The sequence below is a fragment of the Streptosporangium sp. H16 genome (genome assembly GCF_051918855.1).
In the GTDB taxonomy this organism is placed as follows: Bacteria; Actinomycetota; Actinomycetes; order Streptosporangiales; family Streptosporangiaceae; genus Streptosporangium.
The window spans coordinates 114,546-171,384 of sequence record NZ_JBPXMD010000013.1 but is presented as its reverse complement, the minus strand read 5'-3'; the positions used below and the strand labels follow the sequence as shown (position 1 = coordinate 171,384).

At 70.7% G+C, this 56,839-nt stretch carries 49 protein-coding genes and 1 pseudogene (2 of these 50 only partly in view); 19 read left to right on the top strand and 31 right to left on the bottom strand.

Annotated elements, in window-relative coordinates; translation table 11 throughout:
• A protein-coding gene (locus ACTOQ2_RS22880) for a low temperature requirement protein A (protein WP_440102005.1) crosses the window boundary here: on the top strand, positions 1-1,086 show its 3' portion. 66 nt of this gene lie to the left of the window's left edge; 1,086 of the gene's 1,152 nt are visible here — the last part of the coding sequence; its start codon lies off the left edge, out of view; its stop codon occupies positions 1,084-1,086.
• Between the two features lie 297 nt (positions 1,087-1,383).
• On the opposite strand, the gene ACTOQ2_RS22875 is transcribed toward ACTOQ2_RS22880, so the two are convergent.
• The 8 genes and pseudogenes from ACTOQ2_RS22875 to ACTOQ2_RS22840 form a co-directional block, all read right to left on the bottom strand.
• A complete protein-coding gene (locus ACTOQ2_RS22875; RefSeq protein ID WP_440102003.1) occupies positions 1,384-1,674 on the bottom strand; it encodes a hypothetical protein in 291 nt (96 codons plus the stop codon).
• Complete coding sequence (locus ACTOQ2_RS22870) at positions 1,671-1,967, bottom strand: hypothetical protein (protein WP_440102001.1); 297 nt, start codon at positions 1,965-1,967, stop codon at positions 1,671-1,673. Before ACTOQ2_RS22870 ends, ACTOQ2_RS22875 begins: the two co-directional genes overlap by 4 nt.
• 255 nt (positions 1,968-2,222) lie before the next feature.
• Positions 2,223-3,437: a helix-turn-helix domain-containing protein gene (locus ACTOQ2_RS22865; protein WP_440101999.1), complete on the bottom strand. Its 1,215-nt coding sequence runs from the start codon at positions 3,435-3,437 to the stop codon at positions 2,223-2,225.
• Between the two features lie 4 nt (positions 3,438-3,441).
• On the bottom strand, positions 3,442-3,987 hold the full coding sequence (locus tag ACTOQ2_RS22860) for a flavoprotein (protein ID WP_440101997.1): 546 nt from the start codon (positions 3,985-3,987) through the stop codon (positions 3,442-3,444).
• 79 nt (positions 3,988-4,066) lie between these two features.
• Positions 4,067-4,192: pseudogene (locus ACTOQ2_RS22855) on the bottom strand (NAD-binding protein); the annotation flags it as partial.
• The gene (locus ACTOQ2_RS22850) at positions 4,193-4,741 is read right to left on the bottom strand and encodes a hypothetical protein (RefSeq protein WP_440101995.1); all 549 of its coding nucleotides are present in this window, start codon (positions 4,739-4,741) and stop codon (positions 4,193-4,195) included.
• Between the two features lie 142 nt (positions 4,742-4,883).
• Positions 4,884-5,348 (bottom strand): hypothetical protein, encoded by a 465-nt coding sequence (locus ACTOQ2_RS22845; protein ID WP_440101993.1) that lies wholly within the window; start codon positions 5,346-5,348, stop codon positions 4,884-4,886.
• Entirely contained in the window at positions 5,345-5,971 is a 627-nt protein-coding gene (locus tag ACTOQ2_RS22840; protein ID WP_440101991.1) for a DUF2867 domain-containing protein, read from the bottom strand. Before ACTOQ2_RS22840 ends, ACTOQ2_RS22845 begins: the two co-directional genes overlap by 4 nt.
• Positions 5,972-6,064: 93 nt before the next feature.
• Here ACTOQ2_RS22840 and ACTOQ2_RS22835 point away from each other — a divergent pair, with 93 nt between their 5' ends.
• Complete coding sequence (locus ACTOQ2_RS22835) at positions 6,065-6,613, top strand: TetR/AcrR family transcriptional regulator (protein WP_440064677.1); 549 nt, start codon at positions 6,065-6,067, stop codon at positions 6,611-6,613.
• Between the two features lie 159 nt (positions 6,614-6,772).
• Here the strand turns inward: ACTOQ2_RS22835 and sthA are convergent, their stop codons facing one another.
• The 5 genes from sthA to ACTOQ2_RS22810 form a co-directional block, all read right to left on the bottom strand.
• Entirely contained in the window at positions 6,773-8,176 is a 1,404-nt protein-coding gene (gene sthA, locus ACTOQ2_RS22830) for a Si-specific NAD(P)(+) transhydrogenase (protein WP_440101989.1), read from the bottom strand.
• Positions 8,177-8,350: 174 nt separating this feature from the next.
• Positions 8,351-8,596 carry a hypothetical protein gene (locus ACTOQ2_RS22825; protein ID WP_440101987.1) on the bottom strand — a complete coding sequence of 82 codons (246 nt, stop codon included), beginning with the start codon at positions 8,594-8,596 and terminating at the stop codon, positions 8,351-8,353.
• 58 nt (positions 8,597-8,654) lie between these two features.
• Entirely contained in the window at positions 8,655-9,896 is a 1,242-nt protein-coding gene (locus tag ACTOQ2_RS22820; protein ID WP_440101985.1) for a serine/threonine protein kinase, read from the bottom strand.
• A 175-nt stretch (positions 9,897-10,071) separates the two neighbouring features.
• The gene (locus ACTOQ2_RS22815; RefSeq protein WP_440101984.1) at positions 10,072-10,836 is read right to left on the bottom strand and encodes an SDR family oxidoreductase; all 765 of its coding nucleotides are present in this window, start codon (positions 10,834-10,836) and stop codon (positions 10,072-10,074) included.
• A 320-nt stretch (positions 10,837-11,156) separates the two neighbouring features.
• Entirely contained in the window at positions 11,157-14,705 is a 3,549-nt protein-coding gene (locus tag ACTOQ2_RS22810) for a protein kinase domain-containing protein (RefSeq protein WP_440101982.1), read from the bottom strand.
• A 74-nt stretch (positions 14,706-14,779) separates the two neighbouring features.
• On the opposite strand from ACTOQ2_RS22810, the gene sigJ reads away from it, so the two are divergent.
• The 3 genes from sigJ to ACTOQ2_RS22795 all read left to right on the top strand — a co-directional run bounded on the left by sigJ (position 14,780) and on the right by ACTOQ2_RS22795 (position 17,521).
• Positions 14,780-15,667, top strand: a complete 888-nt coding sequence (gene sigJ / locus ACTOQ2_RS22805) for an RNA polymerase sigma factor SigJ (RefSeq protein ID WP_440101980.1) — start codon at positions 14,780-14,782, stop codon at positions 15,665-15,667.
• Positions 15,664-16,128, top strand: a complete 465-nt coding sequence (locus tag ACTOQ2_RS22800) for a carboxymuconolactone decarboxylase family protein (protein ID WP_440101978.1) — start codon at positions 15,664-15,666, stop codon at positions 16,126-16,128. Before sigJ ends, ACTOQ2_RS22800 begins: the two co-directional genes overlap by 4 nt.
• 673 nt (positions 16,129-16,801) lie before the next feature.
• Positions 16,802-17,521, top strand: a complete 720-nt coding sequence (locus tag ACTOQ2_RS22795) for a pyridoxamine 5'-phosphate oxidase family protein (RefSeq protein WP_440101976.1) — start codon at positions 16,802-16,804, stop codon at positions 17,519-17,521.
• A 121-nt stretch (positions 17,522-17,642) separates the two neighbouring features.
• On the opposite strand, the gene ACTOQ2_RS22790 is transcribed toward ACTOQ2_RS22795, so the two are convergent.
• Positions 17,643-18,413: an SDR family oxidoreductase gene (locus ACTOQ2_RS22790; RefSeq protein ID WP_440101974.1), complete on the bottom strand. Its 771-nt coding sequence runs from the start codon at positions 18,411-18,413 to the stop codon at positions 17,643-17,645.
• Positions 18,414-18,417: 4 nt separating this feature from the next.
• Positions 18,418-19,281, bottom strand: a complete 864-nt coding sequence (locus ACTOQ2_RS22785) for an RNA polymerase sigma-70 factor (RefSeq protein WP_440101972.1) — start codon at positions 19,279-19,281, stop codon at positions 18,418-18,420.
• Positions 19,282-19,419: 138 nt separating this feature from the next.
• On the opposite strand from ACTOQ2_RS22785, the gene ACTOQ2_RS22780 reads away from it, so the two are divergent.
• Positions 19,420-19,605, top strand: a complete 186-nt coding sequence (locus tag ACTOQ2_RS22780) for a hypothetical protein (protein ID WP_440101970.1) — start codon at positions 19,420-19,422, stop codon at positions 19,603-19,605.
• A 49-nt stretch (positions 19,606-19,654) separates the two neighbouring features.
• Here the strand turns inward: ACTOQ2_RS22780 and ACTOQ2_RS22775 are convergent, their stop codons facing one another.
• Together ACTOQ2_RS22775 and ACTOQ2_RS22770 are read right to left on the bottom strand one after the other, a co-directional pair.
• The gene (locus ACTOQ2_RS22775) at positions 19,655-19,915 is read right to left on the bottom strand and encodes a hypothetical protein (protein WP_440064691.1); all 261 of its coding nucleotides are present in this window, start codon (positions 19,913-19,915) and stop codon (positions 19,655-19,657) included.
• Between the two features lie 247 nt (positions 19,916-20,162).
• The gene (locus ACTOQ2_RS22770) at positions 20,163-20,852 is read right to left on the bottom strand and encodes a GntR family transcriptional regulator (protein WP_440101968.1); all 690 of its coding nucleotides are present in this window, start codon (positions 20,850-20,852) and stop codon (positions 20,163-20,165) included.
• A gap of 139 nt (positions 20,853-20,991) precedes the next feature.
• Between ACTOQ2_RS22770 and ACTOQ2_RS22765 the strand changes: the two genes are divergently transcribed.
• The 8 genes from ACTOQ2_RS22765 (at position 20,992) to ACTOQ2_RS22730 (ending at position 28,439) form a co-directional block, all read left to right on the top strand.
• Entirely contained in the window at positions 20,992-21,795 is an 804-nt protein-coding gene (locus ACTOQ2_RS22765; RefSeq protein WP_440101967.1) for an FAD binding domain-containing protein, read from the top strand.
• 57 nt (positions 21,796-21,852) lie between these two features.
• The gene (locus ACTOQ2_RS22760; RefSeq protein WP_440101965.1) at positions 21,853-22,371 is read left to right on the top strand and encodes a (2Fe-2S)-binding protein; all 519 of its coding nucleotides are present in this window, start codon (positions 21,853-21,855) and stop codon (positions 22,369-22,371) included.
• Complete coding sequence (locus ACTOQ2_RS22755) at positions 22,368-23,753, top strand: xanthine dehydrogenase family protein molybdopterin-binding subunit (protein WP_440101963.1); 1,386 nt, start codon at positions 22,368-22,370, stop codon at positions 23,751-23,753. The genes ACTOQ2_RS22760 and ACTOQ2_RS22755 overlap by 4 nt, the downstream gene beginning before the upstream one ends.
• Positions 23,754-23,756: 3 nt before the next feature.
• The gene (locus ACTOQ2_RS22750; protein WP_440101961.1) at positions 23,757-24,794 is read left to right on the top strand and encodes a xanthine dehydrogenase family protein molybdopterin-binding subunit; all 1,038 of its coding nucleotides are present in this window, start codon (positions 23,757-23,759) and stop codon (positions 24,792-24,794) included.
• Positions 24,795-24,825: 31 nt separating this feature from the next.
• Positions 24,826-25,128 carry an EthD family reductase gene (locus tag ACTOQ2_RS22745; protein ID WP_440101959.1) on the top strand — a complete coding sequence of 101 codons (303 nt, stop codon included), beginning with the start codon at positions 24,826-24,828 and terminating at the stop codon, positions 25,126-25,128.
• Between the two features lie 116 nt (positions 25,129-25,244).
• Positions 25,245-26,186, top strand: coding sequence for an AAA family ATPase (locus ACTOQ2_RS22740; RefSeq protein ID WP_440101958.1), 942 nt, complete (start codon positions 25,245-25,247; stop codon positions 26,184-26,186).
• Positions 26,179-27,528, top strand: coding sequence for a vWA domain-containing protein (locus tag ACTOQ2_RS22735; protein ID WP_440101956.1), 1,350 nt, complete (start codon positions 26,179-26,181; stop codon positions 27,526-27,528). Before ACTOQ2_RS22740 ends, ACTOQ2_RS22735 begins: the two co-directional genes overlap by 8 nt.
• On the top strand, positions 27,525-28,439 hold the full coding sequence (locus tag ACTOQ2_RS22730; protein WP_440101955.1) for an amidohydrolase family protein: 915 nt from the start codon (positions 27,525-27,527) through the stop codon (positions 28,437-28,439). The genes ACTOQ2_RS22735 and ACTOQ2_RS22730 overlap by 4 nt, the downstream gene beginning before the upstream one ends.
• Before the next feature lie 30 nt (positions 28,440-28,469).
• Here ACTOQ2_RS22730 and ACTOQ2_RS22725 read toward each other — a convergent pair whose 3' ends face one another.
• The 3 genes from ACTOQ2_RS22725 to ACTOQ2_RS22715 form a co-directional block, all read right to left on the bottom strand.
• Positions 28,470-29,120: a GNAT family N-acetyltransferase gene (locus tag ACTOQ2_RS22725; RefSeq protein WP_440101953.1), complete on the bottom strand. Its 651-nt coding sequence runs from the start codon at positions 29,118-29,120 to the stop codon at positions 28,470-28,472.
• An 11-nt stretch (positions 29,121-29,131) separates the two neighbouring features.
• Entirely contained in the window at positions 29,132-29,797 is a 666-nt protein-coding gene (locus ACTOQ2_RS22720) for a hypothetical protein (protein WP_440101952.1), read from the bottom strand.
• Between the two features lie 149 nt (positions 29,798-29,946).
• On the bottom strand, positions 29,947-31,176 hold the full coding sequence (locus tag ACTOQ2_RS22715; protein ID WP_440101950.1) for a glycosyltransferase: 1,230 nt from the start codon (positions 31,174-31,176) through the stop codon (positions 29,947-29,949).
• Between the two features lie 73 nt (positions 31,177-31,249).
• On the opposite strand from ACTOQ2_RS22715, the gene ACTOQ2_RS22710 reads away from it, so the two are divergent.
• Positions 31,250-31,858 (top strand): TetR/AcrR family transcriptional regulator, encoded by a 609-nt coding sequence (locus ACTOQ2_RS22710; RefSeq protein ID WP_440101949.1) that lies wholly within the window; start codon positions 31,250-31,252, stop codon positions 31,856-31,858.
• Positions 31,859-32,074: 216 nt separating this feature from the next.
• Here ACTOQ2_RS22710 and ACTOQ2_RS22705 read toward each other — a convergent pair whose 3' ends face one another.
• The 3 genes from ACTOQ2_RS22705 to ACTOQ2_RS22695 all read right to left on the bottom strand — a co-directional run bounded on the left by ACTOQ2_RS22705 (position 32,075) and on the right by ACTOQ2_RS22695 (position 37,467).
• Entirely contained in the window at positions 32,075-36,202 is a 4,128-nt protein-coding gene (locus tag ACTOQ2_RS22705) for a vitamin B12-dependent ribonucleotide reductase (RefSeq protein ID WP_440101948.1), read from the bottom strand.
• Positions 36,203-36,286: 84 nt separating this feature from the next.
• A complete protein-coding gene (gene nrdR / locus ACTOQ2_RS22700) occupies positions 36,287-36,748 on the bottom strand; it encodes a transcriptional regulator NrdR (RefSeq protein ID WP_362682135.1) in 462 nt (153 codons plus the stop codon).
• Between the two features lie 452 nt (positions 36,749-37,200).
• A complete protein-coding gene (locus ACTOQ2_RS22695; RefSeq protein ID WP_440085180.1) occupies positions 37,201-37,467 on the bottom strand; it encodes a LysM peptidoglycan-binding domain-containing protein in 267 nt (88 codons plus the stop codon).
• A 664-nt stretch (positions 37,468-38,131) separates the two neighbouring features.
• On the opposite strand from ACTOQ2_RS22695, the gene lexA reads away from it, so the two are divergent.
• Positions 38,132-38,842, top strand: a complete 711-nt coding sequence (gene lexA / locus ACTOQ2_RS22690) for a transcriptional repressor LexA (protein WP_440101947.1) — start codon at positions 38,132-38,134, stop codon at positions 38,840-38,842.
• 221 nt (positions 38,843-39,063) lie between these two features.
• Here the strand turns inward: lexA and leuS are convergent, their stop codons facing one another.
• Positions 39,064-41,532 (bottom strand): leucine--tRNA ligase, encoded by a 2,469-nt coding sequence (gene leuS, locus ACTOQ2_RS22685; RefSeq protein WP_440102087.1) that lies wholly within the window; start codon positions 41,530-41,532, stop codon positions 39,064-39,066.
• 550 nt (positions 41,533-42,082) lie between these two features.
• Between leuS and ACTOQ2_RS22680 the strand changes: the two genes are divergently transcribed.
• Positions 42,083-44,452, top strand: coding sequence for a hypothetical protein (locus ACTOQ2_RS22680; RefSeq protein WP_440101945.1), 2,370 nt, complete (start codon positions 42,083-42,085; stop codon positions 44,450-44,452).
• 35 nt (positions 44,453-44,487) lie between these two features.
• On the opposite strand, the gene ACTOQ2_RS22675 is transcribed toward ACTOQ2_RS22680, so the two are convergent.
• The 3 genes from ACTOQ2_RS22675 to ACTOQ2_RS22665 form a co-directional block, all read right to left on the bottom strand.
• Positions 44,488-45,762, bottom strand: coding sequence for a cytochrome P450 (locus ACTOQ2_RS22675; protein ID WP_440101943.1), 1,275 nt, complete (start codon positions 45,760-45,762; stop codon positions 44,488-44,490).
• 144 nt (positions 45,763-45,906) lie between these two features.
• On the bottom strand, positions 45,907-47,172 hold the full coding sequence (locus tag ACTOQ2_RS22670; RefSeq protein ID WP_440101941.1) for a cytochrome P450: 1,266 nt from the start codon (positions 47,170-47,172) through the stop codon (positions 45,907-45,909).
• 301 nt (positions 47,173-47,473) lie between these two features.
• Positions 47,474-49,054 carry a GMC family oxidoreductase gene (locus ACTOQ2_RS22665; RefSeq protein WP_440102085.1) on the bottom strand — a complete coding sequence of 527 codons (1,581 nt, stop codon included), beginning with the start codon at positions 49,052-49,054 and terminating at the stop codon, positions 47,474-47,476.
• A 170-nt stretch (positions 49,055-49,224) separates the two neighbouring features.
• Between ACTOQ2_RS22665 and ACTOQ2_RS22660 the strand changes: the two genes are divergently transcribed.
• Positions 49,225-50,757: a long-chain-fatty-acid--CoA ligase gene (locus ACTOQ2_RS22660; RefSeq protein ID WP_440101939.1), complete on the top strand. Its 1,533-nt coding sequence runs from the start codon at positions 49,225-49,227 to the stop codon at positions 50,755-50,757.
• 222 nt (positions 50,758-50,979) lie between these two features.
• Here the strand turns inward: ACTOQ2_RS22660 and ACTOQ2_RS22655 are convergent, their stop codons facing one another.
• From ACTOQ2_RS22655 to ACTOQ2_RS22640, 4 genes are all read right to left on the bottom strand, one after another.
• Positions 50,980-52,239: a class I SAM-dependent methyltransferase gene (locus ACTOQ2_RS22655; protein ID WP_440101937.1), complete on the bottom strand. Its 1,260-nt coding sequence runs from the start codon at positions 52,237-52,239 to the stop codon at positions 50,980-50,982.
• Between the two features lie 14 nt (positions 52,240-52,253).
• Positions 52,254-53,603 carry an FAD-binding oxidoreductase gene (locus ACTOQ2_RS22650; RefSeq protein ID WP_440064788.1) on the bottom strand — a complete coding sequence of 450 codons (1,350 nt, stop codon included), beginning with the start codon at positions 53,601-53,603 and terminating at the stop codon, positions 52,254-52,256.
• A gap of 133 nt (positions 53,604-53,736) precedes the next feature.
• A complete protein-coding gene (locus ACTOQ2_RS22645; protein WP_440101936.1) occupies positions 53,737-54,786 on the bottom strand; it encodes an NAD(P)-dependent oxidoreductase in 1,050 nt (349 codons plus the stop codon).
• 1 nt (position 54,787) lies between these two features.
• Positions 54,788-56,464, bottom strand: a complete 1,677-nt coding sequence (locus ACTOQ2_RS22640; protein ID WP_440101934.1) for a serine/threonine-protein kinase — start codon at positions 56,462-56,464, stop codon at positions 54,788-54,790.
• Between the two features lie 225 nt (positions 56,465-56,689).
• On the opposite strand from ACTOQ2_RS22640, the gene ACTOQ2_RS22635 reads away from it, so the two are divergent.
• Positions 56,690-56,839: the 5' end (the start) of a CaiB/BaiF CoA transferase family protein gene (locus ACTOQ2_RS22635; RefSeq protein WP_440064717.1), read on the top strand. It continues 984 nt past the right edge of the window; the window shows 150 of its 1,134 coding nt (coding positions 1-150); its start codon is at positions 56,690-56,692; its stop codon lies off the right edge, out of view.

Below are 56,839 nucleotides of genomic sequence, written 5' to 3'. Positions count from 1 at the left end.
TCCACCCTCGAACTCTTCTTCGACCTGGTCTTCGTCTTCACCGTCACCCAGCTCACCGGCCTCATGGTGGACGGCCTGCAGGACGGCAGGCCCGCCGAGAGCGCGCTGCGCGCGCTGCTGGTCTTCGGCGCCATCTGGTGGATGTACGCCGGTTACGCCTGGCTGACCAACGCCGTCCCGCCGACACGTCCCGCCCGCAGGGTGCTGATCCTGCTGGGCATGGCCGGATTCATGATCGTGGCACTGTCGATCCCCTCGGTGTTCGACGGCGACGGCCTGGCGTTCGCCATCGGGTACCTGCTGCTGATCGCCGTGCACGCCGGGCTGTACCTGCAGGTCACCTCGGCCTTCGCCCGGGTGCTCCCGTTCAACCTCGGCGGGGTCGCGCTCATCGGCCTGGCCGCCCTGGTCCCCGCGCCGTACACCTACCTGCTCTGGGCGGGCGCGGTGGCCCTGCTCTGGGGCAGCCCGTACTTCATCGGGCAGAAGGGCTTCAACCTCCGGGCCGGGCACATCGTCGAGCGCCACGGCCTGCTGGTGATCGTGGCGCTCGGCGAGTCGATCGTGGCGATCGGCATCGGCGCCAAGGGGCTCCACGTCGGCTTCGCCCTCGGCCTGGCGGCGGTGCTCGGCCTAGCGCTGGCCGCCTGCCTGTGGTGGCTCTACTTCGGCGGCGACGACGAGACGCGCGCCGAGCACACCCTGGAGGCGGCCGAGCCGGTGCGGCGCACCCGGCTGATCCTCGGCGCCTACTTCTACGCGCACATCCCGATGCTGCTGGGCATCGTCGCGGTCGCCGCGGGCGTCAAGAAGGCGATCGGCCACCCGGTGGACCCGTTGAAGTTCAGCGCGGCCCTCACCCTGGCCGCGGGGGTCGCCCTGTTCGTCGCGGGCGACGCCTGGTTCCGGCGCGTCCTCGGCATCGGGGGAAACGGGCTGCGGGCCGCGGGCGCGGTGGTCTCGCTCCTGACGGTCGCGCTCGGCCTGTGGTCGGCCCTCGCGCAGCTCACCGCGCTGACCGCGCTGGTGATCGCGGTGATCGTCCTGGAACGCCGCGCGGCCTCCGTCGCCGCTCCGGCTCCGTGAGACGCACCGTCCTTTCCCGCACGTCCTTTCCCGCACGTCCCGGCCCGCCGCTCCCGTACGACGGAGCGCGCGGCTCCCCCGTCACCGGCGACCGCGAAAAGCCCTCATCGGCCCGGTGACGGGCCCGTCCCCGGCGTCACCCGGCGAGACCCTCGGCACGGTTCTGGGCGTCGAGGATCTCGTCGCCGTGGTCGACCGCCCCGAGGTGATCACGGGGTGGGAATCACCCGGCGGCCGTTCGCCCTCGAAGGCACGGTGGCGCGGGTCCCTCCAGATCCCACGCCACCGCACCCGTCTCTACCGGGCCCGCCCGGACAGCAGCGCCGTCCAGATCACCCGAGCCTCACCGACCGGCCACGTGGAGGTCTCGTGGACCTCGTCGTCCCCGCCGTCGCGCTGGACGGTCCGCCGCAGGAACGCCCGTCCCGCGCCCTCGCACAACTCGTAGACCGTGGCCCGGCAGAAGCAGGTCCAGGCCACCGAACGCACCCGCCCCAGCGCCGGGTACGGCCTCCGCCACTCCAGCCGGACATGATCACGCTGGGCCATCACCACGTGCGGGCTCAGACACGCGTCCAGAACGGTCACGACATGCTCTCGGCGATCAATTCCGACAGCGGATGCGTCTCCCTCAGTTCCCGGTAGCGAAACGTGATGCGCCGAGCGGCGCGGTCGGGCTCGGTCACCGGATGCCAGGCATAGACGAACCGTCCCCGCCGGGCGTCCCACCCGGTACGCCACCAGAACCGCGCCCCGTCGCACCACACCACCAGCCCCACCCAGACCGACACCAGCGCCAGCCCGTAACCGTCGTGCACGTCGGAGGTGATGCCGTGTGTCTCCAAAGCCTCTTGGAGTTCTTTCGCGGCGATTACCTCCACTGAGGGCTTCACCGCGAAAGGCGCCCACCTGCCTGCGAGGTTGCCCTCACTACCCGGCTGAGGACGCACGGCATCCGTTCTGTCCGGACGTATTTGATCGGATTTCGCGACTTGCCCGCGTATCACCGGCATGGGCTAGCCTTCCTGACAGCGAGGTGAGCTGATGTCGTCAGCACGTCAGGAGCGACCGTAAGGAGAGCGCGTTCGTCAGCCCCGTATCATCGTGAGGCTAAAAAACCCGCGCTGAAATGCGGGTCAGGCGATGCCCGCCCGCGTGGCCAGGCCCCTAAGCCGTGGAGTGCTCGGCCGGTGCTCACGCTTGAGGAGCTGGGTCAGCAGCTCATGAGGGCGACCGCCATAACGGACGAGTTCGGGTGAGAGCCGTTCCGCCTCAAGGAGCATGTTCACCGATGCGGCGTCCTTGCGCTGTACGGCATAGGCCCGTGCGAGGTCGAGATGCACCTGGGCACGCCGCCCCACGAGGCCGGCGGCCAGATCGGCGGTGTTCAGAGTCTCGCCCTTGCGCACGGCCTGACAAGCATCGCCGAACTCCACTGCTGCAGAGACCTCGTAAATGGTGACGTTGGTCAGCCCGAAAGCGGTCCAGAAATCATTGCGATCCTCCCCGATGCGCTCAGCCATTCGCCTCGCCTCCGCGAGGAACGTCCGCACCGCCGCCTGGTCGTACTGGGCGGCTGCCGCGGTGACCGCGACCAGGTTGAGAGCGCCGAGGATGGACAGTGATCGAGGATCGGGACGCCGAAAGGCGTGTCGCAGGGCATCGGCGGCGCGCAGCACCACCTGAAGGGCCCTGTCATGTTCGCGGAGCCGCACGAAGACATAACCGAGCCGATAGGCGCTCACCGCGACGAGCAACGCTTGTTCGGTCTCCTCCGCGGCGGCCAGTGAGCGGTCGGCGGCCATCCACGCGAGCTCGGCCTCTCCGACGCGGCGTAGCGTGGTGGTGGCGCAGTGGTAGGTCAGCGAGCGGAGGGTCTGGTAGGCCCCGCGTCGTTTCGCCGGGGCGTGTCGGCTGCCGAGTTCGGTCGCCACGATCAGGCCGGGCAGTCGTCTGCCGACCTCGTCGTAGCGTGTCGCCTGGTAGAGCCGGTTCACCACCCGGATCTCATGGCGCAGCCAGGTGAGGTTTTCCGGTGTCCCCTCGACGTGGCGAGGGTCGATCAATGACGACAGACCGTCGTAGCCCATCATGGCCTGACGGATACCGGAGGTCGCCTGGTACTGCGTCATCGTGTCTGTCTTCGTCGCGGTGAGTTCATCGGCTGCCAGCCCCAGGGTCTCAGCCAGAGCGCTGATCACGCTATGGCTGTCCACAGAGCGCTTGCCACGCTCGACCTGACTGAGCCAGCTCTCGGAACGGCCGATCAGCCCGGCGAGGACGGACTGGGACAGTCCGCGACGGCGTCGCGTCCTAGCGATCCGCTGACCGATCTCCCTGCTGGCATCCACACCATCACCCCTGCGAGTCTCGCCCTCCGACGACGCTGTGTAGCTCTTCGATGACGCGTTCCCAGGATGGCATGCGCGCGTCTGACGGCGCGGTGGGATCGAACAGGACCCGCACCCCCATTTCCCGGAGCGCATCGAGACTGCGTCCGAAAGCGCGATGGCGGGCAAGGGCGTCCTTGAGCAATGGGACGGCCACGATCGGAACGCCGAAACCCATTACCTCGCACAGCAACCCGACCGCGAAGGTGTCGGCCATTCCGTTCGCCCATTTGTTAATGGTGTTGAACGTCGCCGGAGCCACGATCACCGCATCTGCCGGAGGCAGCCCCTTAGGCTCGCCCGGCATGCGGTAGGCGCTGCGAACCTGATCGCCGGTCAGCCGTTCCAACTCCGGGGCATCGACGAAGCGCGCCCCCATCGGCGTGGTGACCACATGCACCCGCCATCCGCTCGCCTGAGCGAGCCCCACCAGACGCCGAAGGTCGGCAGCCGCGGGCGCGGCACACGCGACCACGTACGAAACCCCGCGCACCCCGTTGAGGCCCTCCATACGGCGTCATCCTAATCAGTCTCAGCCTTCGTCCCCTGCCGCTCTCCAGCACGGTCAGTGCGCCCCAGGGGCGGCGCTCCACCGCGGCGACGGTCTCGCCGAAGCGGAAGGTCATCGCCAGGGCTCGCAGGTGGTACTTGAGCGCCTCGACGATCTCCAGGTCGCAGAGGTCGAGCATCCGCTCGCGGCGCTCGACCACGGTCATCTAGAGAAAGAAGACCACCAGAACGGTGAGGCCGAGGCTCAGTGCCACGAACCGGAGTGTTCTGGGGTGCCGGGCGGCCTCTCGTCGCGAGGAGATCACCAGTACGGCGCCCAGCCCCAGTGCCGCCAGCAGGTGCAGGCCGTACCACCAGGGCGTGGGCAGCCTTCCCAGGACGGTCCCGGACAGCAGGTCGTCGACGGCTCCGTAGCCGGAGAGTCCGCAGAGCACGGCCAGGCCCAGGCCCAGCAGCGCGAACACGTACCGGAACTTGCCGAGCAGGGTCCAGACGACGGCTCCCGTGACGAGCAGGACCGAGAAGGTGTGGTGCAGTTGCCGCACGAGCAGGCCGCCGCGCACCTCGAAGTTGATCTCCAGTGCCGAATTGTAGGCGGCACTCATGGGAACACCCTGCAGCGGCGCGTAGCTGCCGTCGTAGACCACGAGATGGCTGCCGGGATTGTAGAAGAACGCCAGGAAGCCGCCAGTGAGCAGGACGACCGCGAAGCAGTAGATCAGCATCTCGCCCACCAGCTGCCTTGCTCTCTCCATTCGGCATATTCCACCACAAAGATCAGGCCGGATCCGCCGCTTGACCATCGGGCTCCGGAACCGCCCCGTCGTGAACGGATCGGAGTCCGAAGCGGGCCACAGGACTCGGCCAGGGTGGGGCGGGCCGGTGAGGGGACGAGCTCTACGCCGATCGGGGAAGGGGTTCCCGCCCTGTCGCCCGGGTGACAGGGCGGTTCTCCCTCCGCGCCGCCAGGATGACGAGCGCCCCTGCGATGGTCCCGGCGAAGAACGGGGACGGCACGAGAAGGACGCCGCCCAGCGCGCACCACGCCGCGAGGCCCCAGCCGATCCCGGCCGGCACGGCCACCCCGCGTCCGGCCAGATGCCATGTCAGGCAACCCAGGAGAACCAGGGGCACGGCGAAGCTTCCCGGACCGGCCCAGAAGGTGACCTCGTTCCGGAGGGACTCCGCCGTCTTGCCGGCGCCCCCGTCCGTGAGCACGAGCGGGACGGCCGCCCACATCCCCCGACCCGCCCAGCCGGTGACGTCCTCCCGGGCGAAGAGCGCCAGCAGGGACAGATGCCCCGCTCCCAGCACGAGCATGATCCCGCTCGCCCATCGGAGCAGCCGCTTTCCGGACCTCATCGTGACCGTCCTTCCTCGTGCCCCGCCCCCGCGCGGGCACGATCGCGGTCGCGCCAGGCGCGTTCCCACTGCCGGGTCAGAGCCGGATAGACGATGAGATACCGGAAAGGCGCGATGGCGGCCATGTAGAGCCGCCCGAACCATCCGTTGGGCTTGACGAGGACGGCCATCCGCAGCTCGTGGTCGCCGCTCGCTCCCTGAACCCAGCCGAGATGCATCACGCCGTGCACGGTCTTGTTCGCCAGCTCGCGCGCGGCCTCCGTGTCGAGCTCGTAGACCGCCTTGAGGGGCATTCTCACGTCGTCCAGGCCGCGCGGAGCGTCTCGGAGGTCGCTCGGCAGGCGGTCGCGGAGCGAGACGACCCGCGTGCCGACGCCCGCCGACGGTCTGTCCCAGCCGAGGAGCGCGCCGAGTTTCCACCGGACGGCGAACAGGAACCTCACCGGCCAGGGCTGCTTCGTGGATTCGAGTGCGGCGCGCAACGCCGCGAGCATCACCGGGAAGTCGCCGGGCCCGGCTCCGGGGGTGCGGAACGACCACACGTCCTCGACCGTGAAGTCACTCGTGAGTTCGTGGACGCGCCATGGGCGCTCGGTATGGGTGGTCTCTGCGAGTCGCGGCACGGTTCGGCCCTTCGCTTATACGGTGCCGTATATTTCGTTTATACGGTACCGTACAACTTCAACGCGATCAATGGATGGAGCCGGATTCCCGCCGTGGCCCGTACACCACGAACCCGCTGGATAGAGGCGGGCCTCGAAGCCCTCGCCCAGGGAGGGCCCGACGCGGTCCGCGTCGAGACGCTCGCCACCCGGCTCGGCGTGACGAAGGGCGGATTCTACGGATACTTCGACGGCCGTCCCGCGCTGCTCGCGGAGATGCTCGACGAGTGGGAGCGCCGCTGTACCAAGGAGGTCCTCGCCCAGGTCGACGCCGCCGGTGGCGACGCCGCCGAGAGGATCAGGCGTGCCGGCGAGCTGACCTTCTCCGAGGACTTCCACCGGATCGACCTCGCGGTCCGGGCCTGGGCCCGCCACGACCAGTCCGTCGCGACGCGCCTGCGGCGTGTCGACAACGAGCGCATGGACTTCCTGCGGAGGATGTTCGGCACGTTCGTCACCGATCCCGACGAGATCGAGGCCCGCAGCACCCTGGCGTTCGCGCTCGCGATCGGCCGCCACTTCATCGTCGTGGACCACCCCGGGCACACCAAGCGCGAGGCCGTCAGGCTCGCCGGAGACTACCTCCTGCGCCCGCGACCGTGAACGCCCCGGTCCGGGCAGGGCCTCTGACAGGGTTCTCGCCGGAAACGCCGGGAACGCCGAGAGTAGGGCCTTCGCCGAGGACAGCGTCTCCGATGGGGACAGGGCCTCCAACGGGGACAGGGCCTCCGACGGGGCGGACCGGCCTTCGGGGGGCGGGGGTCAGAGCTCGAAGCGGGCCACCCGGCGGAGCTTGTTCATGGCGTCCAGGGCGGCGACCTTGTAGGACTCGGCCAGGGTGGGGTAGTTGAAGACGGCGTCGACCAGATAGTCGATGGTGCCGCCGCAGCCCATGACGGCCTGGCCGATGTGCAGGAGTTCGGTGGCGCCGGTGCCGAAGACGTGCACGCCGAGCAGGGCGCGGGTGTCCGGGGAGACCAGGAGTTTCAACATGCCGTAGGTGTCGCCGATGATCTGGCCCCGGGCCAGCTCGCGGTAGCGGGAGATGCCGACCTCGAAGGGGACGTGGGAGGCGGTCAGCTCGTCCTCGGTGGGACCGATGAAGCTGATCTCGGGGATCGTGTAGATGCCGATCGGCTGCAGGTGGTGGATTCCGCGCAGCGGTTCGCCGCAGGCGTGGTGGGCGGCGATGCGGCCCTGCTCCATGGAGGTGGCGGCCAGGGAGGGGAAACCGATGACGTCGCCGACGGCGTAGATGTGCGGCACGGCGGTGCGGTAGTGCTCGTCGACCTGGATGCGGCCCCGGGCGTCGGCGGACAGCTCAGCGGCCTCCAGGGCGAGCTCGTCGGTCATGCCGTGGCGTCCGGCCGAGTACATCACCGTCTCCGCGGGGATCCGCTTGCCGCTCTCCAGCACGGTCAGCGCGCCCCGGGGGCGGCGCTCCACGGCGGCGACGGTCTCGCCGAAGCGGAAGGTCACCGCCAGGTCGCGCAGGTGGTACTTGAGCGCCTCGACGATCTCCAGGTCGCAGAAGTCGAGCATCCGGTCGCGGCGCTCGACCACGGTCACCTTGGTGCCCAGCGCGGCGAACATGGAGGCGTACTCGATGCCGATCACCCCGGCCCCCACGACCACCATCGAGTCGGGGATGTCCTGCAGCTGCAGGATGCCGTCCGAGTCGATGATCGTGTGGCCGTCGAACTCCACGGTGTCGGGGCGGGCCGGCCGGGTGCCGGTGGCGACAACGATCTTGTCGGCGGTGACCTTGGTCTCGTGGCCGTGCTCGTCGACCACGCCGATCGTGTGCGGGTCCACGAAGTGGCCGTGCCCGTTGAGCGTCGCCACGTGGTTGCGCGACAGCTGGCTGCGGATCACGTCGATCTCCCGGCCGATCACGTGCTGGGTACGGATCCCCAGGTCCGCCGCGGTGATCTCGTCCTTCACCCGGTAGCTCTGGCCGTACATGCCGCGCTGGTTGAGGCCCGTCAGGTGCAGGACGGCCTCGCGCAGTGTCTTGGAGGGGATGGTGCCGGTGTTGATGCACACCCCGCCGAGCATGTTGCGCCGCTCGACGAGCGCGACACGTCGTTCGAGTTTCGCCGCGGCGATCGCGGCCTTCTGCCCGCCCGGCCCGGAACCAAGAACGAGGACATCAAAATCCCACATAGGCCCCAGTGTGAAGGCAGGAGGCGGTCTCAGCCAGACTCACGGAATACCAGATCGTGCCAGTCTCGTTAACACCGCCTCACACCGCCGGGTGAGTTCGACGTCGCCGGTGTCCGGACGGCGCCGAGCGCCGTCACCGCGTCGCGGCCCGGGCCGCGACGCGACTCCGGTACCTCACACCTCCGCGGCGACCCGGTCCACGATCGCGGTCGCCCCCTCCTTCCTCGCGCAGTGGGCGCAGCAGAACCAGCGCCGCCCCGCCGCGACACCGTGCCCGACGATCCGGACCCCGCAGTGCTCGCAGATGGGCGCCATCCGCTGGATCGCGCACTCGAAGCTGTCGAAGACGTGCACCTTGCCCTGGGCGTGCACCTCGAAGCTCATGTCGTAGTCGTTACCGCACGTTTCACAGCTCGCCATGTTTCCCCCCGAAAACCATCGGCTTCTCCGGGGAAAGTCGTACCCAGGTATCCGCAGGTCAGACAATCCGCCCCGCCACGATCACCCCGGCGGCCAGCAGCGCCAGCACCACCAGCGCGACCGGCAGCAGGGGAAGCAGCCGGGCGAGCCTCTCGCGCGCCACGAGGCGGGCGCGGTCGGCCTCGATCCACGCCCCCAGCCGTGGCCAGGCGTACGGAAGCGCCTGGTGGACCAGACGCGTCCCCTCCCGCCGGTGCGCGACCAGTCCCGCGAAGCCGCGCAGGACGCGCTCGGATCCGGCGGGCACCCTGGCCTCGCGGGCGACCGGCTGCCCATCGGGGGCGATGGCGACGAGTCTCAGGAACACCGCGGGCGCGCGCTCCCGGTCCGCCGGGCCGAGCGCGGCGTACGCGGACTCGGCCAGCGCCCCCAGCCCGGGGTCGTCGCAGGCCGTACGGATCCCGGCCGCCATCTCGGCCCCCGCCCGCAGCAGCGCGGCCGTCCCGGGATCCGGGGCGCACCCGGGGAGCAGGGCGATCAGCAGGTCGCGGGCGGCCGGCCTGGCGCGGGGGTCCTTGGCGAGCGCGGCGGCGGCCAGCGGCCGCAGGAGCCGGGGCAGCGGGCCCAGGTCGGGGTCGAGCGAGAGGATCCGGTGCATCACCGCGCCCAGGCTGCCCGCCGCGAACGGGTCCTCGCCTGTCGCGGCGTACAGCACGATCCCGCCCCAGGCGAACACGTCGGCGGCCGTGCCCGCCGCGCCGCCGGTGAACACCTCGGGCGCCGTGTACGACGGCACCCGCGCCCTGAGCCCGGTGGCGGTCAGCGACGTCACCCGCCCGGGGGCCATCCCGAATCCGATGACCCTGGGACCGTCGCCGCCGAGGATCACGTTGTCGGGCGTGAGGTCGCGGTGGACCACCCCGGCGTCGTGGAGGGCGGTCAGCGCGGTGGCGACCGCGGCCGCGAGGCCGTGCAGGTCGTCGCCGCCGAAGACCCGCCCGGCCCGGCGCAGGCTGGGGCCCTCCACGTACCGGCTGACGATGTACGGCCTGGGCCCGTCGAGGTCGGCGTCCAGCACGCTCGCCGTGCAGGAAGAGGCGACGCGGCGGGCGGCGGCGGCCTCGGCGGCGGGCGCCTCACCTCCCGGGCGGCCGTGCAGGACCGTCACCACGACCCGCTCCCCGCCCTGGCCGTACCCCTCGTAGACCACGCCCAGGGCGCCCGCCCCCAGCCGCCCGGCGAGACGGTAGCCTCCCAGCCGCCAGGGATCGCCCACGATCAACTCCCGCGCCACTCTCATGCGGTGTTTGATGCGACCCGCGGAAAAAATGTTTCCCTCGACGAGGACGAACGCCGGATCGCCCCGGGCTCTCGAGGAGCGCCCGGTGTTCCCGGTCCCTTCGCCCGGCCCCGGCCGGCCCGCGCGCCTTCCCTCAGGTACGCCCGGCCGGGGGCCCGCGCCCGGCGGGGAGGCGTTATTTTCCGGTGGCGGCGGTGGCCCGGCCCGGCCAGTCCTCGTACCGGATCTCGCCGAGGATCGCGTCGTCGCCCTCCGGCACCAGGGACCCCTCGGCCAGTTCGGCTCCGAAGTAGCGCGCGTGCGGATCCGCGACCACCTCGCGCGGATCGTCCCAGGCGGCCAGGGCGTCCAGGAAGAACCCGTCCATCCGGAACCTCTCTGGCCCGGCGACCTCGACCCTCCCGTTCACCGGCGGACCCACCGCGACCTCTCCGACCACCCGGGCGACATCGTCGCCCGCGAGGGGCTGGTAGGACACCGGTGCCATCCGGACCGTGCCTCCGTCGGTGGCCGCGTCGGCGATGCCGCGGGTGAACTCGAAGAACTGGGTGGCGTGCACGATGGAGTACGGGATCGAGGAGTCCTCGATCAGCTTCTCCTGGGCGACCTTCGCCCGGAAGTAGCCGCTCTGGGGCAGGCGCGCGGTTCCCACCACCGACAGCGCGACGTGGTGGCCGACGCCCGCCGCCTTCTCCGCGGCGAGCAGGTTCCGGGTGGAGGTCTCGAAGAACTCCAGGACCTCGGCGGCCTCGAAGGACGGGGAGTTCGACACGTCGATCACCACGTCCGCGCCGGCCAGGACGTCGGCGAGACCTTCGCCGGTGAGGGTGTTGACGCCGGTGTTCGGCGACGCCGCCACCGCCTCGTGGCCCTGCTCTCCGAGCCTCGCCACGAGCTTCGACCCGATCAGGCCGGTACCGCCGATCACCACGATCTTCATGACAACCCTTCCTGTCCCCCGAAGGCGCCCCTCGCCACCCGGTCACCGGCTCAGACAGGACAGCCCCGCGACCTGTGACGGCTCGGCCGAAATCCCTCCGGTAATGGATTCCCCGTGCCGAGGTGACACAGGGCAGGGTCTCGCCCAAGTAAGTCCAAAATCCGCATTGAAGTGAGTTTGAAGGGATGGCCGGGCGGGTGATGTCGATGAGCTCGGGCAGCGCCGGCAGCGCCGGGCCCGGTCGCGGTGGGGCCGGAGGTGCCACTCCCGCCGGGAAGGCACCGTGACGTCACCGGGCCGTCACCGTCGGAACGAGTCACTCAAGCAGGGCAGACGTCGCGATAGGGCAGGTCCCCCAGGTAGGTTCGCCACTCCTCGCGCGACAGGGTGCGGCCCGCGCGCTCGCAGACCGCCCGCGCCACCGCCTCCGGCTCGACCGGATACTCGCTCAGGGCGCCCGCCGTGTCGACGGCGATCAGCCGGGCGCCGTCGGGGCTGAACGCCAGCGTCTGGAGGTCTCCGGGCTGGGCGATGATCGGCTGGCCGAGGCGGCGCCCGGTCTCGGCGTCCCATATCCCCACCGACCGCTCGGTCATCGCCGCGGCGATGACGTCGCCACGGGGCGAGTACGTCAGGTCGGCCCCCACTCCCTCCTCGCCCCTGATCATGCTGCCCACCCGCTTCCTGCCCCGGGTCTCGAACACCGAGATCCGCCCTTTCTTGTCGGCGATGGCGAAGCGGGCACCGTCCGCGCCGAAGGCCAGCGCGATCGCCGGGATGCCGACGGTGGGCGAGCCGTAGGTCTCGCCGAACGGCTCGCCGGTGCCCGCGTCCAGCAGTCGATGCTCACCGCCCGCGACCGCGAGCGCCTCGCCGTCGGGGGTGAAGACCAGCCCCTCGGTTATCTCCTGGGGCCGCGACCAGCGGAGCCGTCCACTGGGCACGTCCCAGAGGTGGATCTCCCCCTCGGGCTGCGTCGCGGCGTCGTAGTAAAGGGTGTACGAGGCCACGGCGGTGCCGTCGGGGCTGATCGCCGCGGCGGGCGTCTGGCCGCCGCGGGCGGGGGTGACGGTGGCGATCCGCTTGAAGGTGGCGGTGTCCCAGACGGTCAGCCGGGGGCTGTCCGAGCCCTCGTTGGCCACCAGCCGCCCTCCGTCGGCGCTGAAGGCCATCTGGAAGAAGTTGTCGGCGCCCTTGGGCCCGATCTCCAGCGAGCCCAGGCGGGCGCGCCGCCTGACGTCGCGGATCACGATCTTGCTCGCCCCGTCCGCCCTGGAGGCGAGCAGCCGCCCGCCGGGGCTGAGGGCCGCCCAGCGGGTACCCGGGCCCTTCAGCGTGACGGGCCTGGTCAGCGCGGAGACGTCGAGGCTCGTCACCGCGTCCTCCGTGAGGTAGCGCAGGGTGCGCCCGTCCGGGTCGAAGGCCACGACGGGCTCGTACGCGTCGATCCTCTGGGTGAGCAGCAGCCTGCCGTCCTCGACCCGCCAGAGCCGCAGGGCCGTGTCGACCGCCGAGGCCAGGAAGCGTCCGTCGGGGCTGAAGACGAGGTCCTCGGTCATGCCCTCCTCGAAGAAGGTGTCCAGCTTCGCCCCGGTGAACGCGTCGCGCAGCTCGATGGTCTTCCCCTTGCCGACGGCGATGGTCGCGCCGTCGGGACTGTAGGCGACTCTCGGCACGCAGAGCTTGCACCGGCTCCCCAGCGGGATCCTGCGCAGGCCGTCCAGGGTGAAGGCCGCCGCCTCGCCGTTGAGATCCCCGGTCGCGAGCCCGCGGCCGTCCTCCGGGATGTCACTGCCGATGGCCCCCCCGAGCGGGGAGTGCTTCTGGCCGGTCACGATGTTCCAGACGGTGAACCCCTCCCCCTGGCTGACCATGAGCCAGTCGTCGGACCGCCCGAAGGACGCGGTGGTGTCGCCGCCCGCGTTCCGGCCCTGGACCTCCATGACGGCGCCGGTCGGCCTGCCGGTCCGCACGTCCCAGATCCTCAGCCTCTGACCGCTGATCACGGCGAGCCTGCCGCCTCGCGGGCTCAGCGCGATCCCGCGCAGCTCGCCGCCGATCCCGGTGAAGCCGCCGACGCGCCTGCCGGTCCGCACGTCCCAGACGCGCGCCTCGCCGTCGCTCGCGCTGACGAGGGTGCGCCCGTCGGCGCTCAGCGCCCTGAGGGTCTGTATCCCGGTGGCCGGGTCGTGGAAGGCGGCCGTCTCCCGCTGGGCCAGCGAACCGGCCAGGCTCGCCCTCGCCTCGACCACCGGCGCCAGCCGCCACGCGGCCACGCTGAGCAGCATGGCCCTGACCGGCTCGGCGATCCGCAACGCGTCGGCCGTCGCGGCGAGCCTGGCGGCCGTCGCCTGGTCGCGCTGGGAGGCGATGACGGCGCTGCGCGCGTCGGCCACCCTGCTCTGCTGCACGGCGAACGCCCCGGCGGCCAGCGCGGCGACCAGCAGCACGGCCAGCGTGCCGGAGAGCGCCCTGCCCCTGCGGACGCGGCGCCGGGCGAGGGCGGCGCCCGCCTCCAGGAAGTCGCGCTCGACCGGGCTGAGCGTGATGTTGCGGCGCCCGGTGGCCGCCCAGCGCATGGCGTTCTCCAGGCTGCCGCCCTGGAACAGGTCCCCGTCCCTGCGCCCCTGGAGCTGCCAGCGCCGCGCGGCGGTGAGGATGCCCCGGTGCACGGCCAGGCCGTCCCGGTTGGCCTGGACCCACGCGCGCAGCCTGGGCCAGGCCTGCGGCAGCGCGGGCCGCGACAGCCACACCTCCCGGTCGTCGTGGGTGAGCAGGTACGCGAAGACCTCCACCAGGCGCCGCACCGCGGCGGCCTCGCCCTCCCGGCGCCCGTCGAGGAGCTCGGCCCACTGCGCCCGGCGGACGACCAGCTGGTCGTCGTCGGTCACGGTGACCAGCCGCAGGAAGACCTCCGGGGCCAGCTCCCGCTCGGCGGGGCCGAGCGCGAGGTAGGCGTCCTCGGCGAGGGTGCCGAGCGCGGGGTCGGCCGAGGCCACCCGGACCTGGGCCCCGGCGTCGCTGCCGGCCGCGAGCAGTCTCGGGGTGTCGGAGGTGTTGAGGGCCCCGTCGCCGCTGACCAGGGCCAGCAGCAGGTCCCTGGCGGTGGGCCTGGATCCGGGGTCCTTGGCGAGCGAGGCGGCGACGAACGGCCGCAGGTGCTCGGGGAGCATGTCCAGCTGGGGCTGTACCGACAGCACGCGGTGCATGATCCCGCCCAGGCTCTCGGCACGGAACGGGTCAGCGCCCGTCGCGGCGAAGACCATGATCCCGCCCCAGGCGAAGACGTCGACGGCCGCGGTCGCGCGCCGGCCCATGAAGATCTCGGGGGCCATGTAGGTCGGGGTGCCCGCGACCATGCCGGTCGCGGTCAGCGACATGTCCTCCGTACGGGCGACACCGAAGTCGATCACCCGTGGGCCGTCCGGGCCCAGCAGGACGTTGTCGGGTTTGAGGTCGCGGTGGATCACCCCGGCCTCGTGGACGGCGGTCAGCGCGGTGGCGATCGCGGTCGCGAGGCGGTGCAGGTCACCTCCGGTGAAGCGGCGCCCCTCCGCGACGGCCCGGCGCAGGCTGGGGCCCTCCACGTACTCGCTGACGATGTAGGGCCTGGGCCCGTCGAGATCGGCGTCCAGCACGCCCGCCGTGCAGAACGAGGCCACCCGGCGGGCGGCGGCGGCCTCGCGGCCGAACCTGTCGCGCAACTCGGGGTCGGTCCCGGCGTCACCGTGCAGGACCTTCACCGCCACGCGCGTGCCGTCGGCGTCGTACGCCTCGTAGACCACGCCCTGGCCGCCCGCGCCCAGCCGCCCGGCCAGCCAGTAGCCGCCCAGCCTCTGCGGATCACCGTCGATAAGTGTCGTGCTCAACTCACACTCCGTTCACCGGTGGATAGGACGCCCCGGAGGACGGTGGGGTTCGGGCGATGTCACAGACTTGGAACATGTCTCGTCCTCCTTACGTGAACGGTGACGAAGCCCTCGCGGCGGAGTTCGAGGCCATCCGGCCACGCCTGGTCGGAGTGGCCTACGCCCTGCTCGGCAGCCTCGACGAGGCCGAGGACGTGGTCCAGGACGCCTGGTTGCGGCTGGGCAGGGCGGAGCGTTCGGAGATCGGGGACGTCACGGGCTGGCTGGTGGTCACAGTATCGAGACTCGCGCTGGACGTACTGCGTTCGGCGCGCGTACGGCGCGAGGAATACGTCGGGCCGTGGCTGCCGGAGCCCGTGGTGGGCGGGGGCGACCCCGCCGACCGGGTGACCCTGGACGAGTCGATGAGCCTGGCGATGCTGGTGGTGCTGGAGTCACTCAGCCCCGCCGAGCGCACCTCCTTCGTCCTGCACGACGTGTTCGGGCTGCCGTTCGGGGAGGTGGCGCGCGCGGTTGGGCGCTCCGCCGCCGCGTGCCGGCAACTCGCGGCCCGCGCCCGCGGGCACGTCGCGGCGCGGGCACCCCGCTTCGAGGTCGACGAGGCCGAGCACCGCAGGGTGGTCGAGGCGTTCGCGCGGATCATCCGGGGCGGGGACGGCGACATCGGCGCGCTGATGGCGCTGCTCGATCCGGACGTGGTGATACGCAGCGACGGCGGCGGAGTGGTCGGCGCGGCCCGCAGGCCGGTCCGCGGCTGCGAGCGGGTGGGCCGCTTCCTGCTCGGGGTCGCCAGAAAGTACGGCGGCGCCGGGAGGCTGACGGTGACCACGGTCAACGGGCGGGCCGGGCTGCTGTGGACGCGGGAAGACGGGCTCTCCGTCTACGGGCTGACCGTCTCCGAGGGCCGGATCACCGAGATCGACATCGTGAGGAACCCCGAGAAACTGAGGAGTGTCCGATGAAAGAGCGGATGGATATCGGCGAGCTCGCCCCGGAGGCCTACCGGGCCATGCTGAGGCTGGAGAAGTACCTGACGGAGAGCGGGCTGCCGCACGCCACGAAGGAGCTGGTCAAGCTGCGGGTCAGCCAGATCAACGGCTGCGGCTTCTGCGTCGACATGCACTCCCACGACGCGAAGGCGGCCGGGGAGAGCGACGAGCGGCTGTTCGCGGTGGCGGCCTGGCGGGAGACGCCCTTCTTCAGCGACGCCGAGCGGGCGGCCCTCGCCCTGGCCGAGGAGGCCACCCGGCTCAGCGACCGCGGCGAGACGGTGCCGGACGAGGTGTGGGACGAGGCCGCCAGGCACTACGAGCCGGAGGTGCTGGCCGCACTGGTCGTGACGATCTCGACGATCAACGCGTGGAACCGGATCGCCGTCACCACCCGCAAGGTCGCGGGAACCCTGCGTAGCCAAAACGGTTGATCGAGAGGGGTCCGGCGGACTAGGTTTGGCTCGCACGGGCGACCGTGCGGGCCAGGCGCGCGAGCGTCCGGCGAACCGGTGTCACAGGACGCGGAGCACGGCGAGCCCGGAAAAGGGGAAGATCATGCGGCGACGCACCCAGATCATCCGGCGGCGGCGTCCACGCCGACCCGACCGCGCCTCGGGCCTGGACCTGCGCTCCCCCTCGGGGCGCCCGCTCCCCTACTGACCTGGTCCCTGTTGACCTGGCCTTTACGGCAGTCTTATGCGGCGATCTGTAGATAATTCTTATAACGGAACCATCACGCCGGGGGGCTCAATGAAGAGACTTATGGTCGTGCCACCATATGTCGCACGGCTCAAGATCAGGGACATTCGTTCCGCGACACGCCGAGGGGTGAGCGGTGACACCAAGGTCGTCGACCTCAGCGCCTACACGGGCCGCAACGTCCTCCGCTTTCCACGGACGAGCGGCCCCACATCCGCCGCCTGACCCCGTCCGGCCCTCCTCGCGAAAGACCCGCCACGGCGGGTCTTTCTCCGTTCGGGCCGCCGTTCCGCCGCTGTCCCGGCCCCAGGCTCGCCGCGGATCCCCTTCCCTGCGGTCCACATGACGGGACACACGAACCACGGGACACCCGAACTCCTAGGTCACCTGATTGAATATCGCCTCATGAGCGAATTGTCCGCGACCGAGCGTACCCGGCACCGACGCCTGCGGGAGAAGGGCCGCACAGATCGCGCCGCCCTGTACGAGGTGCTGGGCGCCGGATTCGTCTGCCACCTGGGAGTGATCTCAGGTGGTGTGCCCATGGTGGTCCCCACCGTCTACGGCTTCGACGCCGACCACCTCTACGTGCACGGCTCGGTGGCCAGCAGGAGCCTGACCGGCCCGGACGAACCCGGGACCACGACGGGCGCCGGCACGGACGAGCCGGGGGGCGCGGCGGACCCGGGTAGGGGAACGGTCTGCGTGACGGTCACCCACGTGGACGGCCTCATCCTGGCCAGGTCGGTGTTCGAGCACGGCGTCAACTACCGCTCCGCCATGGTCTACGGCGTGCCCCGCTCCCTGGAGGGCGAGGAGAAGCTGGCCGCGCTGCGGATCCTGACCGAGCGCGCCGCCCCCGGCCAGTGGGACTACGCCAGGCGGCCCAGCCGCAAGGAGCTCGCCGCGACGACGATCCTCGCGATCTCCCTGGCCGAGGCGTCGGTCAAGGTGAGTTCCGGGCCGCCCGACGACGGCGAGGGGCCCGACGCGGAGCTGGGGCTCTGGGCGGGCCGGCTGCCTCTGGCCACCACCTGGCTCGCCCCGGTCCCCGACCCCCTGCTTCCGGCCGGAATCGCCCCTCCCGACCACATCGCCGCCCGGACGGGCACGCGGGCCACCTGATCCCCCGGCGGGCGAAGCGGGCACGGGGTCACCGGCCCGGGAGGCCTCTCCCGTGAGAACCGGAGCCGGCGCGGCAGCGCGCACGACGGGTCGCGATCCCGCGCGGCGGGGACCGTCCCGGTCACCGCCGCGCCCGTGTCCCGTACCCGCTCCGGCCCGAGGCCGACGCCACGAAGTCCGCGAACGTCCCGCGCCCGTCGGGGTGGTCCGGCGCGAGGTGCGCGTCCCGCCGGAAGGCTGCGGCCACCCGGCCCGGCAGGAGCAGCGGCACGACGGGCCTGCGCCGGCCGGTGACGCGCAGGTAGGTCCGCGCGAGCCCGGCGACGCTCACGATCTCGGGGCCGCCCATGTCGGGCACCCTCCCGGCGGGCGCGCCCAGCGCCAGCTCCACCAGCCGCTCCGCGACCTCCTCGACCTCCACCGGCTGGAGGCTCGTCCCGGCGGGAACGAGCATGACCGGCGCCTTCGCCAGCGCCTCCAGCGCGAACAGGACCAGGTCGTGGAACTGCGTCGCGCGCAGGATGGTGTACGGCAGCCCCGAGTCCTCGATGATCCTCTCGGCCTCGTACTTGCGCCGGTAGTACGAGTACGGGTGCCGTTCGACGCCGACGATGGAGATGTGGACCAGGTGGGTGCCCGCGGGCGTCGCGGCGATCAGCCGCCGGGTGCCCTCGACGTCCGCCGAGGAGTCGCGCGGGTCGCTGGCGAGGTGGACGACCGTGCCCACCCCGTCAAGGGCGGCGTCGAGCCCCGCCCCCGTCCGCAGGTCCCCGATGTGGGGCTCGCGCGTGCGGCTCAGCACGCGGGCGGGGTGACCGGCCGCGGCGAGCCGGTCCACGACGTGGCGGCCGAGAGTGCCCGTACCGCCGGTGACAAGGATGTTTTCCGTCATACCCCTAAGAACCGGTGAGCTCCCGCAGATGTGACAGTTTCTCCGGATTGAGCACGGCGCGCACCCCGACGATCAGACCGCCGGAGATCTCGATCACGAAGACCGTGATGAGTTCTCCCCCGCGCCGGGCGAGGATCCCCTCCTGACCGTTGACGTCGACGTGGCCGAACTCCACGTCCTGCCCGAACTTGGCGGCGATCCCGGCGAGGAAGCGGACGACCCGCTCGCGGCCCGCGACCGGCCGCAGCGCGGCGTTCACCCTGCCTCCGCCGTCGGACCAGGTGACCACGTCGTCGGCGAGCAACCGCTCCAGCCCGGCCAGGTCGCCGCCGGCGGCGGCCGCCAGGAACCGTTCCACGATCCTTCGCCGCTGCTCGCCGGGGGCGTCGAACCGGGGAGTCTCGCCGACCCTGCGCCGGGCCCTGCCGTACAGCTGGCGGCAGTTGGCTTCGGACAGGTCGAGCACGTCGGCGATCTCGCGGTACCCGTACGAGAAGGCCTCGCGCAGCACGAACACGGCCCGCTCCGCCGGGGTGAGCCGCTCCAGCAGGAGCATGAAGGCCATGGACACCGCGTCGCGCCGCTCGGCGCTCTCCAGCGGGCCGAGCGCGCCGGTCGGCGCGGGCTCGGGGAGCCAGAAGCCGACGTAGCGCTCGCGGGTGGCGCGGGCGGCGGAGAGCCGGTTGAGGCAGAGGTTGGTGACCACCTTGGCCAGCCAGGCCCCGGGCGAGCCGATGTTCTCGCGCTCGGCGCCGCTCCAGCGCAGGTAGGCGTCCTGGACGACGTCCTCGGCCTCGGTGGCCGACCCGAGCATCCGGTACGCCAGGCCGAACATCCTCGGCCGCTCCGCCTCGAACTCCTCGATCACCCGACCAGGGTGCCAGACGGAGCGACGGCTCCCGTTCCCGGGCGAGTAGGACCACGGCCGCTCGTCCGTCACGGAAGGGGGCGGTGCGCTCGCGGAGGCCGATCGCGGGCGCACCGCCCCCTCCGGCAGGATCGGACCATGGCGATCGAGACGAACGACGGTAACGGCGGGGGGTCGCTGGCGGGGCGCGTCGCTGTGGTGACCGGGGTGAGCAGGCGGGCCGGGATCGGTTTCGCGATCGCCCGCGAGCTGCTCGCCGAGGGGACGAGCGTGCTGCTGGCGCAGGCCTTCGCCGCCCGGAGGCACCTCGTGGCGACCTCCTGACGACCTGGGCGGCGGCTGCCCGGAGGCGACCTCCGGGCAGCCGCGATCGTCACTTGTCGCTGTTGTTCTCCGGCGTCTGCGACAGCGCGCTGGCGGCGGCCGACTTCTCCTCGTCGCCCTGCGCCGGGTCCGACAGCGTCCTGGACGAGGCCGACGCCGCCTCGGCACCGGTCTCCCCGTGGCTCTCCGGGGCCTGCGAGAGCGCGCTGGCGGCGGCGGACTTCTCCTCGTCGGTCGCGTTGGGGTCGGCCAGCGTCCTGGCCGCGGCCGTCGCCGCCTCGGAACCGGTCTGTCCAGAGTTGCTCGTCACGATCTCACCTTTCCTCGAACCGTATCCGCGTTTCCCGCACCCCGGCCGGGGCGGTGAGGTCGTGCGGGCTCCCGCGCCGCGCACGATCTCGCCGTCCGTGCCGCGGCGGGCGCCGGCCCCTCACAAGGATCGGGCGACCCGCCGTTCCGGCCGGTGATGACGACAGCCCAGCCCGGCTACCCCGGTCACCGGCTTCCAACCGCGAATCCTCCGGATACGAGGTGATTCAGCGGGATTCAGATGGGATTCAGCCGGCGGCGGTGTCGCGGATCCTGCCGTGGGCGTCGTGCGGGAGGTCGGCGTAGTGCCACTGGTGGTCGCGGGCGTGCTTGCAGGCCGTCTCCAGGTCGCCCCGCTCGATCACCGCCAGCAGCTCGGCGTGGTCGCGGGCGATGTCGTGGAGGTCCACGCCGGTCGCGAGCATCGTGACCGAGGTGCGCGCCTCGATCTGCAGCCCCTCCCAGGAGAGCCTGAGCAGCTCGTTGCGAGCGGCCCCGACGATGCGCCGGTGGAAGGACACGCTCGCCCGCATGGACGCCTCGCCGTCGCCCTCGACGGCCGCCGCCCGCATCGCCGCCACGTCCGATCCGAGCGCCTCCAGCGGGACGGTCCCGGCGAGGATGGCGAGCCGGATGGCCGTCTCCTCCAGCGCGGCCCGCACGACGTAGCTCTCCCTGAGCGTCTCGTGGACGAAGGGGCGCACGAAGGTGCCCCTGCGCGGCTGGGTCTCCACCAGCCGCATGACCTCCAGCTCGCGCAGCGCCTCGCGGACGGGTGCCTGGCTCGTGCCGTACGTCGCCGCGAGACGTGTCTCCACCAGCCGCTCACCGGGCCTGAACTGGCCGGAGACGATCCGGCTGACCAGCGAGTCGCGGATCTGCCGCGACAGCGTCAGCCGCGGCAGCATGGAGGGCTCCCCCGTCATCTCCTCGGTCATGGAGCGCATCCTACCGAGTGTCGATTCTCGTTCATCGATCTCCTCTTGACCTCCCCTTGACTCAGGGACGACCCTCAGCCTACGGTTCCGATAATCAATTATCGATAGTTAACCCGCTTGTAACGCAGGGGGTCCGGACATGATGATCCAGGCGGTCCACGTGCCAGAGTCCGCCGAGGCCGTGGCGGTCCACTCGGCGAGGGGCGGCCAGATCATGGGCGGCGGCACCGTCGTGATGCCGCTGGTCAGCGGCGGCGCCGCGACCGGGAGCGAGCTGATCAGCCTGCGAAGGGCCGGGCTGGCGGGGATCGAGGTCCGCGACGGCGTCGCCAGGATCGGCGCGGCGGCTCCGCTCTCCTCCGTCGAGGAGCATCCCGAGCTCGGCTTCCTGCGCCCGGCGGTGCGCACCATCGCCTCCCCCACGATCCGCAACCTGGCGACCGTGGGCGGCAACCTGTTCGTCGCGCAGCCGTACGGCGACCTGGCGGTCTGCCTGCTCGCCCTCGACGCGCTGTGCGAGATCGCGGGCCCCGGCGGGCGGCGCGACGCCCCGGTGGCCGACGTGCTCGCCTCGGGGGTCGCCGCGGGCGAGTTCGTCACGGCGGTGGTGATCGCCCTGCCGGAACCGGGGACCTGGTACTACCACAAGGCCATGCGCCGCAAGCTGAACTCGGCGTCCATCGTGACCGTCGCCTCCGTGACGCGCACCGAGGACGGCGTGGTGACCTCGGCCAGGATCGCCCTCGGCGGCGTCGCTCCGCGCCCGGTGCGCGCGGTGTCGGCCGAGCGGCTGCTGGCGGGCCGCCCGCTGAGCCCCGAGGTCCTGACCGAGGCCGGGGAGGCCGCCCGTTCCGACACGGCGCCCTTCGACGACGCCTACGCCAGCGCGTGGTACCGGGTGCGCGTCCTGCCCGTGCACCTGCGCCGGGCCTTCACCGGCTAGCGGTTTTCCGCGCCCTCACGTGCTCATACGCGCCCACCCCCCAGAAAGGGCCGGACAATGTCGTCACAGATCGTCTCGCTCGTCGTCAACGGCGAACCCCGGGAGTTCATCGCCAGACCGGGCACCACTCTCCTGGCGACCCTGCGCGACTCGCTGGGGCTCACCGCGGCCAAGCGCGGCTGCGCGCAGGGCAGCTGCGGCACCTGCACCGTGCTGATCGACGACCGGCCCGTGACGGCGTGCCTGGTCGCCGTGGAAACGGTCTCGGGCTGCTCGGTCCGCACCCTTGAGGGAGTGGCCGCCGGCGGGGACCTCGACGAGGTGCAGAGCGCCTTCGTCGACAACTTCGCCACCCAGTGCGGGTTCTGCACGGCAGGCATGATCATGGTCGCCGAGGCCCTGCTGGACCGCAACCCCGACCCGACCAAGGAGGACGTGGCCGAGGCGATCTCGGGCAACGTCTGCCGGTGCACCGGCTACCAGCCCATCATGATCGCCATTCTGGACGCGGCCAGGCGCAGGCGCGGGGAGAGCACCGAGCAGGGACAGCCCGTGGAAGGGACCGTGTCGCGATGACCTACCGGCTCGCCCCCATCGACAAGGGCTCCTTCGCCGCCGAGCGCGAGGACGACTTCACCGTCATCGGCTCGGTCGTCCAGCGCTCCGACGCGCTGGGGCACGTCACCGGCAGGACCGAGTTCTTCGAGGACGTCGCCCCCCGGGGGATGCTGCACCTGAAGATGCACCGCTCGGCCCGCCACCACGCCAGGATCAGGAACGTCGACCTGACCGGCGCCCTGGAGGTGCCGGGCGTCACGCGGATCCTCACCCACGCCGACATCCCGAACAACATCTACACCCCGCTCAAGCTGATCGGCGTCGGGCCGGACGACGAGCCGATCCTGGCCGTGGACAAGGTCCGCTACCTCGGCGAGCCGATCTGCGCGGTGGTCGCCGAGTCCGAGGCGGCGGCCCTGGAGGGCGCGGCCAGGATCAGGGTCGACTACGAGGACCTGCCGGCGGTCTTCGACGTCGAGGAGGCCCTGGCGGAGGGGGCGCCGCTGGTCAACGAGTACCACGGCCGCAACTTCTTCACCTACGAGGGACACCACTGCCGGCGGATCCGGTTCGGCGACGTGGAGAAGGCGTTCGGGCAGGCCGACCACGTCTTCGAGTGGCGCTACGAGTCCGCGCCGATCGAGCAGGCCCCCACCGAGACCACCGGCTGCGTGGTGGTCCCGCAGGCCGACGGCCGGTTGCGCATCCACTCCGACACCCAGGCGTGCTTCTTCACCCTCGACAACACCGCGCTGATCCTCCAGACCCCGTTCAACAAGCTGCGCGTCGTCGGCGGGACGGTCGGCGGGGGCTTCGGCGGCAAGGTCGACGTCGTCGTCGAGCCGGTCGCGTGCGTGGCCGCCATGGTGACCGACCGCCCGGTCAAGTTCGTCTACAGCAGGTACGAGGAGATGCAGGTCTCCTCGCCGCGCGCGGCCGAGCGCATCTACATCAGGGACGCCGTGATGGACGACGGCCGGATCATCGGCCGCAAGGTCACGCTGTACGTCGACTCCGGCGCCTACGCCCGGCACACCCCGTACGGCACCACCAAGGCCGCCGCCCACCTGCCGGGACCGTACTCGATCCCGAACGTGTGGGCCGACTGCCACTGCGTGTTCACCAACCGCACGCCGTCCAGCGCGATGCGCGGGTTCGGCGTCACCATCGGCGACTTCGCGCTGGAGTCGCAGATGGACCGGATCGCCAGGGCCCTGTCCATGGACCCGCTCCAGCTGCGCCTCCTCAACGCCTACCGCGACGGGGACCTCAAGGCCCACCGCAAGGTCGCCGAGGGCACCGCCCTGGTCGAAGTGATCCAGAAGGCCGCGGAGATGTCCGGGCACGAGCTGCCCGAGGCGTACCGCCGGATGTCCTCGACGACACGAGAGGGGCTGTAGGCCATGGCCAGGCTGCGCGGGCGCGGATACGCGTCGGTGAACTACCCGACCGGTATGAACCTCGGCGGCGATCCCTCACAGGCGCTGATCCACGCCACGACCACGGGCACCTTCGTGATCACGCTGTCCTCGGTGGACCTCGGTCAGGGCATCAAGACCATCGCCGCGCAGTGCGCCGCCGAGACGCTCGGCCTGCCGATCGAGAACGTCCTGGTCAACACCGCCGACACCGACACCGGCCCGCACTGCATGGGGACCTTCGCCAGCCGGGGCACCCACCGCGTCGGCAACGCCGTCATCATGGCGGCGGCCGAGGCGCGCGCCGTGATGCTGGAGGTCGCCGCCGAGGAGCTGGAGGTCGACGCCGGGGACCTGGAGACCGACGGCACCGGCGTCATCAAGCTCAAGGGCTCGGACCAGCCGAGCATCCACATCACCGACCTCGCCCTCGCCGCGCACTTCAAGCACGGCCGCACGATCTCCGGGCGCGGCATCTTCCTCAAGGAGCCGAGCGTGCCGGTGCCCGAGACGGGAGAGATGGACCCCGACTCCTGCCAGGCGCACGCGTGCACGGTCGCCGTCGTCGAGGTGGACGACGAGACCGGGACGGTCGAGGTGCTGGAGCTGTACAACGCCTACGAGATCGGCCGGGCGCTCAACCCGGCGATGGCGACCCAGCAGGTCGAGGGCGGGGCCTGGATGGGTATGTCGCACGCCCTGTTCGAGACCACCGAGCCCTACTATCCGCGGCGCGACCACGGTCCCCGCGACTTCGCCGACTACCTCATGCCGGGGCCGGCCGACATTCCCGTACAGCACAGCCTGTTCCTGGAACGTCCGGCGGGCAACGGCCCCTACGGCGCCAAGGGCATCGGCGAGATGACCGCCAACGCGCCGATCCCGGCCATCGCCAACGCCATCTTCGACGCCTGCGGCGTGCGCGTCACGGCGATGCCCTTCACCCCCGAACGCGTCCTGCGCGGGCTGGACGCCCTCGCGCGGGACGCTCCGCGCGAGGTGTCCTCGCGCGGAAACGCCTGAACACCCATCCGATCCGGAGGAACCGATACCCATGCTGAAAGTCGTCTCGCTGCTCAAGCGCGCGGAGAACATGTCCCACGAGGAGTTCGCGAAGTGGGTCGTGGAAGACCACGTCGAGTTCGCCAGGAAGCTTCCCGGGCTGCGCAAGTACACGGTGAGTGTCAGCAACGGCGAGGACGCGCCGTTCGACTCGGTGAACGAGCTCTACTTCGACGACGAGGACGCCCGCGCCGCCGCGTTCGGCTCCGAGCACGGCAAGGCCGCCGCGGCCGACGCCGCCGCGCACACCACCCAGCGGGTCCACCTGCTCACGACCGAGCACGCGCAACTGTGACGCCTGTCGGGGGTTCCCCGGTGGCCGGCGGGTTCCCCCCGGCTCCCGGTGGGTCCTTCTCGGCGACCGGCGAGTCCCCGGCGACCGTCGGGGTCCCCCCGGTGCACGGTGGATCCTTGTCGGCGACCGGCGAGTCCCCGGCGACCGGCGAGTCCCCGGCGGGTTCCCCGGTGGCCGCCGGGGCCTCCTCGGTGGGCCGCCTCCTGGACGAGCGCGCACTCGCCGCGGCGCTCGAACGGGAGGGGTACTTCGCCGACGAGGGCCTCTGCACGGCCGTCCACCTGGCGCTGCGGCTGGGCCGGCCGCTGCTGCTCGAGGGGGAACCGGGCGTCGGGAAGACCGAAATCGCCACGGTGCTCTCGCGCGTCGTGGGCCGGGAGCTCATCCGGCTCCAGTGTTTCGAGGGGCTGGACTCCGGACAGGCGCTGTACGAGTGGGACTACCCCAAGCAGCTCCTGCAGGTCCGGGTGGCCGAGAGCCGCGGCCAGGAGGTCGGCGACCTCTACCGCGAGGAGTTCCTGCTGCGGCGGCCGCTGCTGCGCGCCCTGGAGGCCGACCGCGGCGCGGTCCTGCTGATCGACGAGATCGACCGCGCCGACAGCGAGTTCGAGGCGTTCCTGCTGGAGTTCCTGGGCGACTTCCAGATCACGGTCCCGGAGCTGGGCACCGTCCGGGCGCGCACGCCGCCGGTCGTGGTGCTGACCTCCAACCGGACCCGCGAGCTGCACGACGCGCTCAAACGGCGGTGCCTCTACCACTGGATCGCCTTCCCCGAGGTCGACCGCGAGCGGGCGATCCTGCGCGCGGCCGTACCCGGCCTGGAGGAGCGGGCCGCGGAGGGGCTGGTACGCGCCGTCCAGCGGGTACGCGGGCTGCCGCTGCTCAAGCGGCCCGGCATCGCCGAGTCGGTGGAGTGGGCCAGGGGCGCGGTGGCCCTGGCCGAGGGCGGCAGCCCCTGGCCCGTGGCGCTGCGCCGCGCCCTCGGCCTGCTCATCAAGGACGAGGAGGACACCCGGCTGCTCCTCGGGCACGCGGAGGAGCTGTTCGGCGATGCCTGAGCCCCCCACCCTCGCGCGGGAGCCGTACGGCGACGGCGAACCCGCCGTCCTCGCGGCCGGTCACGTGTGGGGGTTCCTGTCCGCGCTGCGCGCCGCGGGCGTGACCACCGCGCTGCCAAAACAGGCCGACCTGCTGCGGGTCGTCGGCGAGTCACCGCCGCGCGACCTGACCGCCCTGTACTGGTACGCCAGGATCACCCTGCTGCACGACATCGAGGAGCTCGCCGCGTTCGACCGGGTCTTCGCCGCGTGGTTTCAGCAGGGCGGCCTCCCGGACGCCGTACCGCCACCCCCCGCCGGGGAGAGCGACGTCCCCTCCCCCCAGGGGCCGGGCGAGGACGACCCCGCCCCGCGGGAGGTGCTGCCCGGCGACGGCGTCGAGGCCAGCACGCTCAGCACGTACGGCAGGCGGGAGTTCGACGCGGCCGGCGACCGGTGGCGTTCGGTCACCCGGGCCCTGGAGGCCGCCTGGCCCGCCGTGCTGCCCTCGACCCCGTCGAGGCGGCGGCGCCCGGCGCGGACCGGCGACCGGCTGGACGTGCGGCACGCCTGGCGGCGGGCGCACCGCCACGACGGGGAGATCATCGAGCTGCGCCGGCGCGCCCGGCCCCCGCGCCCGCGCCGCCTGCTCATCCTGGTCGACGTCTCGGGCTCGCTGCGGCGGCACACCCCCGACCTGCTCCGCCTGGCGCACACGGCACTGCGCGCGGCACCGGCCCGCACCGAGGTCTTCACCTTCGGCACCCGGCTCACCAGGATCACCTCCGCGCTGTCGCACCCCCACACGGGCCGGGCGCTGCGAGCGGTGTCCGAGCGGGTGACGGACGCCGACGGCGGCACCGCGATCGGGACCGCGCTGCGGGAGTTCCTGGGCGTTCCGCGGTTCGTGGCGCTCGCGAGGGGCGCGCTCGTGATCGTGCTGTCCGACGGGCTCGAACGCGGCGACCACGTCCCCATGGTCCGCGCGACCGCCCGCCTGTCCCGGCTGGGTCACCGGCTCGTCTGGTGGTCACCGCTGGCGTGCTCTCCCGCCTACAGCCCGGTCACGCGCGCCATGGCCGCCCTCCTCCCCCACCTCGACCACCTCGGCGGCGTACGAGACCTGCCCACCGCCCTCGCGGAGGTCCGCCGCCTCCCCGCGGTCCTGTCCGGCCCCCGGCGCGCGGCGGCCAGGCGGTGGGCCACCCCGCGCCCCGCCCCCCGGCCCGCTCCCCAGCCTGCTCCTCCCCCCGCTTCCCGATCCCGCTCCACGCCCAGCGGGAGCCCGCTCACGACGGCCCCCGCGGACGGGCCCCCTCCCGGGGCCGAGGCCGGGGGCCTCCACGCCGGAGGTATCCGATGAACGACGCCACCGCCCGTCCGGCTCCCGACGGGATCGTCGACGCCCACCACCACATCTGGCGCGCCGCCGACCTGCCCTGGCTCCAGGGCGAGATGATCCCGCGCATCTTCGGCCCCTACGAACCGATCCGCCGCGACTACCCGGTGTCGGAGTACGTCGAGGAGGCCACCGCCTGCGGCATCACCTCAGCGGTCTACGTGCAGGCCAACTGGCCGCTCGACCGCTCCCTGGACGAGGTGCGCTGGCTGCGCGAGACGCACGCCGAGACCGGATGGCCCACGGCCGTGATCGGGTCCGCCGACCTCTTCGACGAGGGTGCGGCCGACGTGATGCGCCGCCAGGCCGCGCTCACCCCGCTCATGAGGGGCACCCGGCTGCAGCTGCACTGGCACGAGCGGCCGGAGTTCCGTTTCGCCTCCGCCCCCGACCGCATGAAGGATCCCGTCTTCCGCCGCAACATCGCCTCGCTCGCCGACCTCGGCTGGCTGTTCGAACTCCAGGTGTTCGCCGGGCAGATGGCCGACGCCGCGAGCTTCGTCGACGACTTCCCCGACGTCACGTTCGTCCTGGTCCACGCGGGGATGCTCGACGACTTCGAGGTGTCCCGGGTGGCGGAATGGAAACGCGGCATGAGACTGCTCGCCGAGCGGCCCAACGTCGTGGTGAAGCTCACCGGTCAGGGCACGTTCGTACACCGCGTGGACCGCTCGCTGATCGAGACGGTCGCGGACACCTGCCTGGAGGCCTTCGGCTCGCACCGCTGCATGTGGGGGAGCAACTTCCCGATCGAGAAGATCTGGACCGATCTGCCCACCCTGGTCTCCACCTGGCAGGAGGTCCTCGCCGGCCGGTCCCCCCAGGTCGTCCAGAACGTCTTCGCCGCCACCGCCCGCCGGGTCTACCGCTTGTGAGGGTGCGGTGCCGGCGTCGCCGATCGGGTATCACCATGTTCGGCTTCGGAACATGGACAGGGGAGCCGTGCAGAGGGTCTGCTCGGCGCCGAACTCCTCGAACGTGCCGACGGGGCGGAAGCCGAGGCGGGCGGCGAGTTTCAGAGATCGCTCGTTCGCGGTCTGGGTCACGAGCAGGACCGGCTGGTCGGGGAGTTCGTCAGCCGCGGCGCGCAACGCGGCCGTCGCGGCCTCGAACGCGAACCCCGCGCCCCACGCACCGCGCCGCAGTACGTAACCCAGTTCCAGTTCCTCGCCCTCCTCGGTGACGTGCCCGGAGGAATCGGTCGAACGGCGGGCGAGCATCAATGTCCCGACAAACCGGTTCGTCGTCTTGTCCGCGATGACATAGTTACCGGGCCTGGATGTCGCGTTGGCGATCGCCGCGTCGAAGCGCTGCTCGACGTCACTCCGAGGCTGGGGACCACCGAGGTACGCCTGAACCTCGGGATCGGTCGAGAGCTCGACGAATCCTTCACGGTCGGCATCGTGCAACGCTCTGCGAAGCAGGAGTCGTTCCGAAGGAAGCTCCGCGGCAGACAGCGTGCGCAATTGGCTCATAAGCCCTGAACTTAGAACACGGGACCCTTGTCCGGGCACATGGACGACGAGGGCTTCCGTCACCGCCAGCGCCGAGGACACTGGTCGCTCCTCTAGGCTCCCCCGCGCCGGTTCGTGCCGGCAGGCGTGAAAGTGAAGCCGTCGGCGAAGCCGGAGCCCCCGCCCCGGACGGCCAGGAGCATGGGCTCGTCATACAGGGCGGTCCGATCCGTACGCGAATCAAGGAACTCGTTCCAGAAATGGAAGCAGAGCAAAGGATCTCGAGGGTGCCCCGTCGCGTATACCAGGGCCTTGGGAAAGTACGGGCTCGTACCACCGCAGTAGATCGAGGGCGGCCCGAACATGCCGAGGGTCTGTCCGAGGGTTCGATCGCTCTCACACCAGGCCGTGGTGACGCCGATCAGCTTGTCGTACTCGTCCCGCGACAGGACGCGGTCCAGGTGGAGCCACCCGTGACGATGGGCGAACTCGGCGTAGACGGACGCGGCCATGTCATCGGTTCCGGCACCCCAGAGAGACTCGAAGGCACCCCGCACCCCCGTGGAGAGAAAAGCCCTTCGACCCTGGAGGGAGTCCCGTTCCTCACTCCAGAGCCGTTCACGATCGTCCGCGAACGCCATCGCGTCGAAGTGAATCCTGAGGGCGATCTCTCCGCCGAACATGCCCGGCCGGCGGAGAGCCGCGTTGATCTCAGCGAGCAGGTACTTGCGCACCTGCTCGCCCGTCCGTGCTTCCCGCCGGCCGTCCGCATCGGCCATCGGCCACCCATTCTTTCGCCGTTACGACCTTCCGCGAACGCCGGAAGGGGGCCGGACCCGACTCCGGCCCCCCTTGTCATCGGGCACCGCAACCGATCCGAAGCGCCGTTTTTACTGGTCAGCCAAACGTGTTGGATGTTCGGCGGCTGTCACCCTGTTCGGCGGCCGGGCCCGCGGGTGACGTGGAGCCGGTTCACCACCTCGACGACGGGCGCCGCGCCGTCCTCTGCCGAGACCCCGGCCGACAGGGCCTGGGCCCGCTGCCGGTAGGCCGGGTCGGTGACCGCGGTGGTGAGGGCGGCGGCCAGCCGTGCGGGTGTCAGGCGGCGGAACGGGATCGCGGCCGGGGCCACGCCGAGTGCCATCAGCCTGGACGCCCAGAACGGCTGGTCGTTCATGACCGGTACGGCCACGGCGGGCACCCCCGCCCGCACCCCGCCCCCGGTGGTGCCGCCGCCGCAGTGGTGGGCGACGGCGGCCATGCGGGGGAACAGCCAGTCGTGCGGCACGTCGCCGACCGCCAGCACGTCGTCCGAGATGCGTCCCCGCAGGCCGGTCTGCAACACGCCGCGCAGCCCGGCCCGCCGCAGCGCCTGCACGGCCAGCTCCGTGTACTGCTCGGCCCGTGCGTCCGCCAGGCTGCCGAAGCCGACGAAGACCGGCGTGGGCCCCGAGGTCAGGAAGTCGCGCAGCACCGGATCCGGCTGCCGGCCTCGCGGCCGGGGCGGCCACCAGTAACCCGTGATCTCCAGCCCTGGCCGCCAGTCGGCCGGGCGCGGCAGCACCAGCGGGCTGACCCCGTGGAAGACCGGCCAGCGCGTGCTCTCCCGGCGCCGGTAGAGGGCGCGCGGGGTCATCGGGGGCAACCCGAGCCGGGCCCGCATCTTCGTGCTCATCCCGGCGAACAGCGGTCCGGCGGCGGGCAACTCGAACGCGAGCCGGGCCGCCCTGCGGTTTCCCCACCGTCCGAGCGATTGACGGAACAGGCTCATGACCGGCGGAAAGTCCCCCGTGGGGTCTATCGGCTGCAGGTGTACCCCCATGCTGGGCACGCCCATCGCCTCGGCGACGTGACAGCCCAGCGCGCCCGCCACGCCCAGCAGGAGCAGATCTGCCTCCTGCTCGGCGATCTGGGCCAAGCCGTCCATGAGCTGCTCGCTGTACTCCTTGAACGCGCTGATAGAGAAGCGGCCGGTCAGCGCGAGGAGCGGATCTCCGGGAAGTGGCAGATACTCCAGGCCCGCATCGGTCACGAGCTCCGCGTACGGCTCGTGCGCGGCGATGGCCACCTCGTGCCCGGCTTCATGCAAGCGCATTCCCAGTCCCGTGTACGGCGCCACGTCCCCCCGTGTGCCGACCCCGATGATCAGAACTCGCATCCGCGTCACCCCTCGCCCGTTTATCATGCACTCGCATGATAAACGGGACAGGAAGGCTTTTCCATGCACTCGCATGAGAAAGCGGTGGGATATGCCGAAGATCGTCGACCACGACGCCAGGCGACGGCACATCGCCGAGGCCGTGCACCGCATCATCCACGACAAGGGCATGCAGAACGTCAGCCTCAGGGAGGTCGCCGCCGAGGCCGAAATGTCTATGGGCGCGGTGCAGTACTACGTCACGACGAAGGATCAGATGCTGCTGCTGGCGCTGGAGCACATCGGAATCTGGATCGGCAACCGGGTGGCGGCCGTGGCCGCGCGCCGGTCCACGCCGCTCGACCTGCTGCGGGACACCGTGCTGGAGTTGTTACCGCTGGACGACGAGCGCAGCTACCTGAACCGCGTCGGGCTGGCGTTCCAGGCGAGCTCGGTGGTGGACGACGACCAGGCGGCGGCGATGCGGCTCGGGGTGCCGCTCCTGCTGTCCCTGTTCGCCGAGCAGATCAGGGACGCCCAGGCCGCCGGGCAACTCGCCGCCCACCTGGACGCGGACAAGGAGGCGAGCATCCTGTACGCCTTCGCGCAGGGCGTCGTGAACGCCACCCTGGTCGGGCACTACACGCCCGAGGAGGTCGCGGCGTTGCTCGACTACCACCTGGCACGGCTCCGCGCGGGGTGATTGAACCCGTCCGGTGTTGACGGAGGCTCTGATGCACCCCGAGTTCGGTGGAGTCGGGGCAGACCAGCGACTCCACGAAAGCCGGGGGACATCATGAGGACCCCACGCCAACGGCAAGGAGGTCCGGCCCAAAGACCGAACCTCCTCATGAACCAGGCATCACCGAGACCTCAACCGAAGCGTCGAGTTCCGGTTGGACCGGATGACTTCGGGGAGTCAGCTGCAGCCGCTGGTGGAGCCGCAGCCCTCGCAGACGTAGCAGCTGCCGGCGGGACGCATCTTGGTGCCGCAGGTCATGCAGAGCGGCGCATCGGCGGTGCGGCCCTGGTGGGACTCCAGGGAGCCGGTGCGGCGCGGGGTCTCCACGGCCACCGCCTCGGGGCGGGACTTCTGCTCCTCGACGGGGGCCTGCTCGATAGGGGCCGAGGTGGCGAGTTCGGCGATGACCTCGTCGGTGTGGATCGGGGCCGGGTCCTCACCGCGCTGCTGGGCGGCGCGCTCGGAGGCGGAGAAGATCCCGAGGGCCGCGCGGTCGTCGTAGGGCAGGTGGTCCAGGGCCAGACGGCGGAAGATGTAGTCCATCACCGAGGCGGCGATGCGGACGTCCGGGTCGTCGGTCATGCCGGCCGGGTCGAAACGCATGTTGACGAACTTGCCGACGTACGTCTCCAGCGGCACCCCGTACTGCAGGCCGATGGAGATGGCCACCGAGAACGCGTCCATGACGCCCGCGAGGGTCGAGCCCTGCTTGGACATCTTCAGGAAGACCTCACCGAGGCCGTCGTCGGGGTAGGACGAGGCGGTCATGTAGCCCTTGGCGCCTCCCACGGTGAAGCGGGTGGTGGTGCTGGGGCGCTGGTTCGGCATCCGGCGCCGGGTCGGGCGGCTGATCTCCACGACCTGGATCGCCGGCTCGGCGGGCGTCTCCTTCTCCTCGGTCTTCTTGCCCGAGGCCGAGAGGGGCTGGCCGACCTTGCAGTTGTCGCGGTAGACGGCCAGAGCCTTCAGGCCGAGCTTCCAGCCCTCCATGTAGACCTGCTCGATGTCCTCGATCGTCGCGGACTCGGGAAGGTTGACCGTCTTGGAGATGGCTCCGGACAGGAACGGCTGGGCCGCGGCCATCATGCGGACGTGGCCCATCGGGGCGATCGCGCGCTCGCCCATGGCGCAGTCGAACACCTCGTAGTGCTCGCGCCTCAGGCCGGGGGCGTCGACGACGTGGCCGTGCTCGGCGATGAACTCGACGATCGCCTCGACCTGCTCCTCCTGGTAGCCCAGCCGCCGCAGCGCGCGGGGAATCGTCTGGTTGACGATCTGCATGGAGCCGCCGCCGACGAGCTTCTTGAACTTGACCAGGGCGAGGTCGGGCTCGATGCCGGTGGTGTCGCAGTCCATCATCAGGCCGATGGTGTTGTGACTGACCATACCGTTGGCCACATAAGTGACGTTGTCCGGGACGGACAGGTCGTAGGTCGGCTGCACGCCGCCGTCCTCGTTCGCCTCGACCCGCTCGAAGAGGTAACCGAGCGCATGGCCGAGCCGCTTGTCGGGAAACTCGGCGAAGACCCGCTTGGCCAGCATGCGAGCGACACCACCGCTCCTGCGAACCGACTGGAACACGGTCTCGCGCAGGGAATGCCCCTCGGGAAGGATCGTCTCCCACACCTCGCGGGACAGGAACACCTGGTCCTTCCTGGCGGACCGCTCAGGCTCCAGTTCGGTCATGAGCTTGTTCTTGCGGTCTCCCATGAACCCGATGATCTCGTCGAAGTTCAGGGCGTGGTCGACGTTGCGCAACCGCACCTGGAAGATCGGCCCGCCGAAGCCACTGACCGTTTCACGAGTCGTGGTGGCCATGCCGAGGGCGAGAAGCAGCGTCCGGATCTCACCCGCGAAGGAGCCGGAAGCCGTCGAGAGGCTCGGCACGCCCTCCAGGACGGTGCCGTCGGCCTCGAAGAGACCGCGTAGGAAGGCGCCGTAGATCTCGCTGTCGTTGGTCTCAAGGATTGCCGAGGGGATCCGCGGCGTCCAGCCCTTGCCGGAGTGGTCGGTACCGGGAAGCTCTTTCGCGAAACCGGAGGCCTGCCACCAGCGTGCGAGCCGCACCGACTGAAGGACGACCTCTTGGTATCCCTCCCGCTGGGTGAGCACCGGTTCGAGGTGGAAAAGCTCCTTGGACAGGATGCGAAGACGCTCGACCACATCGAGGTCGGCGTCCGCGACACAGAACCGGACACCCTTGGCGTGCAGGCTACCGTCACCCATGAAGTAGCCGACCAGCTCGGCCAGTTCCGGCGACACCAGGTCGGGGACGACGATGGAGCGATCTCCCGCGTAGTACGCCTGGTCGAGCACGGGCAGGGGAACCGCACGGTGCTCACCGACGAGGGTCTGCAGCTGCATGGGAACGAGGTCGCCCGGCTCGATGTCGGCCAGGCGCTTCCACTCCCATACTCCGGTCGCGCTGTCGACGACCTTGACTCGGTGGGTCAGCGTGCCCTGGACGCGATAGCCGCCGTGGGTGCGGATGAGACGGGTGGGCTCCTCACCGTTGACGAAGAACTTCGTAGCCCGGCGCGGTCCCTCGTCGGTGGAGACCGTCATGTCGAGGTCCTGCCAGCGATCGCCGTACACGTCCGCGATCTCGGCCAGGCGGACGAGTCCCCGGTCCGTGGTGATCAGCGTTTCACCCGTCAGGCACCCGGTGGGCGCCAACAACGACGCCTGCGCGTTTCTGTATCCGTTTTTGTCGCCGATGCGAAGACACTCGGCCCACTGCCTGGAGGCCTCGCGGTGGATGGCCCCGTCGATCTCGTCGAACGTGCGCAGGGCGTCGTTCGCGTCGTTGTGCTTGCGCATGACCCGCTTGTGCGCGTCGGCGTTGCGGGCGTAGCCGTCGTACGGGCCCACGACCGCGGCCAGTTCGGCGCTGCGGCGGTAGGAGACGCCGGTCATCAGCGAGGTGATGGCCCCGGCGACCGCCCGGCCGCCGTCGGAGTCGTAGGCGTGGCCGGTGGCCATGAGCAGCGCGCCGAGGTTGGCGTAGCCGATACCCAGCTGGCGGTAGGCGCGAGTGGTCTCGTCGATCTTCTCGGTGGGGAAGTCGGCGAAGGTGATGGAGACGTCCATCGCGGTGATGACCAGCTCGGTGATCTTCACGAAGTTCGCGATGTCGAAGGTGTCGTCGTCCTTCAGGAACTTCAGCAGGTTGATGCTCGCCAGGTTGCACGAGGAGTTGTCCAGGTGCAGGTATTCCGAGCAGGGGTTGCTGGCGGTGATGCGGCCCGTCTCCGGGCTGGTGTGCCAGTCGTTGATCGTGTCGTCGTACTGGAGGCCGGGGTCGGCGCACTCCCACGCGGCCTTGCCCATCTTGCGGAACAGCTCTCTGGCGTCGATCTTCTCGATGACCTCGCCGGTGAGGCGGGCGCGCAGGCCGAACTCCTCGCCGTTCTCCACCGCGCGCATGAACTCGTCGGAGACGCGCACGGAGTTGTTGGCGTTCTGGTACTGGACGGAGACGATGTCCTTGCCGCCCAGGTCCATGTCGAACCCGGCGTCGCGGAGGGCGCGGATCTTGTCCTCCTCGCGCGCCTTGGTCTCGACGAACTCCTCGATGTCGGGGTGGTCGACGTCGAGGACGACCATCTTGGCGGCGCGGCGGGTGGCGCCCCCGGACTTGATGGTGCCCGCGGAGGCGTCGGCGCCGCGCATGAAGGAGACCGGGCCGCTGGCGGTGCCGCCGCTGGAGAGCAGTTCCTTGGAGGAACGGATCCGGGAGAGGTTGACGCCGGAGCCCGAACCTCCCTTGAAGATCACGCCCTCTTCCTTGTACCAGTCGAGGATCGACTCCATCTGGTCGTCGACGGCCAGGATGAAGCAGGCGCTGACCTGCTGCGGCGACGCGGTGCCGACGTTGAACCAGACGGGCGAGTTGAAGCTGAAGACCTGGTTGACCAGAGCGTGCTTGAGCTCGTGGTCGAAGATCTCGGCGTCCTCGTCGGTGGCGAAGTAGCCGTGCTCGACCGCCGTACGCGTGTAGACGCCCACCACCCGGTCGACCAGCTGCTTGAGGCTCCACTCCCGCTGCGGGGTGCCGACCGCGCCGCGGAAGTACTTGGTGGTCACGATGTTGGCGGCGTTGACCGACCACGACTGGGGGAACTCGACGCCGCGCTGCTCGAAGTTGATCGAGCCGTCGCGCCAGTTGGTCATGACGACGTCGCGGCGCTCCCAGGTCAGCTCGTCATAGGGATGCACGCCTGGCGTGGTGAAGATGCGCTTCATCTTCAGGCCCTTGCGAGGCCTCTTGCCCCCACGTGTCACCGCGCCGACAGTCTCCGTCATGACTTCCCCCTCCTGGGGCTCCGTAGAACCCTCGAATCGGACCACACCAACGCGCCGCCTCACCCCCGGCGCCCGGGGTCTGCATCAGTCCTGCTCGGTGGAGCGCTCCGCCCGGAGCCGCTCGATCTCCGCCTCGAAGTCGGCCAGGGTCTCGAACCCCCGGTAGACGGAGGCGAACCGCAGGTAAGCCACCTCGTCCAGCTCGCGGAGCGGGCCCAGGATGGCCAGCCCGACCTCGTGGGCCGCGATCTCGGCGCACCCGGTGGCCCGGATGCTCTCCTCGACCCGCTGGCCCAGCTGCGCCAGGGAGTCCTCGCTGACGGACCGCCCCTGGCAGGCCCGCCGGACCCCGGCGATCACCTTGTCCCTGAAGAACGGCTCCGTCACACCGCTGCGCTTGCTCACCATGAGCAGGACGGTCTCCTGCGTGGTGAACCTGCGCCCGCATTCGGAGCATGTGCGCCTGCGGCGGATGGCCCCACCGTCCTCGGTGGCCCGGCTGTCGATGACTCGCGTGTCGAGATGGCGACAGAACGGACAATGCACGCGTGTCGCCTCCTTGACTACCGAAGCGGCCGACCCACTTCACCTACCCACCACGCGCACGCCCAGACGCTCGCGCACACACCTTCGAATAGTCGAGGCGCGGTAATGGAAACACAATCTGTGGTGAAGGGTTGCGATGCAGCCACTAGATGTTGTGGTCCAACCGTAGAAGTGCGCGACCATGAACGCAAGTTGAAACGACCTTGCCGGACGAAGTCGCTGATCAGCCGTCACATTCCGGCGTGTCGCCACCCGGGCGAGACCCCTCTCGTCCCGGGCACCCCTTCCCTCACACACGCCCCGGGCGATCTGTCAGGCGAGACGCCCCGCACTCCCTCTCCCCGCCCGCCGACCGCCCTCTCGGACCCCTCCCCCACGTACGCCGCCACCCCTCCCCCACCTCGGGAGTCCCGCCTCGAGTGCCCGCCTCGGGGGACAGGCCCTCCCGGGTCTCAGCGGACGAGGCCCTCGGGGAGATAGAGCCGGGTCCCGGGCCGGACCGTCGAGCCGGACAGCCCGTTGAGGTCCATGACACGGCGGACCATGGGGCCGGCGTCGGCCTCCTCCGTCAACGCGTCCGCGATCTCCCACAGCGTGTCGCCCGCGTGCACCGTGATCCGGGGAAGGCCCTCGAGGTCCGGCCGCCCGCCCGCCGAGGCCATGTCGATGCGCCCGCCGATCCAGAGCACCCCCAGGGTGAGGAGCGCGAGCACCGTCACCGCCACAATCCTTCCACGCCTGGTGAGCCGGAGTGGCCGTCGGACGGGCGCCGGACGGGCGACGCCGGAACGGCGGGCCCGCACCACGGGCGCCACCGCCGATCCCGGCGCCCTCCTCGGCCCGGATCCGCCCCCGAGCCCTCGCTCCGGCTCACGGCCAGGCCTCCGGCCCGGCTCGCGACCGGGTCGCCGTCTCCGCTCACGCCCGGACGGCCGCCCGGACTCCGGGCCGGACCCCTGCCCGGATTCGCGCCCGGACGCCCGCTCGGACACCCACTCGGACCCCTGCCTGGACTCCCGCCCGGATCCCGTCTCGGACCTTCGCTCGGCCTCCGGCTCCAGCTCCGGCCGCGGGGGCGGCACGAGCCGCAGGCGCGGCGCCTCCGGTGATCGCCGCGCCGCCCGGGATGCCGTCGCGGTCCTGGATCGCGGTGTCGTCGTGGTCGGTTTCATGGTGACCCCCATCCCCTCGACCTGGCCGAACATATGTCGAAGAAAGATCGGCGAATCGAACACGATGTCGATCGAACTCCCGTACGATGTTGTACACCACGGCGTCGCCGATTTCGAGGACATTCGAACAATTGTTTGAATATGATCTTCGGCCGAGGTATGGTCGCTGTGTGCGACGCGTTAAATACAGACCGGGAGGCGAGGAGTTCGTATGAGCCAGCACAAAGAGAACGGTTCGGCCGCCAGCGACCTGGCAGTGCGAAGGCGTGACTCCCTTGGCCTCACCCCCAGGCAGCGGAAGATCCTTGAGGTGATCCGCGATTCCGTGCAGCAGCGCGGCTACCCGCCGTCCATGCGGGAGATCGGTGAGGCGGTGCAGCTCACCAGCACCTCCAGCGTGTCGCACCAGCTGACGGCTTTGCAGCGCAAGGGCTACCTGCGGCGTGATCCGCACCGCCCCCGCGCCCTGGAGGTCCGCCTTCCCGGCGAGCCCGTGCTGTGGGTGGACCCCGACTCCGGCGAGGACGAGGCCCCGGTCAGCCGCCCGACCGCCGCCTACGTCCCCCTGGTGGGCCGGATCGCCGCCGGTGGTCCCATCCTCGCCGAGGAGAGCATCGAGGACGTCTTCGCCCTGCCCAAGCAGCTTGTCGGCGAGGGCACCCTCTTCCTCCTCCAGGTGACCGGTGACTCGATGATCGAGGCCGCCATCGCCAACGGTGACTGGGTGGTCGTACGCCAGCAGCCGGTCGCCGACAACGGCGACGTGGTCGCGGCGATGATCGACGGCGAGGCCACGGTCAAGACCTTCAAGCGCAGAGACGGCCATGTCTGGCTGGTCCCGCACAACCCCAACTACGACCCGATCCCGGGTGACGAGGCCACCGTGCTCGGCAAGGTCGTGGCGGTCCTCCGCAAGCTCTGACGCGACCGCGAGCTCTGACGCGAGCGTCCCGGGGCGAGCTCCGGACCGTTCTTCTCCGCGCCTGCTGAGCGAGCTTCGAAACACGTCGTTCCGACGCGAGTTCCACACCACGCGCCTCCGGCCTCCGCGCGACACGCCGGAGGGCGCGCGACACGCCGGAGGGGTGGTGTCCCGATGTCGGGACACCACCCCTCCGGCGTTCTCAGAGCTTCCCCGGCCGTCTAGGGAACGATGTTGACCAGCTTGGGCGCGCGGACGATCACCTTTCGCGGCGCTCCGGGCAGGAAGGACCGGACCTTCTCCGACGCCAGGGCCAGCGCCTCCAGGTCCGCCTCGGAGATCTCCGGGGAGACCTCCAGCCGGTCGCGCACCTTGCCCGCGACCTGGACGACGCAGGTGACCGACTCCTGGACCAGCAGTGCCGGGTCGGCGACCGGCCAGCCAGCGGTGGCGACCGAGGCGGAGTGTCCCAGCCGCTCCCAGCCCTCCTCCGCCGCGTACGGCGCGACCAGGGACAGCATGACCGCCAGGGTCTCGGCGGCCTCCCTGACCGCAGGGTCGGCGGCGCCGGGCCCGGAGTCGATGGCCTTGCGGGCCGCGCTCGTCAGCTCCATCATGCGGGCCACCGCGACGTTGAAGCGGTGGGAGTCGACCAGCTTGGTGACCTCGTCGATGGTGTGGTGGACGACCTTGCGCAGGTTCAGGTCTCCGGCGGTGACGTCCACCCCGGGCGCCGAGGCCGCGCCGGCCTCGGCCATCACCCGGAACGCGCGGGCCAGGAACTTCTGCGACGCCGCCGGGGAGACGTCGGCCCAGTCGATGTCCTCCTCGGGCGGTCCGGCGAAGACGACGGTCAGCCTGACCGCGTCGACACCGTAGGCGTCGATCTGCTGGCCCAGGTCGACGCCGTTGCCCAGCGACTTGGACATCGCCTTGCCCTGGTTGATGACCTGCCCCTGGTTCAGCAGGCGGGTGAAGGGCTCGACAAAGTCGATCATCCCCATGTCGTGCAGGACCTTGGTGAAGAACCTGGCGTACAGCAGGTGCAGCACGGCGTGCTCGACGCCGCCGATGTACTGGTCGATCGGCCCCCACCTGCGGACGCGCTCGACGTCGAACGGGCCGTCCTCGTACGCCGGGTCGACGTAGCGCAGGAAGTACCACGAGGAGTCGACGAAGGTGTCCATCGTGTCGGTGTCGCGCTTGGCCGGGCCGCCGCACTTGGGACAGGAGACGTTCACCCAGTCCTCGGCCGAGGCCAGCGGCGAGACGCCCTTGGGTGCCAGGGCCTCGCCGCGCATGTCGGGCAGGGTGACGGGCAACTGGTCGTCGGGGACGGGGACCTCGCCGCAGTCGGCGCAGTGGATGATCGGGATCGGGCAGCCCCAGAAGCGCTGGCGGGACAGCAGCCAGTCGCGCAGCCGGAAGTTGACCGTGAACCGTCCGGTGCCCCGCTCGCTCAGCACCTCAATGATCTTCCGGATCGCCTCGGTCTTGGCCAGGCCGTCCAGCGGGCCGGAGTTGACCATCGCGCCGTCACCGGAGGTGGCGACGCCGGTCTCGCCCGGATCGGCCAGGCCGGTGTGCACGACCACCCGTACCGGCAGGTCGAAGGCGCGGGCGAAGTCCAGGTCGCGCTGGTCGTGCGCGGGCACGGCCATGATGGCGCCGTGGCCGTAGTCGGACAGCACGTAGTCGGCCGCCCAGACCGGCATGCGCTCGCCGTTGACCGGGTTGATGGCGTACCGGCCCAGGAAGACGCCGGTCTTCTCCTTCTCCGTGGACAGCCGGTCGATGTCGGACAGCTTGGAGACCTCGACCCGGTAGGCCTCGAACGCCTCGCGCCGGTCGTCGGTGACGATCTCCTCGGCCAGCGGCGCGTCCGGGGCGACCACGAAGAAGGTGGCGCCGTACAGGGTGTCGGGACGGGTGGTGTAGACGGTGACCGGCTCGTCGCGGCCCTCGATCACGAAGTTGACGTCGGCGCCCTCGGACCGGCCGATCCAGTTGCGCTGCATGGTCAGCACCCGCTCGGACCAGCCGCCCTCCAGCAGGGCCATGTCGTCCAGCAGCCGGTCGGCGTAATCAGTGATCTTGAAATACCACTGGGTCAGCTCGCGGCGGACGACCTCGGCGCCGCAGCGCTCGCACTTGCCGTCCTTGACCTGCTCGTTGGCCAGCACGGTCTGGTCGTTCGGGCACCAGTTGACCAGGCCGCCCTTGCGGTAGGCCAGGCCGCGCTCGAAGAAGCGGTTGAACAGCCACTGAGTCCACTTGTAGTACGAGGTGTCGCTGGTGTGCAGGCGGCGGGACCAGTCGAAGGAGATCGCGTAGCGCCGGTAGGAGTTGGCCTGGGTCTCGATGTTGGCGTAGGTCCACTCCGCCGGGTGCGCGTCGTGCTTGATCGCGGCGTTCTCGGCGGGCAGGCCGAAGGAGTCCCAGCCGACGGGGTGCAGCACGTTGTAGCCGCGCTGGACCCAGTAGCGGGAGATGACGTCGCCCAGGGCGAACACCTCGGCGTGTCCCATGTGCAGGTCGCCCGAGGGGTAGGAGAACATGTCGAGCATGTAGCGCCGCTCACGCGGGTCGGCGGGGTCGTCGGAGGCCCGGAAGGGGTCCAGTTCCTCCCACCTGCGCTGCCACTTGACCTGCAGGGCCTGCGGGTCATAGTGCTGCTCGTCGCTCTGCATGTCGGCTCGCTCGCTCACGTCGGTTTCCTCGGGGTGTGTCTGCGTGGATGGTCTGACCCGTCCGGCCCAATGCAAAAACCCCCCGCTCACGCGGAGGGCAGCCGCATCGGCAGGGCACTCAGGGACGGGAAAGCCGATGCGGCCCGATAAGCAGGGTCGCGGCACGCATAGACCAAGACTATCGCAGCCCGCAAGGCGTATTCATGGCCAGGGAAAACAGGGCCGATCGCGGCAAGCGGGGGACAGGATCCGGCCAGGTCGGCAGAATGGGGTTCCCGTACTCGCGGGTCAACGAGACCCGATGGCTATGCGCCTGTTGTGACCTCGTATGTCTCTCACGTTTACTCTTCTAACCGTGGCACATTCAGCAGAGCCGGGGCAGGGCCCGGATCCGATGGAGGTCGGCCTGCCGATGCAGGATCCACCGACCGACCCCACCGGACTCCAGTTCAGGGGGGCGTTCTCCGGTTTCCCTGCGAGCCCCCCCGTCTCACGTGAGACCATGCCCAATACGCCTAATTCGGGCACCCGCGCGGGAGGTAAGGAAAGCATGGCCTCGGAGCAGTCCAGCCAGTCCCACCTGCCTTCGGCATGGCCGGAGGCTGCCGAGCCGTCGCCCCCGTGGACGAACGACCCCCTCGGTACCGGCCCTCGGCTCCCTCGCCCGCAGGACGAGTCACAGGGCGGCAACGGCTCCTCGTGGCAGACCTCACCCGGCGGCGAGGGGCAGCGTCCCGCCGCCTCCCCGGCGGATTCTCCCGGCGGCCGGCCTCAGAGCCCCCCGCCCCACGACGACGGCCGCACACAGCGCCCGCAGGCCGACGGCTGGGCACAGGCGACCAGCCCCCAGGACAACGGCTGGGCACAGGCGTCGAACCCCCGGAGCGACAGCTGGTCGGAGGCTTTCAGCCCGCGCAACGACGGCTGGGCGCAGGCGACCGCCCCCCAGGGTGACGGCTGGTCTCAGGCCTCCGGTCCGCAGGGATCAGGCACGCAGGGATCAAACGCTCAAGGTGACGGCTGGGCGCAGGCCTCCGGCCCGCAGGGCGCCGACGGCTCGCACCAGACCTCCCCCGGCAACGGATGGCCGCAATCCACCTCCGCGCAGGACGGCTGGGCGCAGGCCTCGGGTCCGCAGGCCGACGGCGACGGCCACCCGTCCTCCCCGAACAACGGATGGCCGCAGTCCACGCCGCCACAGGACCGCAACGCCCAGCCCACCTCCGCCCTCCAGACCGGCTCTTCCAACGGCTGGGCGCAGGCCGGCGTACCGACCAACGACGGCCGTACGCAGAGCCCGCAGGCCGACGGCTGGGCACAGGCGACCAGCCCGCAGAACAACGGCTGGGCACAGGCGACCAGCCCGCAGGGGGACGGCTGGGCACAGGCGACCAGCCCGCAGGGGGACGCGCGCCGCCAGGGTTCCGGTGCACCGGCGGGCGAGACGTGGCAGGCCACCGCGCCAGGAACCGACGCCCCCGCCTGGCCTCCGGCACAGCCGACGGAGAACGGTGGGTGGCCGTCCTCACCTGCGCCGGCGGAGAACGCCCCCTGGCCACCCGCGGCCCCGGCGGGCGGTGGCGCGTGGCCTCCGGTCCCCTCCTCGGGGAACGCGGGTCCCGCCGAGGCGCAGACCTCGGCGTTCCCCGTCTCCTGGGCGGGCACCGACGCTCCGGCCGTTCCGTTCGGGAACGGCCATCCCGGCACCGCTCAGGGAAACGCCCAGGGCGGCCCTTCCGGCGTCGCCCCCGGTGGTCCCCCCTTTGGGGGCGCCTCACCTGAGGCCGGCGCCCCGAACGGCGCCCCGAACGGCGACGGCACCGGGAACGCGCGGCGCAGCTACGGCGTGCCGGACACCCCCGCCATGTGGGCCCAGGCCGCGAACGCGGCGGCCTCCGGCGCACCCGCCCCCCAGGCCCCCGTTCACCCCGGAGCCGGCCCCGGGCCGTCCCAGCCCCAGCCCGGCCACCCGGGCCAGCCGGGCCAGCCCGGACATGGCGGTCACCCCGGCCAGCCTGGGCATCCGGGCCAGCCCGGCCATCACCTGAGCCGCGACCCCTCCGACCCGAACAAGCCGTTCGTCACCGCGGGCCAGATCAGCGGCCCGAAGACACCTCCGCCCGAGCGCCAACAGGAGCTGTGGAACACGGTCTTCGGCGACAACTACCAGGCCATCGAGGACGAGGACGAGCTCGGGGAGCGGGGACGGCCAGTCTGGATCTTCGCGCTGGCCGGGTCCGTGGTCATCGCGCTGCTCGGCGCGGTGCTCTGGGCGTTCCTGGCCGGGCCGCTGGCCGGCGGCGAGGAGATCCCCTCCGACCCCAAGCCCTCCGCGGCGGCCACCAAGAAACCGGCCAAGCCCGCCGCCATCGGCCGCCTGCCGCGCTTCACCGGTGAGGCGTCGCCGGTGGCGGGCACGCTCACCGACCAGCAGGCGGGGATCACCCTGCCGCAGCTCGGCGCCCCCTGGCGGCAGGACCAGCGTCCCGGCATGCCCGCCTCCTACGGCTTCACGACCCGCCAGTATCTCCCGGCGGGTACGGACTCCACGGGCAAGACCCAGTTCGCGCAGCTGATGTCGGGCCCGCTCTCCCCGCGCCTGAAGAGCAAGTACACCTCACCGGAGAACCTCGCACCGGTGATCAACGCGGTGGCCTCCAGCGGGCGCAACAAGTTCTTCCCCGAGGGCAACACCGCCCGCAAGACCGCCCAGCAGACCCTGTCGGTGAACGGCCTGCCCGGCCAGCTCGCGGCGTACGAGATCACCTCGGGCGACTCGAAGACGACCATGGTCGTGGCGGCGGTGAGCACCGGCGCCGACCTGCCCTCGATCGTCTACATGTCGGTGCCGGACAGCAGGAAGGAATTGCTCCCCGACATCAACACCGTCTTCAAGTCGATCCGCACGGCGGGGCAGTGACCACCCCGTAGGAGTTCCCGAAAGCCGCGAACGGCTTAGAAGGTGCACTCCATCCGCTTGATCCCGTTGATGAAGCTGGAGTGGAGCCGTTCGGGAGCGCCTCCCTCGATCCGCGGGACGCGACGGAGCAACTCGCGGAACATGACGGTGATCTCTCGGCGGGCGAGGTGGGCGCCCAGGCAGAAGTGCGGTCCCGGGCCGCCGAAGCCGATATGGGGGTTGGGACTGCGGGTGATGTCGAAGCGGAGCGGGTCGGCGAAGACGCTCTCGTCGCGGTTGGCGGCCCAGTAGTAGAACACGACCTTCTCCCCCGCGCGGTAGAGGTGGCCGTTCATCTCGTGGTCGCGGGTGACCTTTCTGCGCATGTAGTTGACCGGTGAGGCGAGGCGGACGATCTCCTCGACGGCACCGGGCAGGCGCCCGTCGAGGTCCTGCAGCAGCAGCTCCCGCTGGCCGGGATGCTCGGTGAACAGGCGCAGGCCGTGGGAGATGGCGTTGCGGGTGGTCTCGTTGCCCGCCACCACCAGCAGGATGAAGAACGAGCCGAGCTCCTGCATCGTCAGCTTCTCACCGTCGATGTTGGCGTTGACCAGCGACGAGGTGAGGTCGGCCGTGGGATGTTCCGCCCGGTGCGCGGCGAGGTCCTGGACGAGCTGCTGGAGCTCCATCCCTGCGGTCAGCAGCCTCTCCGCGACGGTGTTCATGTCGAGGCCGACGTACTCGGGGTCGAACCCTCCGAGGATGATGTTGGATCTGTCGAAGACAGCGCGGTAGTCCGTCTCCGGTATCCCCATCATGTCGCAGATGATCTTCAGGGGCAGCTTGGCGGCCACCTCGGTCACGAAGTCACAGCCGGGCCCCTTCGCGATCAGATCGTCCACGATCCGCACGGCCGCGGCGTCGACGTCGGCCTCGAACTGCTTGATCATCTTCGGGGTGAACGCCCGGGACACGATCCTGCGCAGCCGCGCGTGCCGGGGATCGTCCATATTGATCATCGAACCGAAGTACTCGGCGAACTCGGCGGGCATGTCGAGGATGTTGGTGGCCCCGCCGTCTCCCGAGCAGAACACCTCGGGAGTGCGGCTGGCCTCCAGGATGTCGGCGTGCTTGACCAGCGCGTGGTAGCCGGGCCCTCGCGGGATCAGCGGGTTCTCCATCTCCTGGTAGAAAACGGGACGCTCCAGCTCCCTCAGGAGCCGGAAGGCGTGCTCCCGCTCCGGCATGGGCCTGGACCAGAAGTCGTGGTCCGACAGATCGAAGTCGCCGGCGGAGACGATCGGCTTCCGCTCGGCTGGCGTCACGCTCATGGCGCCCATCCTTTGGGAAAGCAAACGCTTGCGTCAATGCGAGCCCCTCGGCGACTCCCGGAATTCGGGGAAGCAAACGCTCGCGTCAACGCGATGTCCCCGGGCGGCGCACGGAAGTCGCGGTCGAGATGCTCGACGCCGTCCTCAGAAGTCGCAGTCAAGGTGCTTGATGCCGTTGATGAAGCTGGAACGCAGACGGTCGGGCTCCCCCACGGAACGGATTCCGGGCAGGCGGGTGAACAACTCGCGGAACATCACGGTGATCTCTCGGCGGGCGAGGTGGGCGCCCAGGCAGAAGTGCGGCCCCGGGCCACCGAAGCCGACGTGCGGCCCCTCGGTACGCCGGATGTCGAAGCGGTACGGGTCGGTGAAGACGCTCTCGTCGCGGTTGGCGGCCCAGTAGTACAGCAGGACCTTCTCCCCCGCGCGGTAGAGGTGGCCGTTCATCTCGTGGTCGCGGGTGAGGCTGCGGCGCATCCAGGCGACGGGCGAGGCGAGGCGGACGATCTCCTCGACGGCACCGGGCAGGCGCCCGTCGAGGTCCTGCAGCAGCAGCTCCCGCTGGCCGGGATGCTCGGTGAACAGGCGCAGGCCGTGGGAGATGGCGTTGCGGGTGGTCTCGTTGCCCGCCACCACCAGCAGGATGAAGAACGAGCCGAGCTCCTGCATCGTCAGCTTCTCACCGTCGATGTTGGCGCTGGTCAGGGCGGTGATGAGGTTGTCTCCCTCCTCGGCGGCCAGGGAGATGACGAGGCTCTGAAGTCCCTGCCCCGCGCCGAGGAGCAACTCGGCCGCACGGCTGACGTCGGCGATGAACTCGGGATCGCCGCCCGACAAGATGATGCTCGTAGCGTCGAAGACCGCCTGGTAGTGCTCGGGACCGATGCCCATCATGTCGCAGATGATCTTCAGGGGCAGCTTGGCGGCCACCTCGGTCACGAAGTCACAGCCGGGCCCCTTCGCGATCAGATCGTCCACGATCCGCACGGCCGCGGCGTCGACGTCGGCCTCGAACTGCTTGATCATCTTCGGGGTGAACGCCCGGGACACGATCCTGCGCAGCCGCGCGTGCCGGGGATCGTCCATATTGATCATCGAACCGAAGTACTCGCCGAACTCGGGGCCGAGGTCCTGGATGGACGTCGCCCCCCGGCCCGAGGAGAAGACGTCGGGGTGGCGGCTGGCCTCGATGAGGTCCGCGTGCCGCACCAGGGCGTAGTAGCCGGGGCCGGGCGGGGCGAAGGGGATCTCGGGCTCGGCGAACAGGATGGGGCCCGGCTGCGCGCGGAGCACCGCGAAGGCGGCCTCCCGCTCGGCCATCGGCCGCTCCCAGAAGGAGATGTCCGACAGATCGATGTCCGCGAGTGAAACCGTCACGCCAGCCTCCACTAGAACCGCATTCTGTTTCATGGATCCTGCCACAGGACCCTCGGCTCAACCAGCTCGGAACGAGATCGTCGACCTTCCCGGAGCGCTCCCGATGCGGGAGGCGCCCGGCCTGGGAACATGCTCCTCCCTGAAACCCCGCGAAAGGAAGACCACGACCTGGCCGAGCTGATCCGTCCACGCGGCCCCTCGGCGGTCACATGGCCTTGGCGGCCACGGCGGTCTCCCGACCTCGCGATCACGCGATCACGCGATCACGCGATCACGCGATCACGCGATCACGCGATCCGATGGCCCGATGGCCCGGTGGCCGACGGCCCGGCCGTCAGCGGCCTGCGGCGATGAGGTCGGCGGCCCTTTCGGCGATCATGACGGTGGGCGCGTGGGTGTGTCCCCGGGTGATGAGCGGCATGACCGAGGCGTCGGCCACCCGCAGGCCGGCGATCCCCCGGACCCGCAGTGCGGGGTCCACCACCGACCCGGGATCGTCGCCCATCCGGCAGGTGCCGACCGGATGGTAGAGGGTCTCGCTGCGCTCGCGGATCCAGCGGACGAGCTCCTCCTCGGTCCTCGGGTCCCAGTACGGGTCCATCGGCGGCCCCGCGAGCGGCCGGAGCGCCTCGGTGGTGAACAGCTCCCTCGCCTTCCGCAGCCCGGCGACCTGCCGCCGGACGTCGGCCTCCGCCGTCAGGTAGCCGGGGTCGATCACGACGTCCCGGCCGTCCAGCGAGAGGCGGCCGCGGCTCTCCGGCCGGAGCAGGATCGAGGCGATGGTCAGGCCGTGGCCGGGCGGCGGGGTGAGGCCATGGTTGACGAAGGAGCCGGGAGCGAAGATCAGCTCGATGTCGGGGGCGGGCTCCTCCTCTGAGGTGCGGATGAACGCCACGGCCTCGCCGATGTTGGAGGTGAGCATGCCCCGGCCGCCGGCCAGGAAGCGGAGCAGGTTGGCGGTCGACTCGGCGCCGGCGAGGGTGATCGGCTTGAGGCAGTGCAGGAAGACGCCCGACGCGAGGTGGTCCTGGAGGTTGGCGCCGACCCCGGGCAGCTCGTGGACCGGCTCGACACCCGCGGACCGCAGCTCGTCCGCCGGGCCGACCCCCGACAGCATCAGCAGGTGCGGTGAGCCGATCGCCCCGGCCGACAGGATGACTTCCCCGCGCGCCCGCGCCACCACAGTGCCGTCACCGCCGCCGACGTCGCCGTCGCCGCCGTCGCCGCCGTACTCCACCCCGGTCGCGCGCCCGTCCTCGACGAGCACCCGGCGTACGCGCGAGGAGGTGAGCACGGTGAGGTTGGGCCGCCTGGCCGCGGGTGCGAGGTAGGCGTCCGCGGAGCTCCAGCGACGGCCCCTGCGCTGGGTGACGGGTGTCGGCGAGCAGCCCTCGTTGGAGGGGCCGTTCAGCTCCTCCAGGCGGGCGATGCCCAGCTCCTCGCAGGCCCGCAGGAAGAGCGCGGTGGCGGGGTTCGGGGAGCGCAGCTCCGAGATGTGGATCGGGCCCTCCGTGCCGTACACGCCGCCGCGGTTGGAGCCGGCGCGGCGCTCGACCCTGCGGAAGTACGGGAGGACCTCCTCGTAGGACCAGCCCGGCACGTTCCATCCGTCGTAGTCGGCGCGGTGCCCGCGCACCCACATCTGGGCGTTCATCGAGGAGGACCCGCCGAGCATCCGGCCGCGCGGCCAGTAGAGCTCCCTGCCGGACAGCTCGGGCTGCTTGGCGGTGGTGAAGTCCCAGTCGCGCTCGGTCTTGAACAGCTTGGAGAAGCCGGCCGGCATCCGGACCTCCAGCTTCCGGTCGGAACCGCCCGCCTCGATGAGGGCGACCCTCGTGCCGGGGTCGGCGGAAAGACGGTTGGCCAGCACGCATCCCGCTGACCCCGCGCCCACGATGACGTAGTCGTACTCCACGCTCACTGACCTTTCATCGCACAGTCGGCCAGCTCGCCTCCCCGTAAGCGCGCTCTTATCTGCTTACTCCCCCACGGTTTGCCCGTCAATTTGTCATCGTGTTACCTACCGGTCGGTATCTCGGGCTGCCAGTATGAGCGGGTCAGAGCTTGCTCGGAGGAGGACGTACGATGCTCAACCTGTCGATCGCACTGGAGGACAGCGCCAGGGAGGCCCCCGACCGCACCGCACTGGTCTTCGGTGACCTGCGGCTGCCGTACTCCCTGGTCAACACCGTCGCGAACCAGGTTGCCAACCTGCTGGTCTCCCGCGGGATCGGCAAGGGCGACAAGGTGGCGCTGGCCTGCCCCAACCTGCCCTACTTCCCGTTCGTCTACTACGGGATCCTCAAGGCCGGCGCCACGGTCGTGCCGCTCAACGTGTTGCTGCAGTCCAGGGAGATCACCTACCACCTGGAGGACTCCCAGGCCAAGGCGTTGTTCTGCTTCGAGGGCACTGCCGAGCTGCCACTGGGCGAGCGGGGCAGGGCCGGCTTCGAGGGGTCCTCCGCCGAACACTTCTTCGTGCTGCCCGCCACCGCGTTCGCCACCGAGTCCGAGTACGGGGAGACGCTGTGGGCGGCGCTGGACGGCGTGTCCGGCGAGTTCGAGACCGTGCAGACCTCGCCCGACGACACCGCGGTGATCCTCTACACCAGCGGCACCACGGGCCAGCCCAAGGGTGCCGAGCTCAGCCACCAGAACATGCTGCTCAACGCCATGGTCTCCGACGAGATGTTCCCCCGCACCGAGGGCGGCGACGCCTACCTGGCGGTGCTGCCGCTGTTCCACTCCTTCGGCCAGACCGTCGTCATGAACGCCGGGTTCCGGCGCCGGGCGACCGTCGTGCTCCTGCCGCGCTTCGAGCCGGGCCCGGCCCTGGAGCTGATGCGCGCCGAGAACATCACGCTGTTCGCGGGCGTGCCGACCATGTACTGGGCCATGCTGACGAAGATCCACGCCGACGGCGACGAGGTGCCCACCTCTCTCAGGATCGCGGCCGCCGGGGGCGCCTCCTCCCCCGTCGAGGTGCTCAAGGACTTCGAGAAGACCTTCGGGATCGGCATCCTGGAGGGGTACGGCCTGTCGGAGACCTCCCCGGTGGCCAGCTTCAACCAGCTCGGCAGGCCCACCAAGCCCGGCACGATCGGCACGCCGATCTGGGGCGTGGAGATGAAGCTGATCGACAACGACTGGAAGACGATCGAGGGCGAGGGTCCCGGCGAGATCGCGATCCGCGGGCACAACGTGATGAAGGGCTATTACAACCGGCCCGAGGCGACCGCCGAGGTCATGCGGAACGGCTGGTTCCGCACCGGCGACATCGCCACCCGCGACGCCGACGGCTACTACTCCATCATCGACCGGGCCAAGGACATGATCATCCGGGGTGGCTTCAACGTCTACCCGCGCGAGCTCGAGGAGGTTTTGATCACCCACCCCGAGGTCTCCCTCGCGGCGGTGGTCGGGGTCGCCCACGACTCGCACGGCGAGGAGGTCAAGGCGTACGTCATCCGCACCCCCGGCGCGACGGTCACCGAGGACGAGCTGATCGCCTGGGGCAGGGAGAACATGGCGGGGTACAAGTATCCGCGGATCGTCGAGTTCCGCGACACGCTTCCGATGACCGCGACCGGGAAGATCCTCAAGCGCGAGCTCCGCTGAGGGGCCCGTATCCGCCCGGCCGATGAGGCCACGGCGGCGGGGCCGGGTTCCGGGCGGCGCGACACGCCGCGGGGAACCCGGCCCCGAGGTGTCCGCGGCAGGGGCCGCCGTACGGTCCGGGGGGAACGCGTTCGCGTGAGCGCCCGCGCGGATTCTCGTAGAGGAACATCCCGTACGAGCGTCTCCCGCGCGGGGGCTCCCCGCGTGCGCGTGTCCCGGGTGTCAGGGCCAGTCGAGCGAGGGGCGGAGCGGGAAACCGGCCGTGCCGTCGGCGTTGAGCTTCACCCCGAGGACCTGGTGGAGCTGGATCTTGTTACGTTCGAAGCCGACCACGCAGGCCGCCATGTAGAGGCGCCAGACCCGCGCCGTGCCCTCGCCGACCTCCTTGACCGCCTCGTCCCAGTGGGCGTCGAGGTTGGCGCACCAGAAGCGGAGGGTCTGCGCGTAGTGCTCGCGCAGGTTCTCCTCGTGGCGGATCTCGAATCCGGTGTCCTCGATCTGGCGGGCCAGGTAACCGACCGACTCCAGCTCCCCGTCGGGGAAGACGTAGCGGTTGATGAAGCCGCCGGCGTTGAGGGTCTTCTCCGTGCCCGTGGGGCGAGTGATGCAGTGGTTGAGCAGCCGCCCGCCGGGGACGAGCTTGTCGTACAGGAAGCGGAAGTAGAAGGGCAGCTGCTCCTTGCCGATGTGCTCGGTCAGGCCGATCGAGCTGACGGCGTCGAAGCCGGTCTCCGGCACGTCGCGGTAGTCCATGTGGCGGACCTCGGCGAGCTCGCCGAGACCGGCCTCCGCGATGGCCTTCTGCGCCCACTCGGCCTGCTGGCGCGAGAGGGTGACCCCCAGCGCCTTCACGCCGTACTCGCGGGCGGCGTGGATGACCATGCCGCCCCAGCCGCAGCCGACGTCCAGCAGCCTCATGCCGGGCTTGAGGTCCAGCTTGCGGGCGACGAGCTCGAACTTGGCGAGCTGCGCCTCCTCCAGCGTGGAGTCCTGCTCGGGGAAGACCGCGCAGGTGTAGGCCATGGAGGGGCCGAGCACCCACGAGTAGAACTTGTTGGAGACGTCGTAGTGGTGGTGGATGGCCTCGGCGTCGCGCTGCTTGGCGTGCCTGCTGCCCATCCGGGCGAGCATGCTGCGCCGCACCTCCTGCGGAGGCGGCGGCATCCGCGTCAGCAGCGGGCGTACCCCGAGGGCTCGGATGGCCGCGAGCTTCTGCCCGACCGGGATGTCGTTGACGGTGAGCGACCACATGCGCGACAGCAGGGTGTACATGTCCCCGTCGACGTCGAGGTGGCCGGACACGTACGCCCTGGCCAGACCCAGCTCTCCGGGGGCCTGCGCCAGGTACGCGACGGCCGCCGGGGTCTTCACCTCGACACTGATGTCGGCGCCGGCCGGTCCGGCCTTGCTTCCGTCGTAGGCGACGAAGCGCACGTCCGCCTCGGGCCCCATGACCTTCTCGAAGATCTCTGCGAGCAACACAGAATCAGCCTCTCTTAACGCCCCCGAACACACTTGTCGTAGAGGTCGAGCAACCGGCCACCCCCGTCGTATGCCCGCTTGACCGGCCAGTAGGCGGTTCCGTTATAAAACCGCCAGAATTCATCCTCCGGGTAGAACGAAGTGGAGTACAGCGATTTATGCCCCTCCAGCTCGTGGACCCGGTTCTCGATCAGACGGTTGTGGTAACCGTCGAACTGCCCCCTGGGAAGTGGGACCGTTCCCCAGAAGCCGAAGTTGACGTAGAGCCGTCCCGGCTCCAGCGGGTAGAGCGGCCACTCGCCGGTGGACCTCAGCGGGCACATCCAGACCGGCGCCATCCCGACCTTGTCGTGGAAGAACTCCAGGAACTCGGCACCGCGCTCGACAGGCACCTCGATGTCCTGGATGACCGACTCCTGCACGGGCAGGTCGCGCCAGCGGTCGACCCTGGCGATCACCCCGTACTTGCGGTCGAGGCCGACCAGCCTGCGGTAGACGTCCGAGCGCATCCACTTGCGCGGCATCAGGGACCGCACCAGCGCGGTCTGCACGCCGAAGGCGCGCGAGCACCAGAACCAGTCGGTGTCCCAGCGCCACAGGTAGTCGCGGACGGTCAGCCAGTCGCGGGTCCTGGTCTGGATCGACCGGTAGTAGATGCGCATCCCGGTGTAGTCGGAGAGGTAGGGGGCCCGCTCGGCGAAGCGGCCCACCGTGATGTAGAGCTCCCCGGGGCCGAAGAACGTGCCGTCCACGAAGTCGACGCGCTCGCCCTCGTACTCGCCGCGCTCGCAGATCTCGCGCATCGCGAGCATGCACTTGTCGGCGTCACCGAACGGGATGTGGGTCAACCTGACGTACGGCTGGACGGGCTTGAGCTTGATCCGGATCCGGAGGGCGTAGCCGAGCGTGCCGTAGGAGTTGGGGAACGCCCGGAACAGGTCCCGGTGCTCGTTGTCGTCACGGGCCACCACGATCCTGCCGTCGCCGGTGAGGATCTCCATCTCCTCCACCGACTCGTGCGGCAGCCCCTCCCTGAAGCTGGTGGACTCGATGCCGAGCCCCGTCACCGCCCCGCCCAGCGTGATCGTCTTCAGCTGCGGCACGACGTACGGCATGAACCCGTGGGCGAGCGTGGCGTCCACCAGGTTCTCGTAGGTCGTCATCCCCTGGACCTCGGCGGTCATCGTCACCGGGTCGACCTCGATGACCTGGTCCAGGTCCCTGGCCGACAGCTTCGCCGACCGGGCGCCGTCCCTGAACCGGAACAGGTTGGTGGTGGCCTTGGAGAGCCGGGGCACCGCGCCTCCCGGGATGGCGGCGTAGGACTCCCTGATCTGCTCCACCGCTTGCCGGTGCGCAGACATCCCCGTCATCTGCCGCACGGTGATCACCCCCATGACCTCGTTGGAAAGATCGCCCCTAGGCACGTTATAACTCGGATGTCTCCGGAGCCAGGCAGGGCGCGTTAAACACGGGAAAACTCTACGACCGTCCTTCTTACGATCTTCGGCCGACCACCGCATCAACCCCGTTGACCACGTTGGCCACAGGCCGGCCCTCGATCGCCGCCTCCAGGTTGTCCAGCACGCACCGGATCAGGCGACCGGTCGACTGAGGGGTCACCCCGGCCACGTGCGGCGAGAGCAGGACCCTCGGACTGCCGCGCAGCGGGTCGTCCTGCGGCAGCGGCTCGGTGTCGAAGACGTCGAGCGCGGCGCCGCCCAGGTGCCCCGACTCCAGGGCGGAAAGCAGCGCCGCCGAGTCGACCACCTGCCCCCTCGCCGCGTTGACGAGCAGCGAGCCCGCGGGCATCAGGGACGGGTCGATCAGCCTTCTGGTCTCCTCCGTCAGCGGGATGACCAGGACGAGCACGTGGGAGCTCGCGACGAGATCGCCGATCTCCCGGTAGGTGTAGGGCACCTCGCGCGGCGTGCGGGTCCAGTAGGAGACCTCGCATCCGTGGGCGGCGAACATCCGGGCGGCGGCCTCGCCGATCGGGCCGAACCCGACGATGCCGACGCGCGAGCCGTACAGCTCGGCGGGTCCGAGGTCCAGCTGCGGCCAGCGTCCCGCGCGGACCGCGGCGTCGGCGTCGAGCAGCCGCCGCGACAGCGCGAGCGCGGCGGCGAGGCACCACTCGGCCACCCCGATCGCGCTCACCCCCGCGGTGTTGGCCAGCGGCACGCCCGCCTCGGCGAGCGCGGCGAGATCGTGGCCGTCCACCCCCACGGAGGGCTGCTGTACGAACGCCAGGCCCGGCGCGGCCCGGACGGCCTCGGCGTCCAGGGCGAGCCCGCCGCTCCAGTCGCCGACCACGATCTCGGCGTCGCCGAGGGCGGCGAGCAGCGACTCCCGGTCGCGGGCCGCGGGAACCGACACGGCGACCCGGTCGCCGAGCGAGCCGAGCAGGTTGCGCACCGCCTCCTCGGGGAGGGGCGGCAGCGCGAGCACCTTCCAGGGCGTGCTGTTCGCCTCCACGCGGTGAAGACCGCTCGCCTCCACGGGGGGAGGACCGCCGGGCACGCGGTCCGAGCGCCTTTGGTTCATGTCACTCGCCTCCTCGGGGGTGGAAGCTGTCGAACACGCGGGTCATGAGAGCCTGCTGGGCCACCCAGTCGGTGTCGTGGGTGGTCCAGCTGAGCACCATGACCGAGTCGCCCACCTCGATGAACCGCCGCATCTCGCGGTAGGTCACCCCGGCGGTGGCCCAGGGGGCTCCTCCGCTGTCCTTCATGGTCCAGGTGAACTCCCACTGGAGCCCGGCGCCGTAGGCGAGGGGGATCTTGGCCGTGTCCTCGGAGTGGATGTCGCTCCACTGGGCCACGTTCTCCCTGACGGTCGCCTGGAGCGAGTCCAGGCCCTCGAGGCCTCCCTCCAGCGGCTCCACCGACAGGTGGGCGGCCCCGTCGCGGCGCAGCCACTGGGTGTAGCCCGTCTCGGCCGCCCAGTCGCCGTTCCATCCGGCCGGGTATCTGATCGACCAGTTCTCCGGAGGCCGGGCCCGCCACGTCTTCAGCCCTCCGGCGGGCGCGGCCGTCCTGGTCCTGGTGGGCGTGGGGGTGGGGGTCGGGGTGGGGGTGGCGGTCGCCGGCTCGGTCTCCTCCACCGGCTCCGGCGTGGCCTCCGCGACGGTGGGCGCGGAGCGCGCCACCGGCCGCTGGTCGGGTTGCGACATCGCCACGGCCGCCGCGGCGCCCCCGGCCGCCAGCAGGACGACGGCCCCCACGATCAGCGGGAGCCGCCCTCCGCCGCGGCGGCGGCCGGGCGCGGCCGAATTCCTGGTCTCGTGCCTTTCCCGCTCCCCGGTGCGGTGGGAGGTCTTGCCGATGTGGCTGAAGTTCTCCTCGGTACGGCTCGGGGCCCCTCCCGTACGGTGGCTCCCGGTGCCTCGCCCCTGGCGGACGGCGGTCTCCCCGGTACGGCGGGCCGCGGCCGACGGGTCGTCGATGACCTCCGCCAGCATGGCGTCGGCCTGCTGCGCGGTCAGCCGGTGGGCGGGTTCCCGCTGGAGCATGCCGGTGAGCACCGCTCGCATCTCCAGGGGCACCACGCCGAAGTCGGGCTCCTCGGTGAGGAGCGCGCCGAGGGTGGAGATGGCGTCGCGGCGCTCGAAGGGCCCCTGGCCGACCAGGGCCGCGTAGAGGGTGGCGCCGAGTGCCCACAGGTCGGACCAGGGGCCGGCGTCGACCCCGGTGGCGCGCTCGGGCGGCAGGAAGCTCGGCGAGCCCGTCACCATGCCCGTCTGGGTGAGCGAGGTGTCGCCCTCGATGACGGCGATGCCGAAGTCGGAGAGCACGGCGCGGCCCTCGGCGTCCAGCAGGATGTTGCTCGGCTTGACGTCGCGGTGCAGGATCCCGGCCTCGTGGGCCGCGCGCAGGGCCGACAGGACCTGGCGGCCGATGTCGGCGACCTGGCGCACCGGCAGCAGGCCGACCTCGTCCAGCCCGCGGGCCCTGACCAGCTCCATCACGATCCAGGGGCGGCCGTCCTGCTCCGCCACGTCGTAGATCGCCACAATGCCGCGGTGGTTGAGCCTGGCCGCCGTCCTGGCCTCGCGAGAGGTGCGGGTCAGCTGGACCTGGTGCTCGGCCGGGGAGAGGTTGGGCGGTAGGAGCACTTCCTTCACGGCGACCGAGCGGTTGAGGAGGATGTCGTAGCCCTCCCACACGACGCCCATCCCACCCCTGCCGAGTTCCCGCAGCAGTCGATAGCGCCCAGCGACCACCCGTTCACTGTGCGGATATGTCATCGCAAAACCCCTAGGTCCCATTCGGAGAGGGCGCAAGTTTCCCATACGCGCGCGGGCGCCACGCGGCTCCTCGCGATGTGTCTTGCCATAGAAAGCCGAATGTTGTTCTACTTGGGCGGGAGGACGGCAGTGCTCGCAACCAGGCGATCGCCCGGGTACGCCGTACCGACGAGACCCCGAACGCACCCGAGGAGAATGCCGATGGAGCACGTGACCAGGAAGGGCCCGCTGGCCGGAGTCCGCGTGCTCGAACTGGCGGGGCTGGCCCCCGGGCCCTTCGCCGGGATGATGCTGGCCGACCACGGGGCCGAGGTGCTGCGCGTCGAGCGCGCGAGCGTCGTCGCCAGGGCC

Excerpts from the sequence above, each read along its gene's own strand:
- ACTOQ2_RS22825 (WP_440101987.1), bottom strand. The coding sequence starts at position 8,596 with ATGGCGAGCTGTGAAACGTGCGGTAACGACTACGACATGAGCTTCGAG.
- ACTOQ2_RS22760 (WP_440101965.1), top strand. The coding sequence starts at position 21,853 with ATGTCGTCACAGATCGTCTCGCTCGTCGTCAACGGCGAACCCCGGGAG.
- ACTOQ2_RS22730 (WP_440101955.1), top strand. The coding sequence starts at position 27,525 with ATGAACGACGCCACCGCCCGTCCGGCTCCCGACGGGATCGTCGACGCC.
- ACTOQ2_RS22720 (WP_440101952.1), bottom strand. The coding sequence starts at position 29,797 with ATGGCCGATGCGGACGGCCGGCGGGAAGCACGGACGGGCGAGCAGGTG.
- ACTOQ2_RS22795 (WP_440101976.1), top strand. The coding sequence starts at position 16,802 with ATGAGCGAATTGTCCGCGACCGAGCGTACCCGGCACCGACGCCTGCGG.
- ACTOQ2_RS22860 (WP_440101997.1), bottom strand. The coding sequence starts at position 3,987 with ATGGAGGGCCTCAACGGGGTGCGCGGGGTTTCGTACGTGGTCGCGTGT.
- ACTOQ2_RS22745 (WP_440101959.1), top strand. The coding sequence starts at position 24,826 with ATGCTGAAAGTCGTCTCGCTGCTCAAGCGCGCGGAGAACATGTCCCAC.
- ACTOQ2_RS22645 (WP_440101936.1), bottom strand. The coding sequence starts at position 54,786 with ATGAACCAAAGGCGCTCGGACCGCGTGCCCGGCGGTCCTCCCCCCGTG.
- ACTOQ2_RS22735 (WP_440101956.1), top strand. The coding sequence starts at position 26,179 with ATGCCTGAGCCCCCCACCCTCGCGCGGGAGCCGTACGGCGACGGCGAA.
- ACTOQ2_RS22790 (WP_440101974.1), bottom strand. The coding sequence starts at position 18,413 with ATGACGGAAAACATCCTTGTCACCGGCGGTACGGGCACTCTCGGCCGC.
- sthA (WP_440101989.1), bottom strand. The coding sequence starts at position 8,176 with ATGTGGGATTTTGATGTCCTCGTTCTTGGTTCCGGGCCGGGCGGGCAG.
- ACTOQ2_RS22660 (WP_440101939.1), top strand. The coding sequence starts at position 49,225 with ATGCTCAACCTGTCGATCGCACTGGAGGACAGCGCCAGGGAGGCCCCC.
- ACTOQ2_RS22800 (WP_440101978.1), top strand. The coding sequence starts at position 15,664 with ATGAAAGAGCGGATGGATATCGGCGAGCTCGCCCCGGAGGCCTACCGG.
- ACTOQ2_RS22845 (WP_440101993.1), bottom strand. The coding sequence starts at position 5,348 with ATGAGGTCCGGAAAGCGGCTGCTCCGATGGGCGAGCGGGATCATGCTC.
- ACTOQ2_RS22765 (WP_440101967.1), top strand. The coding sequence starts at position 20,992 with ATGATGATCCAGGCGGTCCACGTGCCAGAGTCCGCCGAGGCCGTGGCG.
- ACTOQ2_RS22670 (WP_440101941.1), bottom strand. The coding sequence starts at position 47,172 with ATGAAACAGAATGCGGTTCTAGTGGAGGCTGGCGTGACGGTTTCACTC.
- lexA (WP_440101947.1), top strand. The coding sequence starts at position 38,132 with ATGAGCCAGCACAAAGAGAACGGTTCGGCCGCCAGCGACCTGGCAGTG.
- ACTOQ2_RS22675 (WP_440101943.1), bottom strand. The coding sequence starts at position 45,762 with ATGAGCGTGACGCCAGCCGAGCGGAAGCCGATCGTCTCCGCCGGCGAC.
- ACTOQ2_RS22770 (WP_440101968.1), bottom strand. The coding sequence starts at position 20,852 with ATGACCGAGGAGATGACGGGGGAGCCCTCCATGCTGCCGCGGCTGACG.
- ACTOQ2_RS22650 (WP_440064788.1), bottom strand. The coding sequence starts at position 53,603 with ATGTCTGCGCACCGGCAAGCGGTGGAGCAGATCAGGGAGTCCTACGCC.
- sigJ (WP_440101980.1), top strand. The coding sequence starts at position 14,780 with ATGTCTCGTCCTCCTTACGTGAACGGTGACGAAGCCCTCGCGGCGGAG.
- ACTOQ2_RS22680 (WP_440101945.1), top strand. The coding sequence starts at position 42,083 with ATGGCCTCGGAGCAGTCCAGCCAGTCCCACCTGCCTTCGGCATGGCCG.
- ACTOQ2_RS22705 (WP_440101948.1), bottom strand. The coding sequence starts at position 36,202 with ATGACGGAGACTGTCGGCGCGGTGACACGTGGGGGCAAGAGGCCTCGC.
- ACTOQ2_RS22850 (WP_440101995.1), bottom strand. The coding sequence starts at position 4,741 with ATGGAGAGAGCAAGGCAGCTGGTGGGCGAGATGCTGATCTACTGCTTC.
- ACTOQ2_RS22820 (WP_440101985.1), bottom strand. The coding sequence starts at position 9,896 with ATGAGAGTGGCGCGGGAGTTGATCGTGGGCGATCCCTGGCGGCTGGGA.
- ACTOQ2_RS22815 (WP_440101984.1), bottom strand. The coding sequence starts at position 10,836 with ATGAAGATCGTGGTGATCGGCGGTACCGGCCTGATCGGGTCGAAGCTC.
- ACTOQ2_RS22750 (WP_440101961.1), top strand. The coding sequence starts at position 23,757 with ATGGCCAGGCTGCGCGGGCGCGGATACGCGTCGGTGAACTACCCGACC.
- leuS (WP_440102087.1), bottom strand. The coding sequence starts at position 41,532 with ATGCAGAGCGACGAGCAGCACTATGACCCGCAGGCCCTGCAGGTCAAG.
- ACTOQ2_RS22715 (WP_440101950.1), bottom strand. The coding sequence starts at position 31,176 with ATGCGAGTTCTGATCATCGGGGTCGGCACACGGGGGGACGTGGCGCCG.
- ACTOQ2_RS22710 (WP_440101949.1), top strand. The coding sequence starts at position 31,250 with ATGAGAAAGCGGTGGGATATGCCGAAGATCGTCGACCACGACGCCAGG.
- ACTOQ2_RS22780 (WP_440101970.1), top strand. The coding sequence starts at position 19,420 with ATGGCGATCGAGACGAACGACGGTAACGGCGGGGGGTCGCTGGCGGGG.
- ACTOQ2_RS22755 (WP_440101963.1), top strand. The coding sequence starts at position 22,368 with ATGACCTACCGGCTCGCCCCCATCGACAAGGGCTCCTTCGCCGCCGAG.